Annotated in this window: 54 protein-coding genes (1 of these 54 only partly in view); 29 read left to right on the top strand and 25 right to left on the bottom strand. The window is 73.3% G+C overall.

Features of this window, described 5'->3' with window-relative positions; all coding sequences use genetic code 11:
- Positions 1-298: 298 nt before the first annotated feature.
- From ACGF4F_RS19410 to ACGF4F_RS19385, 6 genes are all read right to left on the bottom strand, one after another.
- On the bottom strand, positions 299-871 hold the full coding sequence (locus tag ACGF4F_RS19410; RefSeq protein ID WP_357434509.1) for a TIGR03086 family metal-binding protein: 573 nt from the start codon (positions 869-871) through the stop codon (positions 299-301).
- Positions 858-1,340 (bottom strand): SRPBCC family protein, encoded by a 483-nt coding sequence (locus ACGF4F_RS19405; RefSeq protein ID WP_393078933.1) that lies wholly within the window; start codon positions 1,338-1,340, stop codon positions 858-860. The genes ACGF4F_RS19410 and ACGF4F_RS19405 overlap by 14 nt, the downstream gene beginning before the upstream one ends.
- The gene (locus tag ACGF4F_RS19400; protein ID WP_393078964.1) at positions 1,273-1,683 is read right to left on the bottom strand and encodes an ArsR/SmtB family transcription factor; all 411 of its coding nucleotides are present in this window, start codon (positions 1,681-1,683) and stop codon (positions 1,273-1,275) included. Before ACGF4F_RS19400 ends, ACGF4F_RS19405 begins: the two co-directional genes overlap by 68 nt.
- A gap of 141 nt (positions 1,684-1,824) precedes the next feature.
- Entirely contained in the window at positions 1,825-2,316 is a 492-nt protein-coding gene (locus ACGF4F_RS19395) for a GNAT family N-acetyltransferase (RefSeq protein WP_393078930.1), read from the bottom strand.
- 40 nt (positions 2,317-2,356) lie between these two features.
- Entirely contained in the window at positions 2,357-2,740 is a 384-nt protein-coding gene (locus ACGF4F_RS19390) for a VOC family protein (protein WP_357434513.1), read from the bottom strand.
- On the bottom strand, positions 2,737-3,096 hold the full coding sequence (locus ACGF4F_RS19385) for a DUF1801 domain-containing protein (protein ID WP_393078927.1): 360 nt from the start codon (positions 3,094-3,096) through the stop codon (positions 2,737-2,739). The genes ACGF4F_RS19390 and ACGF4F_RS19385 overlap by 4 nt, the downstream gene beginning before the upstream one ends.
- Before the next feature lie 109 nt (positions 3,097-3,205).
- Here ACGF4F_RS19385 and ACGF4F_RS19380 point away from each other — a divergent pair, with 109 nt between their 5' ends.
- The 3 genes from ACGF4F_RS19380 to ACGF4F_RS19370 all read left to right on the top strand — a co-directional run bounded on the left by ACGF4F_RS19380 (position 3,206) and on the right by ACGF4F_RS19370 (position 6,266).
- Positions 3,206-4,099 carry a LysR family transcriptional regulator gene (locus tag ACGF4F_RS19380; RefSeq protein ID WP_393078961.1) on the top strand — a complete coding sequence of 298 codons (894 nt, stop codon included), beginning with the start codon at positions 3,206-3,208 and terminating at the stop codon, positions 4,097-4,099.
- Positions 4,100-4,273: 174 nt separating this feature from the next.
- Entirely contained in the window at positions 4,274-5,329 is a 1,056-nt protein-coding gene (locus ACGF4F_RS19375; protein WP_393078924.1) for a MerR family transcriptional regulator, read from the top strand.
- Positions 5,330-5,387: 58 nt separating this feature from the next.
- Positions 5,388-6,266, top strand: coding sequence for an LLM class flavin-dependent oxidoreductase (locus ACGF4F_RS19370; RefSeq protein ID WP_357434517.1), 879 nt, complete (start codon positions 5,388-5,390; stop codon positions 6,264-6,266).
- 12 nt (positions 6,267-6,278) lie between these two features.
- Here the strand turns inward: ACGF4F_RS19370 and ACGF4F_RS19365 are convergent, their stop codons facing one another.
- From ACGF4F_RS19365 to ACGF4F_RS19355, 3 genes are all read right to left on the bottom strand, one after another.
- Positions 6,279-6,713 carry an ASCH domain-containing protein gene (locus ACGF4F_RS19365; RefSeq protein ID WP_393078921.1) on the bottom strand — a complete coding sequence of 145 codons (435 nt, stop codon included), beginning with the start codon at positions 6,711-6,713 and terminating at the stop codon, positions 6,279-6,281.
- Positions 6,714-6,815: 102 nt separating this feature from the next.
- A complete protein-coding gene (locus ACGF4F_RS19360) occupies positions 6,816-7,835 on the bottom strand; it encodes a hypothetical protein (protein WP_393078918.1) in 1,020 nt (339 codons plus the stop codon).
- 48 nt (positions 7,836-7,883) lie between these two features.
- Positions 7,884-8,423 (bottom strand): phosphoribosyltransferase, encoded by a 540-nt coding sequence (locus ACGF4F_RS19355; protein ID WP_393078915.1) that lies wholly within the window; start codon positions 8,421-8,423, stop codon positions 7,884-7,886.
- Between the two features lie 206 nt (positions 8,424-8,629).
- Here ACGF4F_RS19355 and ACGF4F_RS19350 point away from each other — a divergent pair, with 206 nt between their 5' ends.
- The 4 genes from ACGF4F_RS19350 to ACGF4F_RS19335 all read left to right on the top strand — a co-directional run bounded on the left by ACGF4F_RS19350 (position 8,630) and on the right by ACGF4F_RS19335 (position 12,998).
- Positions 8,630-9,277, top strand: coding sequence for a septal ring lytic transglycosylase RlpA family protein (locus ACGF4F_RS19350; protein WP_357434521.1), 648 nt, complete (start codon positions 8,630-8,632; stop codon positions 9,275-9,277).
- Between the two features lie 100 nt (positions 9,278-9,377).
- Positions 9,378-10,505 carry a PP2C family protein-serine/threonine phosphatase gene (locus tag ACGF4F_RS19345; protein ID WP_357434522.1) on the top strand — a complete coding sequence of 376 codons (1,128 nt, stop codon included), beginning with the start codon at positions 9,378-9,380 and terminating at the stop codon, positions 10,503-10,505.
- A gap of 193 nt (positions 10,506-10,698) precedes the next feature.
- On the top strand, positions 10,699-12,555 hold the full coding sequence (locus ACGF4F_RS19340; RefSeq protein WP_357434523.1) for an acyl-CoA dehydrogenase: 1,857 nt from the start codon (positions 10,699-10,701) through the stop codon (positions 12,553-12,555).
- A gap of 173 nt (positions 12,556-12,728) precedes the next feature.
- Positions 12,729-12,998 carry a DUF6458 family protein gene (locus ACGF4F_RS19335; RefSeq protein ID WP_073835076.1) on the top strand — a complete coding sequence of 90 codons (270 nt, stop codon included), beginning with the start codon at positions 12,729-12,731 and terminating at the stop codon, positions 12,996-12,998.
- A gap of 76 nt (positions 12,999-13,074) precedes the next feature.
- On the opposite strand, the gene ACGF4F_RS19330 is transcribed toward ACGF4F_RS19335, so the two are convergent.
- A complete protein-coding gene (locus ACGF4F_RS19330) occupies positions 13,075-13,611 on the bottom strand; it encodes a histidine phosphatase family protein (protein ID WP_357434524.1) in 537 nt (178 codons plus the stop codon).
- Between the two features lie 115 nt (positions 13,612-13,726).
- On the opposite strand from ACGF4F_RS19330, the gene ACGF4F_RS19325 reads away from it, so the two are divergent.
- Positions 13,727-14,014 carry a DUF6458 family protein gene (locus ACGF4F_RS19325; RefSeq protein ID WP_073835074.1) on the top strand — a complete coding sequence of 96 codons (288 nt, stop codon included), beginning with the start codon at positions 13,727-13,729 and terminating at the stop codon, positions 14,012-14,014.
- A 91-nt stretch (positions 14,015-14,105) separates the two neighbouring features.
- Here the strand turns inward: ACGF4F_RS19325 and ACGF4F_RS19320 are convergent, their stop codons facing one another.
- On the bottom strand, positions 14,106-14,783 hold the full coding sequence (locus tag ACGF4F_RS19320; RefSeq protein ID WP_357434525.1) for a hemolysin III family protein: 678 nt from the start codon (positions 14,781-14,783) through the stop codon (positions 14,106-14,108).
- 106 nt (positions 14,784-14,889) lie between these two features.
- Here ACGF4F_RS19320 and ACGF4F_RS19315 point away from each other — a divergent pair, with 106 nt between their 5' ends.
- The 3 genes from ACGF4F_RS19315 to ACGF4F_RS19305 are packed head-to-tail and all read left to right on the top strand — an operon-like array spanning position 14,890 to position 17,073.
- Positions 14,890-15,495, top strand: a complete 606-nt coding sequence (locus ACGF4F_RS19315) for an allophanate hydrolase subunit 1 (protein WP_357434526.1) — start codon at positions 14,890-14,892, stop codon at positions 15,493-15,495.
- Entirely contained in the window at positions 15,492-16,340 is an 849-nt protein-coding gene (locus ACGF4F_RS19310; RefSeq protein WP_357434527.1) for a biotin-dependent carboxyltransferase family protein, read from the top strand. The genes ACGF4F_RS19315 and ACGF4F_RS19310 overlap by 4 nt, the downstream gene beginning before the upstream one ends.
- On the top strand, positions 16,324-17,073 hold the full coding sequence (locus ACGF4F_RS19305; RefSeq protein ID WP_357434528.1) for a 5-oxoprolinase subunit PxpA: 750 nt from the start codon (positions 16,324-16,326) through the stop codon (positions 17,071-17,073). The genes ACGF4F_RS19310 and ACGF4F_RS19305 overlap by 17 nt, the downstream gene beginning before the upstream one ends.
- A gap of 100 nt (positions 17,074-17,173) precedes the next feature.
- Here the strand turns inward: ACGF4F_RS19305 and ACGF4F_RS19300 are convergent, their stop codons facing one another.
- From ACGF4F_RS19300 to pdhA, 6 genes are all read right to left on the bottom strand, one after another.
- Positions 17,174-19,009: an NHL domain-containing thioredoxin family protein gene (locus tag ACGF4F_RS19300; protein ID WP_357434529.1), complete on the bottom strand. Its 1,836-nt coding sequence runs from the start codon at positions 19,007-19,009 to the stop codon at positions 17,174-17,176.
- A gap of 119 nt (positions 19,010-19,128) precedes the next feature.
- The gene (locus ACGF4F_RS19295) at positions 19,129-21,777 is read right to left on the bottom strand and encodes a hypothetical protein (protein WP_393078907.1); all 2,649 of its coding nucleotides are present in this window, start codon (positions 21,775-21,777) and stop codon (positions 19,129-19,131) included.
- Positions 21,778-22,126: 349 nt separating this feature from the next.
- On the bottom strand, positions 22,127-22,264 hold the full coding sequence (locus tag ACGF4F_RS19290; protein ID WP_187413317.1) for a hypothetical protein: 138 nt from the start codon (positions 22,262-22,264) through the stop codon (positions 22,127-22,129).
- A 224-nt stretch (positions 22,265-22,488) separates the two neighbouring features.
- Complete coding sequence (locus tag ACGF4F_RS19285) at positions 22,489-23,919, bottom strand: dihydrolipoamide acetyltransferase family protein (RefSeq protein ID WP_357434772.1); 1,431 nt, start codon at positions 23,917-23,919, stop codon at positions 22,489-22,491.
- A gap of 5 nt (positions 23,920-23,924) precedes the next feature.
- Positions 23,925-24,914 (bottom strand): alpha-ketoacid dehydrogenase subunit beta, encoded by a 990-nt coding sequence (locus tag ACGF4F_RS19280; protein WP_357434531.1) that lies wholly within the window; start codon positions 24,912-24,914, stop codon positions 23,925-23,927.
- Positions 24,914-26,092: a pyruvate dehydrogenase (acetyl-transferring) E1 component subunit alpha gene (gene pdhA, locus ACGF4F_RS19275; protein ID WP_357434532.1), complete on the bottom strand. Its 1,179-nt coding sequence runs from the start codon at positions 26,090-26,092 to the stop codon at positions 24,914-24,916. The genes ACGF4F_RS19280 and pdhA overlap by 1 nt, the downstream gene beginning before the upstream one ends.
- A gap of 486 nt (positions 26,093-26,578) precedes the next feature.
- On the opposite strand from pdhA, the gene ACGF4F_RS19270 reads away from it, so the two are divergent.
- On the top strand, positions 26,579-27,319 hold the full coding sequence (locus ACGF4F_RS19270; protein WP_357434533.1) for a hypothetical protein: 741 nt from the start codon (positions 26,579-26,581) through the stop codon (positions 27,317-27,319).
- A gap of 85 nt (positions 27,320-27,404) precedes the next feature.
- Here ACGF4F_RS19270 and ACGF4F_RS19265 read toward each other — a convergent pair whose 3' ends face one another.
- The 3 genes from ACGF4F_RS19265 to ACGF4F_RS19255 all read right to left on the bottom strand — a co-directional run bounded on the left by ACGF4F_RS19265 (position 27,405) and on the right by ACGF4F_RS19255 (position 32,274).
- Positions 27,405-28,625: a hypothetical protein gene (locus ACGF4F_RS19265; RefSeq protein ID WP_357434534.1), complete on the bottom strand. Its 1,221-nt coding sequence runs from the start codon at positions 28,623-28,625 to the stop codon at positions 27,405-27,407.
- Positions 28,626-28,676: 51 nt separating this feature from the next.
- Positions 28,677-30,335 carry a GTPase gene (locus tag ACGF4F_RS19260; protein WP_393078958.1) on the bottom strand — a complete coding sequence of 553 codons (1,659 nt, stop codon included), beginning with the start codon at positions 30,333-30,335 and terminating at the stop codon, positions 28,677-28,679.
- A 100-nt stretch (positions 30,336-30,435) separates the two neighbouring features.
- Positions 30,436-32,274 carry an ABC transporter gene (locus tag ACGF4F_RS19255; protein ID WP_393078902.1) on the bottom strand — a complete coding sequence of 613 codons (1,839 nt, stop codon included), beginning with the start codon at positions 32,272-32,274 and terminating at the stop codon, positions 30,436-30,438.
- Between the two features lie 219 nt (positions 32,275-32,493).
- Here ACGF4F_RS19255 and dnaK point away from each other — a divergent pair, with 219 nt between their 5' ends.
- The 5 genes from dnaK to ACGF4F_RS19230 all read left to right on the top strand — a co-directional run bounded on the left by dnaK (position 32,494) and on the right by ACGF4F_RS19230 (position 37,251).
- A complete protein-coding gene (gene dnaK, locus ACGF4F_RS19250; protein ID WP_357434536.1) occupies positions 32,494-34,356 on the top strand; it encodes a molecular chaperone DnaK in 1,863 nt (620 codons plus the stop codon).
- 47 nt (positions 34,357-34,403) lie between these two features.
- Positions 34,404-35,165, top strand: a complete 762-nt coding sequence (grpE, locus tag ACGF4F_RS19245; RefSeq protein ID WP_357434537.1) for a nucleotide exchange factor GrpE — start codon at positions 34,404-34,406, stop codon at positions 35,163-35,165.
- A 79-nt stretch (positions 35,166-35,244) separates the two neighbouring features.
- Positions 35,245-36,426 (top strand): molecular chaperone DnaJ, encoded by a 1,182-nt coding sequence (dnaJ, locus tag ACGF4F_RS19240; protein ID WP_357434538.1) that lies wholly within the window; start codon positions 35,245-35,247, stop codon positions 36,424-36,426.
- A 28-nt stretch (positions 36,427-36,454) separates the two neighbouring features.
- The gene (locus ACGF4F_RS19235; RefSeq protein ID WP_073835059.1) at positions 36,455-36,895 is read left to right on the top strand and encodes a heat shock protein transcriptional repressor HspR; all 441 of its coding nucleotides are present in this window, start codon (positions 36,455-36,457) and stop codon (positions 36,893-36,895) included.
- 146 nt (positions 36,896-37,041) lie between these two features.
- Positions 37,042-37,251 (top strand): hypothetical protein, encoded by a 210-nt coding sequence (locus tag ACGF4F_RS19230; protein WP_393078897.1) that lies wholly within the window; start codon positions 37,042-37,044, stop codon positions 37,249-37,251.
- A gap of 105 nt (positions 37,252-37,356) precedes the next feature.
- On the opposite strand, the gene ACGF4F_RS19225 is transcribed toward ACGF4F_RS19230, so the two are convergent.
- From ACGF4F_RS19225 to ACGF4F_RS19215, 3 genes are all read right to left on the bottom strand, one after another.
- Entirely contained in the window at positions 37,357-37,785 is a 429-nt protein-coding gene (locus tag ACGF4F_RS19225) for a hypothetical protein (protein WP_357434540.1), read from the bottom strand.
- Positions 37,786-37,955: 170 nt separating this feature from the next.
- Positions 37,956-39,164 carry a cation:proton antiporter gene (locus tag ACGF4F_RS19220; RefSeq protein ID WP_357434541.1) on the bottom strand — a complete coding sequence of 403 codons (1,209 nt, stop codon included), beginning with the start codon at positions 39,162-39,164 and terminating at the stop codon, positions 37,956-37,958.
- 5 nt (positions 39,165-39,169) lie between these two features.
- Positions 39,170-39,670, bottom strand: a complete 501-nt coding sequence (locus ACGF4F_RS19215) for a cation:proton antiporter regulatory subunit (protein ID WP_073835053.1) — start codon at positions 39,668-39,670, stop codon at positions 39,170-39,172.
- Positions 39,671-39,699: 29 nt separating this feature from the next.
- On the opposite strand from ACGF4F_RS19215, the gene ACGF4F_RS19210 reads away from it, so the two are divergent.
- Entirely contained in the window at positions 39,700-40,791 is a 1,092-nt protein-coding gene (locus ACGF4F_RS19210; protein ID WP_393078893.1) for a hypothetical protein, read from the top strand.
- A 99-nt stretch (positions 40,792-40,890) separates the two neighbouring features.
- Here the strand turns inward: ACGF4F_RS19210 and ACGF4F_RS19205 are convergent, their stop codons facing one another.
- Positions 40,891-41,109, bottom strand: coding sequence for a winged helix-turn-helix domain-containing protein (locus ACGF4F_RS19205; protein WP_357110118.1), 219 nt, complete (start codon positions 41,107-41,109; stop codon positions 40,891-40,893).
- 205 nt (positions 41,110-41,314) lie between these two features.
- Here ACGF4F_RS19205 and ACGF4F_RS19200 point away from each other — a divergent pair, with 205 nt between their 5' ends.
- Positions 41,315-41,632 carry a DivIVA domain-containing protein gene (locus tag ACGF4F_RS19200; RefSeq protein WP_393078889.1) on the top strand — a complete coding sequence of 106 codons (318 nt, stop codon included), beginning with the start codon at positions 41,315-41,317 and terminating at the stop codon, positions 41,630-41,632.
- Positions 41,629-41,880 carry a hypothetical protein gene (locus ACGF4F_RS19195; RefSeq protein ID WP_357434543.1) on the top strand — a complete coding sequence of 84 codons (252 nt, stop codon included), beginning with the start codon at positions 41,629-41,631 and terminating at the stop codon, positions 41,878-41,880. Before ACGF4F_RS19200 ends, ACGF4F_RS19195 begins: the two co-directional genes overlap by 4 nt.
- Before the next feature lie 59 nt (positions 41,881-41,939).
- Here the strand turns inward: ACGF4F_RS19195 and ACGF4F_RS19190 are convergent, their stop codons facing one another.
- Positions 41,940-43,076 (bottom strand): epoxide hydrolase family protein, encoded by a 1,137-nt coding sequence (locus tag ACGF4F_RS19190; RefSeq protein ID WP_393078886.1) that lies wholly within the window; start codon positions 43,074-43,076, stop codon positions 41,940-41,942.
- 83 nt (positions 43,077-43,159) lie between these two features.
- Here ACGF4F_RS19190 and ACGF4F_RS19185 point away from each other — a divergent pair, with 83 nt between their 5' ends.
- The 9 genes from ACGF4F_RS19185 to ACGF4F_RS19145 form a co-directional block, all read left to right on the top strand.
- Complete coding sequence (locus tag ACGF4F_RS19185; RefSeq protein WP_357434545.1) at positions 43,160-43,801, top strand: helix-turn-helix domain-containing protein; 642 nt, start codon at positions 43,160-43,162, stop codon at positions 43,799-43,801.
- Positions 43,802-43,886: 85 nt separating this feature from the next.
- Positions 43,887-46,478, top strand: a complete 2,592-nt coding sequence (gene clpB / locus ACGF4F_RS19180) for an ATP-dependent chaperone ClpB (protein ID WP_357434546.1) — start codon at positions 43,887-43,889, stop codon at positions 46,476-46,478.
- Positions 46,479-46,621: 143 nt separating this feature from the next.
- Positions 46,622-46,996: a hypothetical protein gene (locus ACGF4F_RS19175; RefSeq protein WP_393078882.1), complete on the top strand. Its 375-nt coding sequence runs from the start codon at positions 46,622-46,624 to the stop codon at positions 46,994-46,996.
- A 489-nt stretch (positions 46,997-47,485) separates the two neighbouring features.
- Positions 47,486-47,884 (top strand): hypothetical protein, encoded by a 399-nt coding sequence (locus ACGF4F_RS19170; protein ID WP_393078879.1) that lies wholly within the window; start codon positions 47,486-47,488, stop codon positions 47,882-47,884.
- Positions 47,885-47,982: 98 nt separating this feature from the next.
- On the top strand, positions 47,983-48,612 hold the full coding sequence (locus ACGF4F_RS19165; protein WP_357434549.1) for a DUF4178 domain-containing protein: 630 nt from the start codon (positions 47,983-47,985) through the stop codon (positions 48,610-48,612).
- A gap of 2 nt (positions 48,613-48,614) precedes the next feature.
- Positions 48,615-49,106 carry a DUF2617 family protein gene (locus tag ACGF4F_RS19160; protein WP_357434550.1) on the top strand — a complete coding sequence of 164 codons (492 nt, stop codon included), beginning with the start codon at positions 48,615-48,617 and terminating at the stop codon, positions 49,104-49,106.
- Positions 49,103-49,528 (top strand): DUF4247 domain-containing protein, encoded by a 426-nt coding sequence (locus ACGF4F_RS19155; protein WP_393078875.1) that lies wholly within the window; start codon positions 49,103-49,105, stop codon positions 49,526-49,528. Before ACGF4F_RS19160 ends, ACGF4F_RS19155 begins: the two co-directional genes overlap by 4 nt.
- A gap of 30 nt (positions 49,529-49,558) precedes the next feature.
- Positions 49,559-49,981, top strand: coding sequence for a DUF350 domain-containing protein (locus ACGF4F_RS19150; protein ID WP_357434552.1), 423 nt, complete (start codon positions 49,559-49,561; stop codon positions 49,979-49,981).
- Positions 49,981-50,825: the 5' portion of a hypothetical protein gene (locus ACGF4F_RS19145; protein ID WP_357434553.1), read on the top strand. The gene runs 4 nt beyond the window's last position; 845 of the gene's 849 nt are visible here — the first part of the coding sequence; its start codon is at positions 49,981-49,983; its stop codon lies off the right edge, out of view. The genes ACGF4F_RS19150 and ACGF4F_RS19145 overlap by 1 nt, the downstream gene beginning before the upstream one ends.

Raw genomic sequence — 50,825 nt, 5'->3', positions numbered from 1 at the left:
ATAAACAGCGCCGGGCCCGCAACCTCGCCGCCCAACTCCAGGCCGTCACTGGTCAACAGATCACCATCCGCGACGGCAAAGCCGTCATCGCCGAAACCAAAGCCGCCTGACCCCACCCACCCAAACCCGGCTCCGCTGCGCTGCGCCGGGGGCTGCCGCCTGCCCACTCACCGTTGGATTTTCGGGTCTGACAGTGCGGTTCGATTCCCGTCACCCGCTCCAACCGAAAGGCCCTGGCCGGGACGACAGTCCCAGCGAGGGCCTTCGACGTTGTCCAGTCGAGTCAGGGGCGCCTGGCTCACCGCCCCGGCCAGAACGGATCCCGGCCGATGAACCCCATCAGTCTGGTCTGGGTATCCGCATCGCCGGGTACCTCGACCCGGGTGCCGAACTGGCCGGACGAGCGGAGAACCTGCTCCATCTGCTCCATCTGGCCGAGGAGTTGAGCACAGAAGTCGGGGTCCAGCCGATCGTCCTGGCCGGTGGCCCTGGAGAGATCCCAGGTGTGCATGAACACGTCAGCCGTGTAGAACTGGTCGATCGCGTTCTGCAGCGGCATGTGGCCGATGTGCGGGTTGGTGAGTTTCCGGTGCGCCGTCTCCGGATCGTCCAGCACCGCCTGCACACCGTCGCAGTGAACCTGCCACGCGGCGACCGGGTTCTCGTCCACCGACGGTCCGTGGGGCAGTTCGATGCCGGCACCGGAGGCAAGAAAGCCGGAGCACCATTCGGTCAGGTGACGTACGACGTCGCGGGCGGTCCAGCCGGCGACCGGGGATGGCACGTCCCAGGACCGGGTACCGCGGACCCGGTCGGTGAAGAGCCCGGCAACCTGCCGGTGTCGCTCGGCTGGGCGGTCAGACAGCGCCATTGATCAGCATCCTGTCCAGCTTCGCGTAGCCCTCGTTGATACCGACCTCCATGCCGCTGCGCAGCCACGCATCGCGGCCTTCGAAGCTGTCGACCAGCGACTGCGTCCGCAGCCGCGTACGGCCGTCGCCCAGGTCCTCGAACCACAACGTCTCCAGCGCCACTCCGTCGGGATCGCCCTCGAAGGTGAAGGTCTGCACGATCCGGTCCGGCCGCACCTCATGGAAGCTGCCGTGGAACCGGTATTCGGTGCCGTCGCGTACCGAGGCGTACCGCCAACTGCCGCCGGTGCACGCGTTCCAGTGCTCGATCCGGGTGGCCATGGCGTTGGGACCGACCCACTGGGCGAACAGCGCGGGATCGGTGTGGGCGCGGAACAGTTGCTCGGGCGTTGCCGCGAAGTCACGAGTCGTCCGGATGACCGGCAGCCTCGGATCGGCTTCGATGACTGTCTCCGTGATCCTGTTCATGCTCGTCTCTCTTCATCTCCGCGAGGATGGCGTCAAGGCGGCGATAGCGCTGCTCGACGCGGCTCCGGTGGCGCTCGATCCAGGTGTCCATCAGGTCGAAGGCCTGGGCCTCCAGGCGCACCGGCCGGGGCTGCGGCCCTCGCGGTCGGCTCACGAGCCCGGCGTCCTCCAGCACCCGCAGGTGCTTGTAGACGGCCTGCAGCGTCATCCGGTACGGCTCGGCCAACTGGCTTACGGTCGCGTCGCCCTCGGAGAGCCGGGCGACCATGTCGCGCCGGGTCGGATCGGCGAGAGCGGCGAAGGCTCGGGACAGCGCGTCCGTGGTCGTCCCCCTCAGTTTCAACCCAATGGTTGAAAGGTAGATCGGAAGTCGCCCACTCGTCAACCCTGTGGTTGAAAGTGCTGCTCATCCTGTACGTCAGCCGAGGCGACACGCAGGCAGGCCGCGCCGGTCCGGCCCCGGCCCGCTGGCGGCCTCCGGCGCTCAGGCGGGGGCGGTCAGGTCGCGGACGTGCCGGAGGCCGGGCTTGTCGTTGAGCAGCACCTCGCCCGCCGGGACGAACCCGGTACGCCGGAGCACCGCGAGCGACGCCGGGTTCGCCAGCGCGGCGGAGGCGACCAGCCGGCGCAGCCCGTACTCGTCGCGGGCCAGCTCGCAGACCTGGCGGACGCCGCCCTGCGCCACGCCCCGGCCGGTCGCCCGTTCGGCCACCCGGTAGCCCAGCTCGGCGCTGCCGTCGGCGACGTCCACCAGGTTGAACCGCCCCAGCACGGTGCCGTCGTCGTCGACCAGGACGTGGAACTGGCACCGCCCGGTGGCCTGCTCCGCGAGCAGCGCCGCGTGCCGGGCGCTGAACTCCCTGAAGTAGTCGTCGCCCCGGTCCGGCACGGTCCGCGCGAAGTACGCCCGGTTCTCCCGCTCGAAACGGAGCAGCGCGGGAGCATGGTGGACGTCGAGTCGCTGGAGTTGAGGCATCGCGCCACGCTAACGGACAGCCGCCCGCCGGCCCCGACGGCTACTGCGGGTAGCAGCGCAGCTCGACGGTGTTGCCGTCCGGGTCGCTTACGTAGATCGAGGTGCCGGTGCCCCGGGCGCCGAAGCGTGGCACCGGCCCGGTCAGCACGGTGAACGCGCCGGAGTCGAGCACCGCCGACCAGTCGACGGGCTCCACCACCAGGCAGATGTGGTCGACGTTCGACCCGGTCGGCTCACCGCGTACCAGGTCGATGATCGTCTCGGGGCTGACGCGTACCGAGGGGAAGGGCGCCTCGCCGGCCCGCCAGCGGTCGACCCGTACCGGCGCCAGGCCGAGGGTGCCGCAGTAGAAGTCGAGCGAGCGTTCCACGTCCGCGACCGTGAGGACCAGGTGGTCGAAGGCCGTCACCCGCACCGCGCTCACTGCGCCCCCTCCAGGGCGTACGCCTGCCGGAGCCAGCCGGCGAACAGGTCCGGGTCGATCTCGTCGATGGTCCGGAGCTTGACCGAGGCCATCCGCCGCGCGCCCGGAGTGAGCCGGCCGGAGGTGTCCGCCACGTCCTGCCCCCTCCACAGCCCGAAGGTGACGTACGACGGGTACGCCTTGACCAGGCAGACCGGCGTCTTCCCCGGCCGGTCGCCGAGGCCCCAGACCGGGTGGCCGTGCCACATCGCGCCGCTGGCCTCGGGCAGCGCGGCGTCGATGACGGTACGGAGCTTCTCGGCGGTCTCGCGCAGCGGGGCGTCGAGGCCAGCCAGGTAGTCGGTGACGGGGTCCATCAGGTTCCTTTCCTCGAAGGGTCGTCCTCCACCCTCGTCCGGACGCCGCCGCCGACCAAGCCGCGATCGGACTACGATCGTTGACCCGGGTTCAACGATGGGAGTGGGTGTGCTGGAGCGGTACGAGATCGAGACGTTCCTGACCCTTGCCGAGGAGCTGCACTTCGGGCGTACCGCCGAGCGGCTGCGGGTGACCACGGGACGGATCAGTCACGTGATCCGGAAGCTCGAACGCCGGATCGGCGCGCCGCTCTTCGAGCGCACCAGCCGGGTCGTCCGGCTCACCCCGATCGGCGCCCGCCTCGCCGAGGAACTGCGCCCGCTGGTGGCCGGCATGGAGGACGCCGTCCGGCGGGCCGTCGAGGCCGGGCGTGGCCTCTCCGGCGAGCTGCGGGTGGCCTTCGTCGGCGAGTCGACCGCGCCGGTGCTGCTGCGTGCCGTCAGCCTCTTCACCGAGCGTCACCCGGAGTGCGTGGTGCACGTCCACGAGGCGCCGCTGGCCACCACCCGGTCGAGCCTGCGGGACGGCACGGTCGACGTGCTCATCGCGTCGTACCCCTTCGACGGGATGGCGAACGGCCCGGCGCTGCTCCGCGAGCAGCGGGTGTTGGCGGTGGCTGCGGGCCACCCGCTGGCCGGCGAGGAGTCGGTGTCGCTGGAGGTGCTGGCCGAGCATCCGGTGGTGCAGTATCCGGCGGTGACCTCCGCCGAGTTCAAGCGGGACCGCACCCCGGAGCGCACCCCGTCCGGCCGGCCGGTGCCGAAGGGGCCGGTGGGCGACACCTTCTCCGAGATGCTGTCCCTGGTCGCGATGGGCCGGGGGGTGCTGCCGGTGGGTGCGGAGACCCGCCGCTACTATCCCCGGCCGGATCTGGCGTACGTGCCGATCCGCGACGCGCCGCCGATCCGCCGCGGGCCGGTGTGGCGGGAGAGCAACACCACGGCCCGGGTACGCGAGTTCGTCCGCGCCGCGGTCGACGCCAACCCCACGTCCGGCGACTGACGGTGTCAGACCCGCCTGGCAGCATCCCAGCCGTGCGGGACGAGATCCGGGCGCTGGTCGAGGCGCTGACGCCCGGCGACGAGCCGGCCAAACTCACCCCTTGACCTTGCCCTTGCGGCAAGCCCGAGCGTGGTCCGTGCCGGTCGCCGGGACCGGCACGAGGAGGATGCGTCCGTGGAGCTGCTGACCATCGGGGCGTTCGCCCGCGCGGCGCGGCTGACGCCGAAGGCGTTGCGGCTCTACGACGAACTGGGGCTGCTGCCGCCCGCCGCCGTCGACCCGCACTCGGGCTACCGCTACTACGCGCCGGCCCAGCTCGACCGGGCCCGGCTGATCGCCGCGCTGCGCCGGGCCGGGATGCCGCTCGCGGACATCCGGGCCGTCTGCGGCCTGCCACCCGACGCGGCGGCCGGGGCGGTCGACGCCTGGTGGCGCCGGGTCAGCGCCGACACCGCGGCCCGCGGACGCGTCGTCGCGCTCCTCGTCGACCAGCTCTCCGAGAGGGGCACCACCATGTCCGAACCCACCCTCCGGTACGCCGTCCGCTGCGAAACGGGCGCGGTCCGGGACTCCAACGAGGACACCGCGTACGCCAGTGCGACCCTGCTCGCCGTGGCGGACGGCATGCGCGGCCCAGGCGGGGCCGCCGCCAGCGCCGCCGCCGTGGACGCGCTCCGGCCGCTGGAACTCTCCGCCGCGCCGGCCGCCGAACTGCTCGCCACGCTGGCCGACGCGGTGGCCGCGGCCGACCGCAGGGTACGTGCCTCCGCCACCGACGGGCACCAGCCGGGCACCACGCTCACCGCGATTCTGCGGCGCGGCTCGCAGCTCGCCCTGGTGCACGTCGGGGACACCCGGGCGTACCTGCTGCGCGGGGGCGAACTGGTCCGGCTGACCCAGGACCACACGTACGTGCAGTCGCTGGTCGACCAGGGCCGGCTCAGCCCGGCCGAGGTCGCCGCACATCCGCAGCGGGCCCTGCTGGTGCGGGCACTGGGGACGGGTCCGCAGGTCGAGGCCGACCTGGCGCTGCGGACCGCGATTGCCGGTGACCGGTACCTGCTCTGCTCCGACGGGCTCTCCGCGGTGGTCGCCCCGGAGGCGCTGCACGCCGCGCTCGCCGGGGCGGACGGTCCGGAGACCGCCGTCGGGCGCCTGGTCGACCTCGCGTACGCGGCGGGCGCGCCGGACAATGTCGCCTGCGTGGTCGCCGACGTGGTGACGGCGTAGTACGGACCGGGTCGGCCGGTCCGCTCGGTCCGGCCGGCCAGGCCGTAACCTGGCGATCATGCGGATTGGCATCGTGATCCTGCCGGACCAGCGCTGGTCGGAGTCCCAGCGGCGCTGGCGGCAGGCGGACGAGTGGGGCTTCGACCACGCCTGGACGTACGACCACCTGGGCTGGCGGGATCTGGTCGACGGTCCCTGGTTCGACTCGATGACCACGCTGACCGCCGCCGCGACGGTGACCTCCCGGATCCGCCTGGGCACCCTGGTCGCCTCGCCGAACTTCCGGCACCCGGCGGCGTTCGCCCGGCAGGTGACCACCGTGGACGACGTCTCCGGCGGCCGGCTGCTGCTCGGCATCGGCGCGGGCGGCATCGGGTTCGACGCCACCGTGCTCGGCGGGGAGACCCTGCCGCCCCGGCAGCGGGTCGACCGGTTCGCCGAGTTCACCGAGCTGCTGGACCTGATCCTGCGGGAGGACGGCACCAGCTGGCGGGGCGAGTGGTTCGCCGCCGTGGACGCGCGGAACAATCCCGGCTGTGTCCAGCAGCCTCGGGTGCCGTTCGTGGTCGCCGCGAACGGGCCCCGGTCGATGCGCCTGGTCGCCCGGTTCGGGCAGGGGTGGGTGACCACCGGGCTCGGCGGTGACGACCTGGAGAGCTGGTGGTCGTCGGTCGCGGACCTCGCCGGCCGGATGGACGAGGCCCTGGAGCGGGCCGGCCGGGACCTGGCCACCCTGGACCGTTACCTGTCGCTGGACTCGGCGCCGGTCTTCTCGCTCCGCAGCGCGGACTTCTTCGCCGAGCAGGTCGCGCGGGCCGGCCGGTTGGGCTTCACCGACGTGGTGACGCACTGGCCCCGGGCCAGCAGTTGGTACGCCGGCGACGAGGCGGTGCTGGTGGAGGCGGCCGGCCTGCTGCCCGAGCTGCGCCGGGTCTGATCCCCCGCGGGGTCAGGTGCCCAGGTCGCCGGTGCTGATGCCGCCGTCCCCGGCGGACACCAGCCGGAACCGGATGCAGACCACCTGGGAGTCGTCGTCGACCGTGAAGCCCTCCCGGGCCCAGTAGCGGCGGTGCCCCTCCCGCCACTCCTCGATCGACCGGTCACCCTCCCCTTCGGAGCGGGCGAAATCCCAGGACACGTCGGCGAAGCGGACCACCTCCATGCCGGTGACCTCGACGAGGCCGACCAGCGCGTCGTGGTCGTCGACCAGGACCAGCCGTTCACCGACGTGCTCCAGCTCCTCGTTCTCGTCGGCGTACTCGCTGGTCAGCAGGCCGGCGGTGGCGGTCTTCACGCCGGCCAGCACGAGGGTGTTGAGGTTGGTGCGCATCTCGCCGGGCGTGCCGAGGGCGAGCGTGCGAAGTCCACCGATGCGGGGCCACATCCTGCCGAGGCTACTGGCGGCACGGCGGCCCGTCGTGGGATTTCGTCCGCCCGACGCCAGCCTGCGGACAGGGCGGGCCCCGCACCGTCGTCGAGGGCTTCGTCAGATGAGCTGACCGGCGTAGCCGGCTGCCGCGAGGACCCGGGCGTCGCCGGTCGCCGCGTGCGCGTCCAGTACCGCGTCGGCCAGCTTCACCACGTGTGCGTCGCCGTGCCGGGCCGCCCGGGCGAACACCTCCGCCGGCCCTACCGGCGTGACCGCTGGTGGGGCGGTCGGCGCCGGTGGGGCGTACACCGAGGTCACGGCGGCCGTGGCCGACCAGGCCGCGGCGACGCTCGGCGCCCAGAGCGCCGGATCCAGAGCCGGCAGGGTACGCAGCACCGCGGTCGGCGCGGTCACCGCGTGCACCAGCATCACCGGGTTGCCGTGCCCGAACCGGAGGTAGTCCAGGCCCGCCCGGTGCACCAGCTCGGTGAGGGTCCGCTCGGCCTCCGCCGGGCCGTCCGGCGGGCGCAGCGCCGCCACCGCCCCGGGCCAGTCCGGTACGTCGGGCAGCCGGCCCAGCCGTTCCCGGATGCCGCCGCTCTGCTCGGGGATCCGGGGCACCCCGGCCAGCGCCGCCACCACGCCGGACCGGCCGGTGAGCGGGCCGGCCCCGGGCACCGGCTGCCAGCGTGCGGCCCAGTAGCCGAGCGCCTGGCCCAGCTCGGCGAGCCTTTCCTGGTTCACCCCGTCGGCGCGCAGCACCCGCACCGCGTGCCCGACCCGGATCACGCCGTGGGTGGCGCCCGCCGCGATGCCCGGCAGCAGCCGTGGCCACCAGGTGCCCAGCACCTCCCGCCAGGGGCGTTCACGCACCTCCCGGTCGAAGTGGGCGAGCCAGTCGCCGGCCCGCTTCGGGTCGCCGAGCGCGGTCGGCCAGTCGTCGATCGGCCGCAGTCCGCGGGGCCGCTCGTCCAGCTGGCGCAGGTAGTCGTCCAGCCAGCGGTGCACCCGTGCGCCGTGCCCGTGCCGGACCATCGCCTCGACCGCCATCGGGCCGTGGTTGGAGAGCCAGCCCTCGAACTCCGGGCCGGTGCGGTGCAGCCGTTGGTACGCCTCGTCCAGGATGCCGTCGTCCATGTGGCGATCCTCGACGTTCAACCGTGCTTGAGGTCAATACCGCGTCGCTCAGGGTAGCTGGGCCGGGCTGAGCAGCGTACGCAGCCGGAGCCGCTCGGCCACCTGCGGCGGGCAGGTCGCCACGACCGCGGCGGTGCCGACCGGCTCCGCCCCGCTGTCCCGGACCACCCGCTGGAGCGCGTCGAGCTGGGCGCCGGTGGCCACCCAGTCGTCGACGAGCAGCACCTGGTCACCGGGGCCGAGCCGGCGCGCGTCCACGCCGATTCGCAGTCGCCGGCCCCGGTAGTCCGGTGGCGTCTCGGCCCAGCGCATCGGGCCGACCCGCCGCCGCCCACCGTCCTGCTTGTACGCCGGCAGGAAGCCGGCGCCGGCGGCCACCGCCACCAGCGGGCCGAGCAGCAGCCCGGTCACCTCGGGGGCGATCACGACGGTGGGGCGGGTGTCCGGGAACAGGCCGGCCAGGGCCGGTCCGATGCCGGCCAGCACACCGGGATCCCGCCACCAGCCGGAGATGTCGCTGACCAGATGACTGCTGTCCGGGCCGGGGTCGACCCAGCGGAACAGCTCGACGAGGCGGCGGCTCAGCATGCCTCCCATCCTCGGGCACCGACGCCGGACGATGCGGCACCGGCCCCGGCCAGCGACCCTTCCTCCGTTCGGATGAGGAATGTTCACACGAGTGGATAGACGTATCGGGGTAAATACGGGCATAGCACCATGATCACGTTGACTTCGGAAGTACTTCTCTCGTTACGGTCCGAGCCGGTTTGCTCCGCTGACGAAAGGACCGCGCGGTGGCTGGTAGGCACCTCCGTACCCGCAAGTTCTCCTCGCCCGCCGGCATCGCCGCCACCGCGGCCGTCGGCGTGCTGCTCGCCGTCGGCGGCACCGTCGGCGCGGTGCGGCTCACCTCGGGCGAGCCCTCGGCCGGGCCCGCCGTCGCCGAGGCCCTGCCCAGCGCCGTCGTCCCCACCTCGGCGGCCTCGTCCCCGAGCGCGTCCGCCTCGCCGAGTGCCTCCGTATCGCCGAGCCTCAGCCCGTCGCCGAAGGCCACCCCCAGCCCGAAGGCGACCCGCACCAAGGCGGCCTCCCGGAGCCTGACCCGGACCGCGAGCCCGAAGCCCACCGCGAAGAAGACCACCCCCGCGCCGAAGGTGGTCGACAGCGGCTCCTGCGGAGCGTCCTTCTATGACGAGGGCCAGATGACCGCGAACGGGGAGACGTTCAACCCGAACGCCATGACCGCCGCGCACAAGACCCTGCCGTTCGACACCAAGGTACGGGTGACCAACCCGGCCAACGGCAAGTCTGTGGTCGTCCGGATCAACGACCGCGGCCCGTTCATCGCCGGCCGGTGCCTGGACCTGTCCCGCGCGGCCTTCGCGGCCATCGCCTCGACCGACCTCGGCGAGGTGACCGTCCGGTACGAGGTCCTCGGCTGACCGGGTGACCGACGGCGATCGTGCCGCCGGAGCGATCCGGCCGGGCAGAATACCGTCGGACGACGGGTCAGGTTCATTCACCCGTTCACCTCCATCAGGCATGCTGTCCGATGTACGCACGCAACCCTTCCAGTCGGGCCCCCGCCCGCTGAGCCCCGGATCCCGCGCCGGCCTCGGCGCGGCCCTCGGGCTGCTCGCAATCGTCTCCGCCGTGGAACTGGCGGACGGCCGGACTGCGCACTTCATCGCGCTGATGGCCGCCGCCCCGTTCCTCGCCGCCGCGCTGGCCTCCTGGCGGGTGGTGTTCGGGGCGGGTGTCCTCGGCACGGCGATCGGGGGGTCCTTCGCCCTCGCCGACCCGGCCATGTCCCTCGTCACGGCCGTCAACGTCGCGGGCATCGCGCTGGCCACCGCGATCGCCACCGCCGTGGCGGCGGCCCGCCAGCGCCAGTCGGAGCGGATCGCCGAGCTGTCCCGGCTCGCCTCGGTCGCGCAGCAGGCGGTGCTCCGGCCGCTCGGTCCGCAGGTGGGCACCCTCGCGGTCGCCGCCCGCTACATCTCCTCCACCGCCACCGCGGTGATCGGTGGCGATCTGTACGAGGTGATGGACACCCCGTACGGCGTCCGCATGATCATCGGCGACGTCCGTGGCAAGGGGCTGGACGCGGTCCGGCTGGCCAGCATCGTCCTCGGCTCCTACCGGCACGTGGCGTACGAGCGGGCGGACCTGCGCGCCGTGGTGACCGATCTGGACCGGGCGGTGGCCCGCAACGTGGGCGACGAGGACTTCGTCACCGCCGCGTTGGTCGAGGAGCGGGGCGGTACGCTCACCATCGTCAACTGTGGACATCCGCCACCGCTGCTGCTGCGTGGAGGTGCGGTGATCCCGCTCGAACCCCCCGCGCCGGCGCCCCCGCTCGGCTTCATGCCGGTGGTCCGACCCCGGGTGGAACGGCTCGAACCGGGCGACCGGCTGCTGCTCTTCACCGACGGGCTGGGCGAGGCCCGCCGGGACGGCGAGTTTTTCCCGACCGCCGACCGGGCGTGGCGGCTGCTCGGCCACGGCACGGTGGCCGACGGCCTGGCCTCGCTGGAGACCGCCCTGGTCGAGTGGGTGCACGGCCGGCTCGACGACGACATCGCGCTGGTCCTGATGGAATACGCCGGCCCGGCCAGCGGCGCGAAGGCGCCCGTGCCGAGCTGGGAGGTCGGCGCGGCGGAGAGCTGACGGTCCGCATCCTTCGTCGGCCGACGGGCTGCTCGTGCTGGTCGCGGGCGCACTGCTGCGCGAGTGGCCGCAGGCTGGACCGGGGGTGTGTAATCGCCGTCACTTCGGTGATCGGCTTGTCGCTGGCTACCGGTGAGTAATAGAGTCTCAGTTACTGATCGGTAATATCTGTCCGGAAGCGGGGCCAGCGAGCATGACCCACTACAAGAGCAACCTTCGGGACCTCGAGTTCAACCTGTTCGAGGTCTTCGGGGCGGACCGGACGTTCGGCCAGGAGCCGTACACGGACCTGGACGTCGACACCGCCCGCAGCTTCCTCTCCGAGGTCGACCGCCTGGCCCGCGAGGACCTGGCCGCCAGCTACTCGGACAGTGACCGCACGCCGCCGGTCTTCGACCCCGCGACGCACACCGCGCCGCTGCCGGAGTCGTTCAAGAAGTCCTACCAGGCGTTCATGGACTCGGAGTTCTGGCGTCTGGACCTCCCCGAGGCCCTCGGCGGCACCAACGCCCCGCGCGCGCTCTGGTGGTCGCTCGCCGAGCTGGTGCTCGGCGCCAACGCCCCGATCTGGATGTACGCCTCCGGCCCGTCCTTCGCGCACGTGCTGCACGTCGAGGGCACCGAGCAGCAGCGGAAGTGGGCCAAGCTCTTCATCGAGAAGCAGTGGGGCTCGACCATGGTGCTCACCGAGCCGGACGCCGGCTCGGACGTGGGGGCCGGTCGCACCCGGGCCATCCCGCAGCCGGACGGCTCGTGGCACATCGAGGGCGTCAAGCGCTTCATCACCTCGGGTGAGCACGACCTCTCCGACAACATCGTCCACTACGTGCTGGCCCGCCCGGTCGGCGTGGCGGGCGCCGGGGGCCCCGGCACCAAGGGCCTCTCGCTCTTCGTCGTGCCGAAGTACCACTTCGACGAGGAGACCGGCGAGCTGGGCGAGCGCAACGGCGTCTTCGCCACCAACGTCGAGCACAAGATGGGCCTGAAGGTCTCCAACACCTGCGAGATGACCTTCGGCGAGCACGGCGTTCCGGCCAAGGGCTGGCTGCTGGGCGACAAGCACGACGGCATCCGGCAGATGTTCATGATCATCGAGTACGCGCGAATGATGGTCGGCACCAAGGCCATCGCCACCCTCTCCACCGGCTACCTGAACGCCCTGGAGTACGCCAAGAACCGGGTGCAGGGCGCCGACCTGACCCGGTCGACCGACAAGACCGCCCCGCGGGTGACCATCACCCAGCACCCGGACGTGCGTCGCTCGCTGCTGCTGCAGAAGTCGTACGCCGAGGGCCTGCGGGCGCTGGTCTGCTACACGGCCGGCTGGCAGGACAAGGTCGCCATCGCCGAGGCGGCCGGCGACGAGCCGGCCACCAGGCTGGCCAAGCGGGTCAACGACCTGCTCCTGCCGCTGGTCAAGGGCGTCGGCTCGGAGCGGGCGTACGAGCTGCTCGGGCACGAGTCGCTGCAGACCTTCGGTGGCTCGGGCTTCCTCCAGGACTACCCACTGGAGCAGTACGTCCGGGATGCCAAGATCGACACCCTCTACGAGGGCACCACGGCGATCCAGAGCCTCGACCTGATCTTCCGGAAGATCGTCCGGGACAACGGCAAGGCCCTGCTGGCGGTCGCCGGTGAGATCCAGGAGTTCATCACCTCCGAGGCCGGCAACGGCCAGCTCAAGGAGGAGCGGCAGGCGCTCGGCAAGGCGCTTGCCGAGATCCAGAACATCCTCGGCGTGCTGACCGGCTGGCTGGGCGAGGCCCAGGGCGGGGACGCGCGGGCCCTCTACAAGGTCGGCCTGAGCAGCCGCCGGTTCCTGCTGGCGATCGGCGACCTGGTGGTCGGCTGGCTGCTGCAGAGGCAGGCCGACGTGGCCTTGAAGGCGCTGGGTGGCGAGGTCTCCGCCGCCGACAAGGCGTTCTACACCGGCAAGGTGGCCGCCGCCCGGTTCTTCGCCCGCGAGGTGCTGCCCCGCATCGGCGCCGACCGGCGGATCATCGAGGGTGCCGACCTGGAGATCATGGACCTCCCGGAGGAGGCGTTCTGATCCCCCGTGGGGTGATCCGACCGGTTCGACGACGGCGGCCGGTGAGCGGACAGCTCGCCGGCCGCCGCCGTTTGTTTCGCCGCCCGGCCGGTAGGCCGGCCGCCTGACGGGTAACCATCGCGGACCACGACAGGACACGCCCAAGAGCCATCGCACGGGGGAGTGCAGCGCACATGGGCATTGGAAGCGGAATCTTTCTCATCGCCGTCGGCGCGATCCTGACCTTCGCCATCCGGGCCAACGTCTGGTGGATCGACCTGCGTGCGGTCGGTTGGGTGCTGATCCTGGCCGGGCTGGCCGTCCTGCTCACCACGCTCTGGTTCTGGCAGGACCGGCGTAAGCGGGCCCGCACGCTGATCGTGGAGGAGAACCGGCTCTCCCACCCGACCGCGATGATGCCCCCGCCACCCGATCCGCCGCCGCCCACGGCGCCGCCGTCCTGACCTTGGGCCTGCGCAACCAATGCTGAGAGAGCCCCTTCTTCACCCGAGGCGTGACGAAGGGGCTCCTCCTTGCGCCTCAGCCCCGGGCGGTGTGGCGGGCGGTGATGGGTGCGCCGCCCGGTCCCAGGTTCGTCCAGCTGGTGGTCGGGCGGTGCACCGCCAGATCGGTGGTACGCAGCCCGTCCGGATCCGCCCCCGCTGGATCGAGCAGCGACGAGAGTAGCGAGATGCCCGGGTTGTGGGCGATCAGCAGGACCGTGCCGGTCTCCGGCGGGACCGCCCGGACCAGGGTCAGCAGATCCTCCGGCTGCCCCTCGTACGCGGTCGCCGCGTAGCGCACCACCGGCGCCGGGCCGGCCGGTCCGCCCTCCGGCGGGGAGCCCGTCATGCCCAGTGCCACCCCGTGCCAGGTCTGGCGGGTTCGCCGGGCCGTGGAGCAGATCACCACGTCGGGGAGGAGGGCGTGCCGGGCCAGCCAGGCTCCGGCGGCTGCGGCGTCGGCGTGCCCCCGCGCGGTCAGCGGGCGTTCCGCGTCCGGGACGTCCTGGGACTGTTCGGCCTTGGCGTGCCGGAGCAGCACCAACGTGCGCTCCTGGATCCTGCCCTCCGTCATGCGCTCAGCTTGCCTGATTCGCGATCGGACCGCCTGGGTAAGTCGATGGGTGCCGCTACCTCAGCCATGGCCGCGGCGGTAGGAAACGCCAGCAGAACGCCAAGGAGGCGACGTCATGGGCATCGGTGCCAGCATCTTCCTCATCGCGCTGGGCGCGATCTTCGCGTTCGCCATCGACGCCAACCTGGGATGGCTCAACTTGAACGTCGTGGGCTGGGTGCTCATGCTCGCCGGTGTCGTCGGGCTGCTCATCACGCTCTACTTCTGGAACAACCGCCGCCGTACGGTGGTCGCCCGGCCGGTGCGCGAGCGGGTTGTCGCCGAGCCCGTCGTGCCGGTGCAGGACGACCGGGTCGTGCGGGAGGAGTACCGCGAGGTGCGCCGCCCGGGCTACCCGGCCTGAGCCGTTCCGAGACCGTCGAGGGCTCCGCGCCGCGCCCGTGCGGGGCCCTCGCACGTTTCCGGGGCCGCCCGGGCCGGCCGGGCCACCGCGCTCAGGCGAACAGGGCGAAGTAGATCGCGATGTGGTGGCAGATCGCGGCGACCAGGGTGCAGGCGTGGAAGAACTCGTGGTGGCCGAAGACGGTCGGCCACGGGTTCGGCCGGCGCAGCGCGTAGAAGACCGCGCCGACGCTGTAGACGGCGCCGCCGACGATCAGCAGCACCAGGGCGGTGATCCCGCCGGCGTGCAGGATCTGCGGCAGCATCACCACCGCGACCCAACCGAGCGCGAGGTAGAGCGGCGCGGAGACCCAGCGCGGGGCGTGCGGCCAGATCATCTTGACCGCCACCCCGAACAGCGCTCCGCCCCACACCAGGGCGAGCATGATCTCGGCCGGACGTCGGTCGAGCAACAGCGCGCAGAACGGGGTGTACGTGCCGGCGATGAACACGAAGATCATCGAGTGGTCCATCCGGCGCATGATCTGGTAGCCGCGTTCGGACCACACTCGCCGGTGGTAGAGGGCGCTGGTGCCGAAGAGGCCGCACACCGTCAGGCTGTAGACAAGGCAGCTCAGCAGGGGTGCCCAGCCGGGACGGGCGGCCGCGATGGAGCAGAGCACGATGCCGCAGACGAGCGCGACGAAGAACGCGTAGGTGTGCAGCCAGCCGCGCATCCGGGGTTTACCGATGTCGACCGGCTTGAGCCGAAGCGGTGCGGAGGTGGTCACGCCAATAGGTTACGGCACCGTAGGTTACCTACAAGTAGTGCGTACCGTCCCGCCTCCTGAACGGCCGGCGGACCCCGGTGGACGGATGATCCGCGAGGATGACGGGATGCGGATCAGACCCGTCGGCGCACACGCCCTGCTGCTCGACTGCGACGACCCCGACCAGGTCCAGGCGTGGCGGGCCGAGCTGTGGCGCCGGCGGGCGGCAGGTGAACTCAGCGCCGTCGAGATCGTCCCCGCGGCGACCACGGTGCTGCTCGACGGCGTACCGGACCCGCAGGCGGCCACCGCGCGGATCGCCGGGTGGACCCCGCGGGCCGACGCCGTTCCGGCCGCCGCCGCCGAGGTCGAGGTCCCCACGGTGTACGACGGGGCCGACCTGCCGGCCGTCGCCGGGCACTGGGGCGTCGACGTGCCCGCCGTGGTGGACCGGCTACGGCGTACCGACTTCCGGGTGGCGTTCTGCGGGTTCGCGCCCGGGTTCGCGTACCTGACCGGGCTGCCGGCGGAGCTGGCCGTGCCCCGGCTGGCCACCCCGCGTACCCGGGTGCCGGCCGGGTCGATCGCGCTGGCCGGCCCGTACGCCGGGATCTACCCGACCGCCTCACCCGGCGGCTGGCTGCTGGTCGGGCGGACCGACCTGGTGCTCTTCGACGTGCACGCCGACCCGCCGGCCCGGCTCACCCCCGGCACCCGGGTCCGGCTCGCATGATCGAGGTGCTTCGGGCCGGTGCCCTCACCACCGTGCAGGACCAGGGCCGGCCCGGGTACGCCCACCTCGGCGTGCCCCGCTCCGGCGCGCTCGACCCGGCCGCACTGCGCCTGGCCAACCGGCTCGTCGGCAACCCGGAGACCGCCGCCGGACTGGAGATCACCCTGACCGGCTGCGCGCTCCGCGTCACCCGGGCCGTCACCGTGGCGCTCACCGGCGCCGAGGTGGACGTCCACGCCGACCGGAGGGCGGGCGACCTGGGCCGGCCGCTGTCCCTGCCCGCCGGGGCGGTGCTGCGGATCGGTCCCGCCCGCGCCGGGCTACGTACCTGGCTGGCCGTGTCCGGCGGGATCGACGTGCCGCCGGTGCTGGGTAGCCGCGCCACCGACACGCTCTCCGGCCTCGGCCCGCCCCCGGTACGCGACGGCGACCGGCTGCCCCTCGGCCGGCCCGCCGGCCACCCCGCCCCGGTGGACGTCATCGCCGGCCCGCCCCTCCCCGACGAGGTGCGGCTGGCCGTCCGCCCCGGCCCGCGGCACGACTGGTTCACCCCGGCCGCCCTCGACATGCTGTTCACCACCCCGTACGCGATCAGCCCGGCGAGCAACCGGGTCGGCGCGCGACTGGTCGGCGCGGCGCTGCCCCGCGCGGTGCCCGGCGAACTGCCCAGCGAGGGCCTCGTCCTCGGCGCGGTGCAGGTGCCGCCCGACGGCCAACCGCTGATCTTCCTGGCCGACCACCCGACCACCGGCGGCTACCCGGTGATCGGGGTGGTGGACGACGTGACGCCGCTCGCACAGGCCCGCCCAGGGACTACGGTGACGTTCCATGGACCTCAACGCTGACCTCGGCGAGGGATTCGGCATCTGGCGGCTCGGTGACGACGAGGCGCTGCTGGACCTGATCACCTCCGCCAACGTCGCCTGCGGCTTCCACGGCGGCGACCCGTCCACGATGCACCGGGTCTGCGCCGGGGCCGCCGACCGCGGGGTGGCGGTCGGCGCCCAGGTCGGCTACCGGGACCTCGCCGGCTTCGGCCGGCGGCACATCGCGTACGACTTCGCCGAGCTGCACGACGAGACGATCTACCAGCTCGGCGCGCTGGACGCCTTCTGCAAGCTGTTCCGCACCCGGGTGCGCTACCTCAAGCCGCACGGCGCGCTCTATCACGCGGCGGCCTGCGACGAGGCGCAGGCCGCCGCGCTCGTCGCCGCCGTCAGCCGGTACGACCGCGAGCTGCCGCTGCTCTGCCCGCCGGGCTCGGTGCTCGCCCAACTCGCCGTCGGCGCGGGCCTGCGCGTGGTGGCCGAGGGCTTCGCCGACCGCAACTACCTGCCCAACGGCTCGCTGGTGCCCCGGACCGCCGGCAACGCGCTGGTCAGCGACCCGGAGCAGGTGGCCGCCCGGGCCGTCCAGATGGCCACCGAGCGGACCGTGGTCGCGGTCGACGGCAGCGTCGTCCCGTGTGTGGTCGAGTCGATCTGCCTGCACGGGGACACCCCGGGCGCAGTGCGCTGCGCCGAGCTGGTCCGGGCCGCCCTCATCGACGCCGGGGTGCCCCTCCGCCCGTTCGCCTGATCCCCGTCGCCCGTCACCCGGGTGAAGATTCGCAACTCCAGGGAAGAGTCCCCTCAGCGCGAGCAGGCGACAGTTTCCGGGAACGGATCTTGAGCGCGGGTCAGGCCTCGTCGAGGCCGCGGAGGATCAGCGGGAGGCGGCTGGTGCCCCCGTCGACCACCCGCACCGGTACGCCCCAGTCCTGCCGGGTCAGGTGGCAGGCCGCGTGCTCGACGTCCGCGTCGCAGGTGGCCGCCTGAGCGGTCACCTGGAGCACGCCCTGCGCGACGGCACCGTTCAGCACCAGCCGGCGGGACAGGTCGGTGGTCGTCCCGGCCCCCTCGACCAGCAGCTCCGGCGGGGAGGCCGACACCACCAGCCGGGTCGACGGGCCGTACGTCTCGTCCAGCTTCTGCCCCGGCGCGGGCGTGAAGATCACGTCGAGGGTCAGCTCGCCGGCCGCCACGTCGGTGGGCTTGCGCTCCAGCTTGTGCCGGGGGCCGTCCACGGTGTTCGCGCCGGCCGCGGTGAGCGCCCCCGGGGCCAACCGGGTCAGCCGGTGCGCGGCCGACTCGAGCACCAGCACCTCGCCCTCGGCGGTGAGCACCACGTCGCTCGGCTCGGCCAGCCCATCCGCCACCGTGGCGACCTGCTCGGTCTCCGGGTCGAAGCGGCGTACCGCGCCGTTGTACGTGTCGGCGATCAGCACCGAACCGTCGGGCAGCGCGCACACCCCCAGTGGATGCTGGAACAACGCCCGGTCGGCCGGGCCGTCGACGTGGCCGAAGTCGAAGAGTCCCTGCCCGACGGAGGTGTGCATCACCCCGTTCTCGACGTAGCGGACGGCGCTGGTCTCGCTGTCGGCGATCCACAGCCGGGTGCCGTCGGCCGAGACCGAGAGGCCGGAGGGCTGGGCCATCCAGACGTCCGGCAGCGGACCGTCGCGCAGCGCCTCGACCGTGGTGCCGGCGTACACGCCGGCGGTCCGCTTGATCGGGTCGAACCACCAGAGCTGGTGGATGCCGGCCATGGCGATGACGACCTTGTCGTCGAACCAGGCGACGTCCCAGGGCGAGGAGAGGTCGATTGAGAGTGCGTCATGGGCGTGGTCGTCGACCGTCGAGCGCCACTGCCGCCCGGTGCCGGCGACCGTGACCACCTCGCCGGTGGCCAGCTTCACGCCGCGCAGCCGGTGGTTGACGGTGTCCGCGACGACCAGGTCATAGCCGGCCACCTCGCCGACGTGCCCGGGAAGCAGGCAGAGCCCCTGCGGCTCGGAGAAGGTGGCACTCTCCGCCGGGCCGTCGTCGGCTCCCCGCGGACCCGACCCGATCCGACGGAGCACCTTCTCGCCGTCCGCGGCCAGCTCGACCAGGGAGTGCCGGGCCGAGTCGGAGACCAGCAGGTTGCCGCCGTCGAGCACGACGGCCTTGCCGGGGAAGCGCAGTGTCGTCTCCGGCTCGGCCGGCGGCACGTACGGGCCCTCGCCCCGGTGCAGGGTGCCCTTCGCCTCGTGGGCGGCGATCAGCTCGTCGATCAGCCGGGCCAGCCCCTCGGCGTGCCCCTCGCCGGCCATGGTCGCCACCACGTACCCCTCGGGGTCGACCACCGAGAGCGTCGGCCAGGCCTTGGCCGCGTACTGCTGCCACATGTCCAGCTCGGGGTCGTCGAGCACCGGGTGGTGCACGCCGTACCGCTCGACGGCCGCCGCGAGCGCCGCCGGGTCCTTCTCGTGCTCGAACTTCGGCGAGTGCACGCCGATCACGACCAGGATGTCGCCGTACTTCTCCTCGAGCGGGCGCAACTCGTCGAGTACGTGCAGGCAGTTGATGCAGCAGAAGGTCCAGAAATCGAGCAAAACGATCTTGCCGCGCAGGTCGGCCAGGGTGACGGCCTTCCCGCCGGTGTTCAGCCAGCCGCGGCCGCGCAGCTCAGGTGCCCGTACTCGTGCGCTCATGCCTTCAGTCTGCCGGACCACGGGCCCCGATTCGGCCGGCACCCCCGGCGGGGTGGATCACATCCGGGACGGACGACGGCGGGGCCACGGACCACCGTGACCCCGCCGTCGGAGAGCTGCTACTTGCCGGCCGGCTTGAGGCAGAGCACCCGGTTTCCCTCGACGCCTTGGAGCTCCACGCTTGGCTGCGTTGGGTCGGCGCACTTGTCCTTGCTGTCGACCTTCGAGACGACCTTGAACGCGCCCGGCTCGGCGCAGTCGGCATCCGCCGCGCCCGTGCCGGACTGCTTGATGCAGGCGCCCACGGCCGGGTTGAACGGAGCCGGCTTGTCGTCCCCGCCGATCTTGCCGAGCAGGGTGAGCAGGCCGAGCGGGACGGCGAGGATCAGCACCGCCACGATCAGCACGACCGCCAGCACCCGGCCGTTGCGAACCTTCGGCGTGGGCGCCTCGGTCTTCGGCTCGGCCTCCGGCTTGAACGCGTCGAAGCGGCCCTGCTCCGGTCCGTTGGCCGGGCCCTGCTGCCAGGCCGGCGGCGCCTGCTGGGGCGGCGGCGGGAACGGGGGAGGGAACCCGCCCGGGCCCGGTTCACCCATCGGTCCCTGCCCGGGTGCGGCAACCGCCGCGCGACCGCCCCCCGGCGCGCCGTACGGGTCACCCGGGCCGGCGGGGGACCCGCCGAACGGGTCGTGCGGACCGCCGGGCCCGCCGTACGGGTCACTCGGGCCGGTGCCGCCGAACGGGTCGGGGTGACCGCCGGGAGCGCCGTACGGGTCGGGGTGACCGCCGGGAGCGCCGTACGGGTCGGGGTGACCGCCGGGAGCGCCGTACGGGTCGGGGTGACCACCGGGAGCGCCGTACGGGTCGGCGTGACCACCGGGAGCGCCGTACGGGTCGTGCTGGCCGCCAGCGTGCCCGTCGCTCTGCGGGTGCACCCCGTTCACCGGGCGGGTGCTGCCGGACGGGTTGGCGAAGGACGGCACGCCGGGCGGGAACGGCGGCGGGGCAGCGGGCGAGGATGGCGGGGCGGACGGCACCGGGGGCGCCGCGGCGAAGCCGTGCGGACGGTCCGGCTCGTCCGTCCGCGAGTGCTCGTCGAAGCGCGGGCCCGGCTCCGGGAAGCCGTCCGCTCCGGGGGCCTCCTCCGGCTCCGGGCGGGTGGGCCGGCCGTACACCCGGGGCTGCGGGGCCGGCACGCCGGCCGCGTGCAGGGCCTGGTCGGCCGGGGGCGTCACCCGGCTGGTCACCGGCACCGAGGCGCTGGCGGAGACGTGACCGCCTGCCTCCGGTGAGGTACGCGGACCCGGCACCACCGGTCCGGCCGGCGACTGGTGCTCGTCGTGCGCCGACTCCGGCCCACCCCAGCCGCCCGACTGCTCCGCCTCGTACGGGTCCCGGTCCGCCGGGGCGAACTGCGCGGGCGGCACGTAGTCGGCGGGCGGCGCCGCGGCCAGCGCGGCGCCCGGCACCCGCTGCTCCTGCGGCGGGAGGGGCACGGCGTTGGCCGGGGAGATGCCCGGACCTGGGGCCGGCTGGTAGCTCGGCGACTCCTCGGGCTGGGCCTCGGCGGCCCGGCCCCACGCCTCGCCGGGCGCCCACGGGTCGGCGTCCGGAATGGCCGGCCGGTCGGGCGTCCACGATGCGGGGCCGTCCTGGTTGTCGCCCCAGGCCGGCGAGTCGGGGGACGGGACCGAGGCGCTGGCCCGGGCTGGCGACTCCGCCGACGGCCAGGCCCCGGACTCGGGCCGGTCGCCAGGCGGCGGGACGGCGGCAGAGGCCCAACCGGGCTGCTGGCCGGCCTCGGCGGCACGGCCGGCGGCCCAGCCGCCGGACCGGTCCGGGTTGTCGTCGTGCGGGGCGGCCGCTCCGGTGTCCCAGCCGCCCGAGCGGGCCGGGTCGTCCTGGCCGGGCCAGGCGTTCTCGGCCGGCACACCCGGTACGGAGACCTTGGCGGCGGCGCGGGCGGACGGCTCGGCGGGCGACCAGGCGGGGGTGCCGTGCTCGCCCGGCTGGCCCCAGGCCGGCTGGTCCTCCTGCGGAGCGGCACCCCAGCCGCCCGAGTGGTTCGCGTCGTCCTGCTGCTGGGCGCCGGTCCCGACGGCCCAGCCGCCGGAGCGGTCGTCCTGCGGGCCGGCCGCGGCGGGCCAGCCGTCCGAGCGCGCCGGGTCGTCGCCCTGCTGGCCGGTGGCCCACGCCTCGTGCGGGGCCGTGGCCGGCGCGGGGACCGAGGCGGCGCCGCGGGCGCCCGCCTCACCGGACTGCGCCCAGGCCGGCTGCTCGCCGGGCGAACCGGCCGGCGGAGCCGCGGCGGCCCAGGCGGGCCCGCCCGGCGCGGCCCCCCAGGCGGGTGGGCCGGGCTCGGCGGCAGCACTCGACGGGCCGGCGGCCCAGGCGGGCGCGCCCTGCTCCTGGGAGGCAGCCTGCGGGGCGGCGGTCCAGGCGGGCGTGCCCTGCTCCTGGGCTCCCCAGCCCGGCTGCGCGGGGCCACCCCAACCCTCGGCGGGCGGCGGCACCTGCGCGGTGGCCCGGCCGGCGGCCTGGCCACCCGGTGGCGCCCAGGCGGCGGGCTGGTCGTCCGGTGCGCCCCAGGCGGGGGCCGACGGGGCGGGCCGCCCGGCCGGCGGCGGCGGTGCCCAGCCCAGGTCGGGAGCGCCGCCGTACCCGTTGCCCTGCTGCGCCGGGCGGTCGCCGTACGGTGCCGGTCCGCCGGCGCCCGACGACGCCTCGCCCGGCTCCTGGCCAGGGCGGTTCGGGGCCTCGGACGTCATGGGTACGCCTCCTCCATCACATGTCGGCCACCGATACCGATCGGGACCGTCGGCCGGTTGCCGGCGTTGCCGGCGGGTAACCGGCCGTGCGGGCTCCCCGCACCGTATCGGGTGGCCGCCGGGAGGCGCCTGGGGGAGCCCCGGTCGCCACTTACCGTGACCGGATGTTGTCGATCGGCTTCTGTCAGTGCGATCGGTCCAGCGGCGGGCGGGTGGCGACCGAGCCCCACCGTACCGGGCGGTGCGGCGAGGTGGAATCCCGGTGTCAATCGACGTGAAACGCCGAAGACCCGCCCGGGGTGACCGGGCGGGTCTTCGAACTGGAGGAGGTGAGGAAAGTTGGGGGGCGTCAGCTCATGTGACGCTGGGCGATGGCGAGAAGCTCCTCGCGGACCGCCGGGGAGTTGGCGGAGCGCAGCGCCTGCTCGATGGCGCGGGCGCGGCGGTTGGCGTCGCGGCGGGTGCGGATTCGCTCGATCATGCTCATCTGGGTCTCTCCTCCTGGCTATTCGGTTGTCAGCCCCTTGATGTCTCTTATTGAAGCACGTAACGCGGCCAACTTCCATCGATTATTAGGTGAGCTGAGCCACGTGCCGAAGGATCGTAGGCTGCCGCCCTTCCGTCGCCGATGATTTCATCCCCCAACGGCAACGGCCGGTGTGCCGGGCGTTCACCCGTGGCACACCGGCCGTTGCCTGGTGTCGTGGACCGTCAGGTCCAGGCGAGCAGCGCCGCCTCCGGATCGGCCAGGAAGTCCCCGATGTCGCGGAGGAACTTCGAGCCCAACTCGCCGTCGATGATCCGGTGGTCGAAGGAGAGGCCCAGCGTGGTGACCAGGCGCGGCTTGACCTTGCCCTTGTGCACCCACGGCAGCTCCCGTACGGCGCCGAAGGCGAGGATGGCCGACTCGCCCGGGGGCAGGATCGGCGTACCGGTGTCGACGCCGAAGACGCCGACGTTGGTGATGGTCAGCGTGCCGCCGGACATGTCGGCCGGGGAGGTGCGGCCGGCCTTCGCCGTCTGCACCAGCGCGGTCAGGGCATCCGCCAGCTCGCGCAGCGAGAGCCGGCCGGCGTCCTTGATGTTCGGCACGATCAGGCCGCGCTCGGTGGCCGCCGCGATGCCCAGGTTGACGTAGTCCTTCACCACGATCTCGTCGCCGGCCCAGGTCGAGTTGACCATCGGGTGGCGCTTGACCGCCAGCAGCACCGCCTTGGCGACCAGCAGCAGCGGCGAGACGCGGACGTCCCGCCACTCGCGCCGCTCGCGGAGCCGGTCCAGGGCCTTCATCGCCCGGGTCACGTCGACCGTCAGGAACTCGGTGACGTGCGGCGCGGTGAACGCCGACCGGGACATGTTCTCCGCGGTGAGCTTGCGTACCCCCTTGACCGGGATGCGCTGCTCGCGGTCGGCGCCGAAGCTCGCGGCCACCGGGGCCGCGACCGTCAGCGGCTCGGCCGCCGCCGGGGCCGACGCGGCCCGCTGGACGTCCTCCCGGGTGATCGAGCCCAGCGGGCCCGAGCCGGCCAGCGCGGCCAGGTCGACGCCGAGGTCCTTGGCGAGCTTGCGGACCGGCGGCTTGGCCAGCACCGGCCCACCGGCCCGGCCGGTGCCGTTCACCACCGGCGCGGGCGACACCGGAGCCGGAACCGGGGCGGCCTGGGTCGGGGCCGCAGCGGCCTGGGCCGGGACGGCGCCCTTGCGCGGCCGGCGCTTGGCCGGCGCGTTCCGCGGGCCGTAGCCGACCAGCACGGCGGTCCGCCCGCCCGGTGCCGCGCCGCCGATGAGGCCCGGTTCGACCATGCCCTCCTCGGGCGCGATCTCGACGGCGGCCAGCGAGGCCGCCGACGGGGTGGGCAGGCCACCGGTCGTGGACTCCTCGATCGGCCCGGCGCCCGGGTCGGTGTCGATCGCGATGATCGGGGTGCCGACTTCGACGGTGGCCCCCTCCGGGTGGAAGATCGCCTGCACCTGGCCGGCCCACTTCGCCGGGATCTCGACCGCCGCCTTGGCGGTCTCCACCTCGACGATCGGCTGGTTCAGCTCGATCACGTCGCCCACCTTGACCAGCCAGGCGAGGATCTCGCCCTCGGTCAGGCCCTCGCCCAGGTCGGGGAGGTTGAACTCCTTGATCCGGGACATCGCGCTCACCAGCCGAAGGTGCGGTCGACGGCGTCGAGCACCCGGTCGAGGTCGGGCAGGTACTCCTCCTCCACCCGGGCGGCCGGGTAGGGGGTGTCGAAGCCGGTGACCCGCAGCACCGGGGACTCCAGGGAGTAGAAGCACTCCTCGGTGATCCGGGCCGCGATCTCGGCACCGAGGCCCAGGTTGCCTGGGGCCTCGTGGACGACCACGCACCGCCCGGTGCGCTTCACCGACTCGTACGCGGAGGTCAGGTCCAGCGGGGAGAGTGAGCGCAGGTCGATGACCTCCAACTCCCGGCCGTCCTCGGCGGCGGCGGTGGCCGCGTCGAGGGCGGTGCGGACCATCGGGCCGTACGCCAGCACGGTGGCGTCGGTGCCCGGCCGGGCGACCCGGGCGGCGTGCAGCGGGTACGCCTCGGCCAGCGGGGCGTCCACGTCGACCTGGCCCTTCTCCCAGTAGCGTCGCTTCGGCTCCAGGAACACGATCGGGTCGTCCGAGGCGATCGCCTGCTGGATCATCGAGTAGCCGTCCTGGGGGCTCGCGCAGGTCACCACCTTCAGGCCGGCGGTGTGCGCGAAGTACGCCTCGGGCGACTCCGAGTGGTGCTCGACCGCGCCGATGCCGCCGCCGTACGGGATCCGGATGACCATGGGGATCCGGACCTTGCCCTGCGAGCGGTAGTGCATCTTCGCCACCTGCGCCACGATCTGGTCGTACGCCGGGTAGACGAAGCCGTCGAACTGGATCTCGCAGACCGGCCGGAAGCCGCGGATGGCCAGGCCGACCGCGGTGCCGATGATGCCGGACTCGGCGAGCGGGGTGTCGATCACCCGCTGGTCGCCGAAGTCCTTCTGCAGGCCGTCGGTGATCCGGAACACGCCGCCGAGCTTGCCGACGTCCTCGCCCATGATCACGACCTTCGGGTCGTGCTCCAGGGCCTTGCGCAGGCCGGCGTTGAGGGCCTTGCCGAGGGTGAGCGTCTCCGTGGCCATCAGTGCGCGCTCCCCTCGAACGACTCCAGGTACTTGGTGAACTGGGCCCGCTGCTCGTCGAGCTCCGGGGACCCGGTGGGGTAGACGTGGTCGAACATGGTCACCGGCTCCGGGTTCGGCATGGCGAGCACCCGCTCGCGCAGGTGCACCGACTCGGCGCGGGCCTGCTCGTCGACCTCGGCGAAGAACGACTCGTCGGCGATCCGCTGCTTGGTCAGGAACGCCTTCATCCGGGCGATCGGGTCCTTGGCCCGCCAGGCCTCGACCTCGCTGGCGATCCGGTAGCGGGTCGGGTCGTCGGAGGTGGTGTGTGCCCCCATCCGGTAGGTGTACGCCTCGATCAGGCTCGGGCCCTGGCCGTGCCGCGCGTTGTCCAGCGCGTGCCGGGTCACCGCGTACGACGCGAGCACGTCGTTGCCGTCCACCCGGACGCCGGGGAAGCCGAAGCCGCCCGCCCGCTGGTAGAGCGGGACGCGGGTCTGCCGCTCCAGCGGCTCGGAGATGGCGTACTGGTTGTTCTGGCAGAAGAAGACCAGCGGGGCGTTGAAGACGCTGGCCCAGACGAACGCCTCGTTGACGTCGCCCTGGCTGGTGGCGCCGTCACCGAAGTACGCGATCACCGCCTCGCCGTCGTCGCTGCCGGTCTTGCCGTCCATGGCGACACCCATGGCGTACCCGGTCGCGTGCAGGGTCTGCGCCCCGATGACGATCGTGTACATGTTGAACTTGAACTCGTTCGGGTCCCAGCCGCCCTGGTCGACGCCGCGGAACAGGCCGAGCGGCATGATCGGGTCGATGCCCCGGCAGTAGAGGACGCCGTGCTCCCGGTAGGTGGGGAAGGCCATGTCCTGGGTACGCAGCGCGCGGCCGGAGCCGACCTGCGCCGCCTCCTGGCCCAGCAGGCTGGCCCACAGGCCCAGCTCGCCCTGGCGCTGCAGCGCCGTGGCCTCCGCGTCGAGCTTGCGGACCAGCACGAGGTCGCGGTACAGCCCGCGGTACTCCTCGTCGGTGAAGTCGACGCGGTACTCGGTCCCGTCCGGGCCGAGTGCGCTCTCGATCCGCTCGCCCTCAGGCGTGAGCAGCTGTACGAGTTCCGGCTCGCCTGCTACGGCGGCACGCTTGGAACGGGGTGCGGCCCGCCGGCCGCGGCTGGTGACCCCGGGGTCGCCCTTTGCCATCCGTCTCTCCCTGTCTGGTCTGCGCCGGCGCCGGGGGTGACCCGTGCCGCGCACATCGTGCGCCGCCCGGCTCGAGCCGGGCTGGTTCCTGGCGGCCGCGCCTAGCCCCGGTGAGGGTTGCCGCGCGGCGTGAGCCGGGTCCGTGGGGGAACCCGACCCGGGAGCGCCGGCGCCGTTCCGCACCGCCGCGAGGTATGCGGAGGTGGCGGCTGCGTTGCCGTCGTGCCTGAATGATTGCAGAGGTCGTGAGCGGGCCCACAGTATGGCCTCCCCCGCCGGTGAAGTTCGGTCTGGTTCGCGACGCATGGGTTTTTTGTCGCGCAAGTTCTCATGAGTCGACGGACACCGGGTGTGTCGACACGCGGTGACGGCTGGTGAACTGAGCGTCGCTGGTTCAAGCTGACTGGTGTTCCATGACGAGGCGTTTGATGGCCTTTGTCCAGCTTGGATGAGCGTGCCGTCGTGTCGACGTACGAGGAGTGTGCGGTGTCCCAGCCAGCAGAGGGTCCCGGTGCCCCGCTCCTCGGCCACCACCGCGCGTCGCCCCGGGCCGCGTACCGACGGGTGGTCGGGGCGCACCGCGCGCCCGGCCTGAACTCCCCGAGCCGGGGCTATCTCTTCACCGTCGCGTTGCTCGCCGGCACCGCGTCCATGCCGATCCTGGCCGCGATCAGCGCCGGGTCGGCGACCGTGGGCAACAGCGCCCTCCCGGACAGCAGCACCCCGTTCATCCCGACCCCCTCGGTCGGCCCGGTGGTCATCCAGGGCACCCAGCCCCCGGTCGTCCCCACCCGGACGCCCGTGGCCGACGCCGCCAGCCTGCCGGCCCTCGCCGCCGCCCCCGCCCTGCCCGACGACGCCGACCTGGGCTCGCGCCGGCGGCCCCGGCCGACCGCACCCGCGAAGGTGCCCAGCCGCCCCAGGCCGACCATCCCGCCGCGCCCGTCGCCGGTCCCGTCACCCTCGCCGTCGGCCTCCGACCCGGCCACGCCGGACCCGACGCCGAGCCCCACGGCCGAGCCGACCAGCACCCTCTCCGAGCCGGCGACCGATCCCTCCACCACCCCGAGCGCGCAGCCCAGCGCGACCACGTCACCGGACAACTCGCCGCCGCCGACCAGCGCGCCGCCCGAGGAGACGCCCGGGCCGACCCTCCGCCCCACCGCCGAACCGGGCCCGAGCGCCACCGTGCCGGCCACCCACCGGCTGCGTACCGGAGCACCCTGATTCACGGAAGGAGTGGCCTCCAGCGCGGAAGGCCACTCCTTCTGGGAATCTGCGCGATCGCGGGCGGGGTGCCCCGCCGGCCGCCTCAGGCCGGGTCGTCGGTGAGGCGGTGCCGATTGGCCTCGATCCACGCGTCCAGGGCGGCCGGATCGTCGGGGTCGACGCCGTCCGCCATGAGCTGGGCGACCGCGGCGGTGGCGGGGCTGCGCCGCTCCCCGGTGGTGTAGAGCCGGGCGAACTCCGGGACCATCTCCTCGATCGCCTCGTCCGTCCGTCGGACCGCCGCCGCCGGCAGGCCCCGCTGGCGGGCCGCGTACGCCGCCCAGCCGCGCAGCACCCGGGGCAGCATCGCCGCGTCGTCCATGTCCAGCACGGCCCGGCGGTGCACCCAGTCCAGCAGGAACAGCTCGGCCACGGTCGGGCTCCAACGCATCGGGTCGGCGTCCGGGAAGCTGGCCGCATGGTCGAGCAGCAGGCCCAGGCAGAAGTGCAGCGAGGCCAGCTCCGCGTCGGCCACCGTGTCCAGGCCGAACCGGGCGGCTTCCGGCGCGGCGAGGAAGGCCCGCACCAACCGGGTCCGTTCCGCGTCGGTGGGCGGCGGGGCGTCCCCGACGCCGCCCCGGGCCGGGCCCGGCAGGGCGGCCAACCGCGCGCCGACCAGCGCCCGGTCGGTGGCCAGGGAGCCCTGGGCGGGCAGCTCCCCGAGGTCGTCGGTGACCGCGAGGTGTCGGCGCACCTCCGCGTGCATCCGGGCCGGGTCCTCGGTACGGAACCAGGTCAGCTCGTCCTCGGTGCAGATCTGGCGGGCCTGCTCGACGATCCGCCCGGCGGGACCGCCGACGAAGACGTCCTTGGTGATGCCGATGTTGTGGTCGACCAGGGCCACCAGGGCATGCTCCGGGCCGCCCTCGGCGTCGTCGTAGGCGAACGTGGCCAGGTAGGAGGTCTGGTCGCCGTACACGTCCCCGTACGCCCAGGCGCCGGTGAGGTGCACCCGCCCGAGCTGTCCGGCCCAGTTCGGGGCGTACGCGCCGGGGCGTACCCGGGTGGCGCCCTCGGCGTCCGGTACCAGTGCGGCGAAGACTGCGCGGATCGTGGTGGCGGCGGCGCTGCGGCGGCGGGACGTGGCGGCCAGGAAGCCGGCCACGAACTCGCGGACGGCGTTCTCCCGGTCGGACTCCGCCACCGCGTAGACGCTGCCTAGCAGCGCGGCGCCGAGCATCTCGGCGTCGAGGGCGGAGTCGAGCCTCGTCACGTCGCGAGCGGCGTGCAGCACCGCCTCGTAGGGGGTCTGTGGCGTGGCCATGCACCGACCCTACGCCGGTCGGCCGGTCCGGACACGGTCCAGCGCGCGGGCTCAGCGGCGGGTGGCGTCCTGCAGCGCCTGCCGGGCCTCGGCGTAGTGGCCCAGCACCGCCCAGACCGGGTCCAGCACGTACTTCTCGCCGACGCGGCCCACCGAGGTCAGCAGCCGCCCCTCGGCCCGCTGCCGGGCGCGCCCGGCAGCCCACCTGATCACCGGCCGGCTCAGCGCCGCCAGCAGCAGCCCGGCGAGCAGGCCGCCGAGAAGCAGCACGGTCGGCCAGGGCACCTCGCCGAGCCTCGGCTGCTCCAGCGCTGGCAGGCCCAGCGCGCGCAGCGCGTAACCCAGCGCCAGCCAGCCCAGCCCGGCCAGCGCGGCGAGGGTGACCAGCCACTGGAGGCCGCCCACCACCCGCCACCAGGTCGGTCGTCGGGCCATCCCCAGGTCGGTGGCGGCGACCGCGTGGTCCAGCGCGTCCGGCAGGTCGGCCAGCCGGGACCGGGCCGCGGCGGTCATCGCGGCCGGCCAGGGTGCCGGCAGGCCCGCGGCGGCACGGTCGGCCACCGCGCGGACGGCCAGGTTGAGCGCCGAACGCTGCGCGGCGGTGGCATCGGGTACGGAGGTCGCCGCGACCAGGCTCTCCGCCGGCGCGGCGGCGTCCCCGCCGGGCAGGTGCAGCCGGCGCAGCGGGTCCGGCCGGAGCCTCCGCCAGCCGCGGACCAGCGGCCAGCCGGTCGTTCCGCCGGCCCGGTGCCGGTACGCCGCCTCGACCGCCTCGGCCACCGTCGGCACCCCGGCCGCCCCGGCCAGCGCCGCGGTGAGTTCCTTCGTCGCGCGGTCGTCGGGGCCGGTGCGTGGCGGCTCCGGCCCCACCAGTTCCGCCAGCCCGGCCACCACCGCGTCCACGTCGCCGGTCAGCCGGCGTAGGGCGGCCTGCCGTTCGGCGACCGTCTTCTCCAGCTCGGCGCGGAGCCCGTCCAGGCTGGCCGGGTCCACCGCCACGGTGGGCAGCAGCGGCACCCCGGTCAGCCCGTCGGCGTCGAGCAGCCGGCGCAGGTCACCGAGGACCCGGGGCAGCTCGGCCGGGGGCAGCCGGTCAGCCTGGTTGAGCACCACCACCGTCACGTCCTTGTGCCGATGGAACTCGCGCAGGTAGTTGGTGTGGATCACGCGGTCCGCGTACTTCTGCGGGTCGACCACCCAGACGACCAGGTCGACCAGGCCGAGCAGCCGGTCCACCTCCAGCCGGTGGGCGCGCTGCACCGAGTCGAAGTCGGGCAGGTCCAGCAGGACCAGGCCGTGCAGGGCCGACTCGTCGTCGCCGTCGAGGGCGCTCTCCCGGACGAACCGGTGCCGGGGCAGCACCCCGATCCAGTCGAGCAGTCGGGCCGCGCCGTTCAGCGGCCCCCAGACGCAGGCGTGCGCGACCCCGGTGGTCGGCCGGCGGACGCCGACCGGCGAGAGGTCCAGCCGGGCGAGGGCGTTGAACAGGCTCGACTTGCCGCTGCCGGTCGCCCCGGCCAGGGCGACCACGGTGTGGTGCCCGGACAGCGCGAGCCGGGTGCCGGCCCGTTCGACCACGGTGTGCGCGGTGACGAGTTGGGAGTCGGGCACCTGGCCGCCCACCGCATCGAGGAAGCGCTGGACCGCCTGCAGGCGCGTGACCAGGACGTCCGGGTCGACCCGCTGGTCGCCGCGGAACGCCTCGCGCATCCGACCGACGATGTTGCTCACCTCGGCCCACCTTCGTCTCCGGCCCACCCGGCCGAGCGGCGTCCCGCCCGGGCCCCGGCCCGGCCTGTGGTCGGCGTGCTCACCGGTGGCCACCCTGGTCGACGGCGGGCAGCACCGGCCCGTCCGCACGGGTCAGTCCGCTGCGGTGCCGGGCCTTCTCCACCTCGTTGGCCGCCCGGCGCAGGTCGGCGCCGGCCTCGACGCCCGGGCGGGCCGCCTCGGTGCGGGCGAGGAACCGGGCGGCCTCCTCCGCCAGCAGCGTGCCGATCCGGTCGAGCAGGTCCGCCCGGGCCTTGGTCGCCAGGTTCCGGACCGCCTGGTCCCCGAAGATCGCCTGCAGGACCGCCTGCCCGGCGACCGCGGTGCCGGCGCCGGTGGCGACCTCCAGCCCGGTCGGGATGAAGGCGGTGGAGGCGAACACCCCGATCATGACCGCCAGCCCGGTGGCGTTGACCGCGTACGCGGCCGTTCGGGCCACGAAGCGGCGGTCCCCGCCCTCGGCCCGGACCAGCTCCAGCACCCCGCGCTGCCAGTCGCGGACGAGTCGCTCGGCGCGCGCGGGCAGGTCGGCCGAGGCGTGGGCCAGCTCCGGTTCGAGCAGCGCCGCACCGGCCGGGTGCGCCTTCCACCCGGTGTACGCGTGCTCCGCCGCCTCGGCGGCCACCCCGCGCAGCAGCGTCACGAGCTGAGACTCGATGGCCGTCCGCAACTCGGCGGCGGGGGCCGGACGCCCGGTGAACCTGCCCACCACCCGGTCGCGCAGCCGGCTGATCCGGGCTTCCAGGGTGCGGAAGAACTCGCCCGTGCCGACGAACTCCTGCCAGCGGGCCAGCACCTCGCCGCGGAGCAGCCGGCCGTCCTTGAGCCCCTCCGCGACGGTCCGCTGCGCCCCCCGGTAGGCCGCCCGCACCCGCTCGTCCAGCGCGTCGGCGGCGGCCACCTGCTCATCGGCGGCGTCGGCCAGCCCCTCCACGGTGGGGTGCAGGGCGGCGAGCGCGCCGTCCAGGGTCTGCCGGACGACGGCGGAGCGGGCCTCGGCGTCCGCCGCGAGCCGGGCGAACCAGGTGCTCAGCGGGGCGGTGACCTTGTCGGGGAGCAGCCCCTGCCCGTCGACCCAGGTCTCCGGCAGTACGAAGAGCGGCGCGGCGCCGAGGTCCTGGGCGGCGAGCATCTCCGACAGGTGGGCGGCGATCTCGTCGGCCGCCTCCGGCGGCACCCGGTCCAGGACCATGGCGATCACCGTGCCGCGGGCCCGGGCGCCGCGCAGCAGCTCCCAGGGGACGGCGTCGGCGTACCGGGCGGCGGTGGTGACGAAGAGCCAGAGGTCGGCGGCGGCCAGGAGCTGCCCGGCGAGCGCCCGGTTGGCGTCGACCACCGAGTCGATGTCGGGCGCGTCGAGGAAGGCCAGCCCGGCCGGCAGCGCGGGCGCGGTGATCAGGTGCAGCGTGCCCGGGTGCTCGCTCGGCTCGTTGGTCCGGGTCAGGCCCGGCAGCAGGTCGCCCCGGCGGAACCACGCGGCGTCGGCCGGGTTGCAGACCAGCACCGGCGACCGGGTGGTGGGGCGGAGCACCCCGGCGGCGCTCACCCGCGCCTGGACGAGGCTGTTGACCAGGGTCGACTTGCCGGCGCCGGTCGAGCCGCCGACCACCACGAGCAGCGGGGCGTCGAGCCGGGCGAGCCGAGGGAGCAGATAGTCGTCGAGCTGGTCGGTGAGGCTGGCGGCGGCGCGCCGGGCGGGCTCCGCCGCGGGCAGGGTGAGCGGGAACCGCGCCGCCCCGATCGCGGCCCGCAGGCCGGCGAGCGCGGCGGGCAGGCCCTCGGCGCCGGTGGCGGGCGGGTCCTCCCCGGCGTCGGGTCCGGAGCGGGCTGCGACGGCGGGCGTGCCGGAATGGGTGGCGGAATCGCCATGCGTCGTCACCGCTAAAGCGTGCCCGACCGATGCAAGGGAAGACAACCGGACGGTAATAACGGTCAGGTTGCGTCGGGTCGACTCAACCTCGACTTGCGGTTTGCCGGCCGCGTGGCACTATTGAGTCCGGTCCACTCAACTTGTGGTGCGGTCGCTGCGGGCGACCCGCCGGGCAGCTCGGGGGCGAGGCTCCTGACCTGCTCACCGTTACGAAGCGAGGAAGCGAACATGGCACGTGCGGTCGGCATCGACCTCGGCACGACGAACTCCTGCGTCAGCGTTCTCGAGGGCGGTGAGCCCACCGTCATCGCCAACGCTGAGGGCTCGCGGACGACCCCCTCGATCGTCGCGTTCGCCCGCAACGGGGAGGTGCTCGTCGGTGAGGTCGCCAAGCGCCAGGCGGTGACCAACCCCGACCGGACCATCCGCTCGGTCAAGCGGGAGATCGGCACCAACTGGACCGTCGACATCGACGGCAAGAAGTACACCCCGCAGGAGATCTCGGCCCGCACGCTGATGAAGCTCAAGCGGGACGCCGAGGCGTACCTGGGCGAGCAGATCACCGACGCGGTGATCACTGTCCCCGCCTACTTCAACGACGGGCAGCGCCAGGCCACCAAGGAGGCCGGTGAGATCGCCGGCTTCAACGTGCTGCGGATCGTCAACGAGCCGACCGCGGCCGCCCTGGCGTACGGCCTGGACAAGGGTTCCAAGGAGCAGACCGTTCTGGTCTTCGACCTGGGTGGCGGCACCTTCGACGTCTCGCTGCTCGAGCTGGCCGAGGGTGTCATCGAGGTCAAGTCCACCAGCGGTGACAACCACCTCGGTGGTGACGACTGGGACCAGCGGATCATCGACCACCTGGTGAAGACCTTCCGTGGCGAGCACGGCATCGACCTGTCCCAGGACAAGATGGCGATGCAGCGGCTCAGGGAGGCGGCCGAGAAGGCCAAGATCGAGCTGTCCGCGGCCACCACCACCAACATCAACCTGCCGTACATCACCGCCGGTTCCGCCGGCCCGCTGCACCTCGACGTGACCCTGAGCCGCGCCGAGTTCCAGCGGATGACGCAGGATCTGCTGGACCGCTGCAAGGGCCCGTTCGAGCAGGCCGTGAAGGACGCCGGGATCAAGGTCTCGGACGTCGAGCACGTCATCCTGGTCGGCGGCTCGACCCGGATGCCGGCCGTGACCGACCTGGTCAAGCAGCTCACCGGCAAGGAGCCCAACAAGGGCGTGAACCCGGACGAGGTCGTCGCCGTCGGCGCCGCCCTGCAGGCCGGTGTGCTCAAGGGTGAGGTGAAGGACGTCCTGCTGCTCGACGTGACCCCGCTGAGCCTGGGCATCGAGACCAAGGGCGGCATCTTCACCAAGCTGATCGAGCGCAACACCACCATCCCGACCAAGCGCTCCGAGGTCTTCACCACGGCGGACGACAACCAGCCGTCGGTGCTGATCCAGGTGTTCCAGGGCGAGCGGGACATCGCGGCCTACAACAAGAAGCTCGGCACCTTCGAGCTGACCGGCCTCCCGCCGGCGCCGCGCGGCGTGCCGCAGATCGAGGTCACCTTCGACATCGACGCCAACGGCATCGTCAACGTGCACGCCAAGGACCTGGGCACCGGCAAGGAACAGAAGATGACGATCACCGGCGGCTCCTCGCTGCCGAAGGACGACATCGAGCGGATGCGCCGGGACGCCGAGGAGCACGCCGAGGAGGACAAGCGGCGCCGCGACGAGGCGGAGACCCGCAACGTGGCCGAGGCGCTCCAGTGGCAGACCGAGAAGTTCCTCGCCGAGAGCGGCGACAAGCTGCCCAGCGAGAACCGGGACCAGCTCAACGAGGCGCTCGGCGAGCTGCGCAGCGCGCTCGGCGGCCAGGACATCGACAAGATCAAGGCGGCCCACGAGCGGCTGGCCCAGGTCTCCCAGCAGGCCGGCTCGCTGCTCTACTCGCAGCAGCAGGGCGAGCAGGGTGCGCCGGGCGCGGCCGGGCCGGGCGCCGGTGCGACCGGTGCGACGGGTGGCGCGAAGGCCGGCGGCGCCGACGACGTGGTCGACGCGGAGATCGTGGACGAGGACAAGAAGTGACCTTCCGTCCCGGACACGAACGCACGGCAGAAGGATGAGGTAACCGCATGACGGAGAAGCCACGAGCGGCCGACCCGGGCTCCACCGGGTCGGCGCCGGGTGGCTCGGCGAGCGCCGGGCCGGGCGCCGGCGACGAGCCGCGGATCGTCATCCGAGACAAGCGCAGAATCGGCAAGACCACCGAGCAGCCCGCGGCGGACGCCGCAGCCGCGGACGCCGCGGCCGACGCGCCCGCCGAGGGGCTGGTCGAGGAGACCGAGGTCGTGGTCGACGAGATCGAGACCGAGGCGCCGGTCTCCGGTCCGCCGGTCGTCGACGCGCCGGCCGAGCCGACCGAGGAGGTCGAGGAGGTCGTCAAGCCGGGCGGGCCGCTCGGTGCCGAGCTGGAGGCGCTCCGGGCCGAGCTGGACGAGCGGACCCGGGATGTGCAGCGGGTGTCGGCCGAGTATGCCAACTACCGCAAGCGGGTCGACCGCGACCGCGCCCTGGTCCAGGAGCAGGCGACCGGCTCGGTGCTGACCGCGCTGCTGCCGATCCTCGACGACCTGGACCGGGCCCGCGAGCACGGCGACCTGGTGGGCGGGTTCGGCTCGGTGGCCGAGCAGCTCACCACGGCGCTGGGCAAGTTCGGCCTGACCGCGTTCGGCGAGCAGGGCGACCCGTTCGATCCGACCCGGCACGAGGCGGTGGCCCACCAGACCTCCGCCGACGTGACCGAACCGACCTGCGTGCAGGTCATGCGCCGGGGTTACCAGCTCGGCGAACGGCTGCTGCGGCCGGCCCTGGTCGCGGTCGCCGACCCCGAGTAGTGCCGACCCGTGACGTCCCGCCCGCCCGCACCGGGCGGGCGGGACGACCGGGGTACGTCCCGTGGAAGGGGGTGGACGGGTGAGTTCCAAGGACTGGATCGAGAAGGACTACTACGCCGTGCTGGGCGTGGAGAAGTCCGCCTCCTCCGACGAGATCAAGAAGTCGTACCGGAAGCTGGCCCGGGAGTCGCACCCGGACCACAACCCCGGCGACCCGAAGGCCGAGGAACGGTTCAAGGCCGTCTCCGAGGCGTACGCCGTGCTCGGCGAGGAGAAGAAGCGCCGCGAGTACGACGAGATGCGGTCGCTGTTCGGCTCGGGCGCGTTTCGCCGCAGCGCCCGTACCGGTGGCCAGCCGGGCGGCATGCCGTTCGACGTCTCCGACCTGTTCGGCGGCGCGGCCGGCGGCACCGACACCCGGTTCGGTGGCGGTGGGTTCACCGACCTGTTCAGCTCGATCTTCTCGGGCGGCGGCGCCGGTCCGGCCCGCGCTCGCGGCCCGGCACGCGGCCGGGACGTCGAGGCCGAGGTGGCGCTCGACTTCGAGGACGCGGTACGCGGCGTCACGCTGCCGCTGACGCTGCGCGCCCCCGGGGTCTGCGACACCTGCCACGGCAATGGCGCCAAGCCGGGCACCCAGCCGGTGGCCTGCCCGGTCTGCCAGGGCGCCGGGGTGACCACCCGCAACCAGGGGTCGTTCAGCTTCTCCGAGCCGTGCCGCAACTGCCAGGGCGTCGGCACGATCGTCGAGGAGAAGTGCCCGGAGTGCCACGGCACCGGCGGGGTCACCAAGACCCGCACGCTGAACGTGCGCTTTCCGGCCGGGGTGGCCGACGGCCAGCGGATCCGGCTGGCCGGCCGGGGCGAACCGGGCGAGCGGGGCGGCCCGGCGGGCGACCTGTTCGTCCACGTGAAGGTCCGCCCGGACGAGATGTTCGGGCGCTCCGGGGACGATCTGACCCTGACCGTGCCGATCACGTTCGCCGAGGCGGTGCTCGGCACCGACCTGCGCGTACCGACCCTGGACGGGACGGTGACCCTGCGGGTGCCGGCGGGTACTCCGAGCGGCCGGGTGCTGCGGGCCCGGGGCAAGGGCGTGGTACGCAAGGACGGCCGCGCCGGTGACCTGCTGGTCACCCTCGACGTGGTGGTCCCGGCGAAGGTGTCGGACGAGGCGCGGGCGGCGCTTGAGGCGTTCGCGGAACAGACCCCGCCCGCCGCGCGGGAACATCTCGACGCCCGGGTGCGTCGGTTCAGTTGACCGGTGAAGGCAGCGGAGGTGAGCGGGGATGTCGGAGGAGTTCGTCGGCTCGGGTGACCCTGCCTACGAGGCCAAGGTCTTGATGATCTCGGTGGCGGCCCGGATGGCGGGGATGCACCCGCAGACCCTGCGCCAGTACGACCGGCTCGGCCTCGTGCAGGCCGGCCGGGCGTCGGGCGGTGGCCGCCGGTACAGCGTCCGGGACGTGGTGCTGCTCCGCGAGGTGCAGCGACTCAGCCAGGACGACGGCATCAACCTGGCCGGGGTCAAGCGGATCATCGGCCTGGAACGGCTGCTGGAGGAGGCCCAGCAGCGGGTGGCCCGGCTGGAGGCGGAGCTGGATGCCGCGTACCGGCGGATCGCCGAGCTGGAGTCGCTGGGCCGGTTGTCCCGTGGCGACCTCGTGCCCACCAACCGCACCTCGACGGCGCTGGTCGTCTGGCGGCCACGCCGCACCGGCGACCGCTGATCCCGCCCTCCGCCGCCAGTAGCCACTCATTCCGCGCAGCTCCACGGGATGAGTGGCTGTTCCACGTCCGACAGCCACTCTCTCCGCTAACCTGTGAATCAGGCCCAACCAACTCAATCCGGACTCCGAACTTGGCAGGGGGAGCCATGACGGAATCGGCGAAGAAGGTGGCGCAGGAGGCGGAGGACCGGCTGGAGGAGATGGCCGTGAACATCCGCGAGCGGTTCGATCGGATAACCGAGAGCCGCTTCACCGACAAGATCAAAGAAGGTCGCTTCGCCGACCAGCTGGACCACGGCATCGACCGGGCCAGGCTCGACGAGCGGCGCAAGAAGCAGGGCGGATCGACGAGCTGACGATCCGGCGACGTGCGGGCCGGGACCCACGGGGGGTCCCGGCCCGTTCGCCGTCAATAGACGTGCGGGCCGGGACGCGGTGATGCCGCGCCGGGGTAAAGGGGACTAGAGGCGACGGTTCTCCCGCACCAGGCCGCCCTCGCACCAGTCGGGGTAGGCGAAGAGGTCCGGCCGGGCGAGCAGCACCCGGCTGTTGTGCGCCCAGTTGCGCATCAGCTCGTCCCCGGTCCGCTCGGCCTGCTCGACCAGTTTGCGGAAGCGGCGCTTCGGGTGGGCCCGGAAGTTCGTGCGGATGCCGTCGGCGGCGTAGATGTAGAGGCAGTGCAGGGCGAACCGGCGGGCTGGGCAGGCCGTGTCCATGGCCAGTTGGAAGAGCGTGTGCACCAGGTGGTCACCGGCGACCAGCAGGTCCCAGTCCGGGGGCATGGAGGCCAGCGGGACGGAGTCCGGCTGGTAGGCCCAGGCCCGCAGCTCCGCCGGCGAGGGGTCGACGGGGTTGGCGAAGCCGCGGAACGTTGACTCCTGCACGCTCACCGGCCAACCTTCCGTTTCCGCTGGCGGGGGCACCGGCCACCCGCGGACGCTGGCTGCTGGGGCGACACGGTAACGCGGTTGCGCGTACCTGCGGTAGACCTTCCCGGAACCAATTCGGCGACCGTTGGCCGGGCCGGGTCCACCGTACGGTCGACCCGGCCCGACCAGGGTCAGTCGGCCGCCCCCACCGGGACGGGCTGCCGGGCGGCGGTGCGCTGGCGCAGCCAGCGCTTGAACCAGGGCAGGTCGGGCAGGCGGGCCAGCATCGGCCCGGTCACCACGGTGATCAGCACGTACGCGGTGGCGAGCGCCGCCAGCTTCGGTTCGACCGGTTGCGCGGCGGCGACGGCGAGCCCGGCGATGACGATGGAGAACTCGCCGCGTGGGGTGAGCGCGAAGCCGGCCCGCCAGCGACCGGGCTCGGCGATCCCGGCCCGCCGGGCCGCCAGATAGCCGGTGAGCAGCTTCGTTCCCATGGTGACCACGGCTAGCCCCAGCGCCGGCAGCAGCACCGGGGGCATGTCCAGCGGGTTGGTGACCAGCCCGAAGAACACGAAGAAGACCGCGGCGAAGAGGTCCCGCAGCGGGGAGAGCAGCTCCGTCGCGTGGTGCGCCACCGGGCCGGAGAGCGCGATGCCGACCAGGAACGCCCCGACCGCCGCGGACACCTGCAGCTTGGCCGCGACGCCGGCGACCAGCAGGGTCAGGCCGAGCACCCCGAGCAGCAGCGCCTCGGGGTCCTTCGCGGAGAGCGCCGCGGAGATCAGGTGGCCGTACCGGATGGCGACGGCCAGCACGACGACCACGGTGAGCACCGCGACGGCGAGCGCCACACCGCCCTTGACCAGGCCGACCCCGGCGAGCAGCGCGGTGAGCAGCGGCAGGTAGAGGGCCATTGCCAGGTCCTCGATCACCAGCACGGAGAGGATCACCGGGGTTTCCCGGTTACCGACCCGGCCGAGGTCGCCGAGGACCTTGGCGATCACCCCGGACGACGAGACCCAGGTGACGCCGGCGAGCACCACGGCGGCGATCCAGCCCCAGCCGAGCAGCAGCGCGAAGGCGAAGCCGGGCAGCGCGTTGAGCACCGCGTCGATCAGGCCGGCCGGGGCCGCCGAGCGGAGGTTGCCCACCAGCTCGTTGGCGCTGTATTCCAGGCCGAGCATGACCAGCAGCAGGATGACGCCGATCTCCGCGCCGACGGCGAAGAACTCCTCGCTGGCGTTGAGCGGCAGCAGGCCGCCGTGGCCGAAGGCGAGCCCGGCGAGCAGGTAGAGGGGGATGGGCGAGAGGCCGACCCGGCGACTGAGCCGGCCGAGCAGGCCGAGCAGCAGCAGCAGCGCGCCGACCTCGATGAGCAGAATGGTGGTTTCGTGCATCCGCGTCAGCCGTCCGGGTCGGTGTCGGCAAGGATTGCGCTCACCCCGTCGAGGCCCTGGCGGGTGCCCACCACGACCACGACGTCACCGGCCGCGAAGCGGAAGGTCGGGTCCGGCGAGACGATGACCTCGCCGTCCCGTAGCACCGCCACGATGGAGGCGCTGGTGCGGGTACGCGCCTTGGTGTCGCCCAGCCGCTTGTTGACGTACTTCGAGCCGGCCGGGATGGCGATCTGCTCGGTGAGCAGCCCTGCGGCCTGCTCACGCAGCCCGGAGAGCTGGCCGAGCATCAGCGACGCGCCGAGGATGTCGGCGAGCGCCTCCGCCTCGTCGTCCGTCAGCGGGATGTCGGCCTGACAGGAGTCGGGATCGTCCGGGTCGTAGAGGACGAGATCCCGTCGGCCGTTGCGGTGGGACACCACGCCGACCCGGCGGCCCGATTCCGTCACCAGGTCGTGACGTACGCCGATCCCCGGTAAGGCAGTCTGTTCGACACGTACTCGCACGCAGGCGAGGTTACCCGGTTGGAGCTCGGATGGATTCGGCAAGATCCCGCCGCCCGGTCGTCCTCCTGCTGCTGCCCGTGCTGACAGCCTGCTCGATCGGCGACGTCCGCCGGCCACCGCCGGACCGGGCCTCCGCGTCACCCCGACCGTCGGTGACCGCGCCGCCGGTCGCCGACGTCGATGAGGTACGCCGCGTGCAGGTCGCCGTCCCCGACCGGTACGACCCGCCGTTCGTCGAGTTCGTCGACGCCGACCAGGCGTACGCCCTCTTCGCCACCTGCGACGGCCGGCCCCCCGGCCGGGACTGCCCGGCGCTGCTCTTCGCCACCGGGGACGGTGGGCGGTCCTGGCGGGCGCTGCCGCATCCCCGGCCGGTCGCCGACAACCAGCAGCTCTACGCCCCGAAGGGCCTGCTGGTGCTCGCCGCCGAGCCGTTCGGCTGGTACGCCTCGACCGACGGCGGCGTCACCTATACCCACCACCCGGGAAACGCGCCGCCGCCGGTGCTGTCGGGTGCCAACGGCCAGTTCCAGGTCGCCGAGCAGGACGGCCGGGTGGCCCGCTGGGACGGCCACCGGCTGCGGCCGTTGGCCGCCCAGCCGGGACTGCCGGCCGTGAACACCGTGCGCGAGGTCGAGGATCTGCTGGTGGCGGCCGGCGCGAGCGACGGGAGGCCGTACGCCGCGGTCTCCGCGGACCAGGGACGGCACTGGCAGCGGACGGAGGTGCCGGCGCTCGACGGCGAGGTCGGCGTGGTGCGGGTGATGCGCTCGCCCGACGGCGAGGCCTGGCTGGTCGGGGAGCGACCGGACCGGACGGGCTTCCCGGCGCTCTGGCGCTACCGGGGCAACTGGCAGTTGGTGCGAGCCGACGGCCGCCCGGACCGGATCCACTCGGTGGCCCCCGCCGGCGCCGGGCGGGTGGCGGTGACCGGGCCGGACGGCGTGGGGGTGGTGGTCGACGGCCGGTACGAGCGGGTCAGCTGGCCGGTCGGCCCCGAGCACTACCTGTCGCTGCTCGCCGACGGCACGCTCGCGGCCCGCGCCCCGGACGAGACGGTCCTGTCCGTCGGGCCGGTGGGCGCCCGCCGCTGGATCAGGGTGGTCCTGGTCGGCGACTGACCGCTCGGCCTTTGGGGCCGCGCTCGTCCCGGGCGCTCCGGCGACCGGCACCTTCGGTGGTGGCCTCCTTTGGAGCTGAATCGCTTGTGCCGGCCTGGCCTACTTCGGCTCGGCGACGAAGACGCCGACCCCTTCGAGGGTCTCGGTCAGACCGGTCGCGCGCAGGATCATCATCGCCTTGCCGACCACGGTGTCCGACACGCCGTATTCCTTGCACAGTTGTGACCGGCTCGGCAGCTTGGTGCCGGGCGGCCACTCTCCCGAATCGATCTTGCTTTTCAGCTCGTCTGCGAGCACCTGGTACTGCTGCTTGGGCATACACACTCCCCGGATGGCATGCCCATTCGATCACGCAGCAACCTCCAACCTCAAGCAATCGCGGGTTGGTCGTTGACCTACAACCGCTACCGATTGTAGGTTCCCCTGTGAACGCTTCCGGATGGCACTGGGGCGCTCATCTGGTCGGGACGGGCATCCCCGTGCTCCGTCCCGACCTCGCGGATGTCGAGAAGGGATCAGCATCGTGCGTAACCTCCTGCGACCCCTGTCGAAGCGCCGGAACGTCGGCCCGATCAGTCAGTCGCCGGCCAGCGCCTACCGCTCGGCGTCGTACCTGCCGCTGCGGCCGTGGCAGGTGCGGAGCCGCACCTTCGCCACCCGGCGGCGCGGCCTGGACCCGGTCGAGGTTGCCGCGTTCCTCGACCGCGTCGCCGGCGATCTTGCCGCGGCACAGGCCGAGGTGGTCCGCAGTCGGGCGGAAACGGCCCGGATCAAGGACGCGCTCCGCGAGTGGCAGTCCCGCCAGGCCCCCACCATGCGTGACTTGGCCCGGCGCCCGTGACCAGCCGCTACGTCATCCACCTGCCGGTCCGGGCACCCGACCTGGCTCGGGCGAAGATGCTCGGCCGGACCGCCGCCCGCTCGCTGGCCTTCCTTACCCACGTCGACTCCGGCGAGACCACCGTCTCCACCGAGGACAACCAGGGGGTACGCCATCGCGTGTTCTGCGACCTCCGTCTCGACGACGGCCGCCGATGCATCCTGCGCGCCGACCACGAGACTCCCTGTACGGCCCGCCTGCCCCGCTGACCGCGGTGGGTTGCCCGGTCGGGACCGGATTCCCGACCGGGCACGTGAGCGGCCGATGCTCAGCGAAGCGAGGCGAAGAATTCCCGGATATCGCCGACCAGCACGTCGGTCGCCTCGTGGGCCGCGTAGTGCCCGCCGACGTCGCCGCGCCCCTCGACCTCGGTCTGGTATGCCGTCCACCGCACGATGTTGCCGTGGTCCCGCTCGGCGAAGCGGCGGATCGACTGGAAGTCGCCGGGGAACATGGCCAGCGCCGTGGGCGTGGTCGTCGGCCCGGTCGGGTGCTCGGCGGTGTGCGCGTCCTCCCAGTAGAACCGCATGGACGAGGCGGCCGTGCCGGTGAACCAGTAGATCGCCACGTTGGCCAGGATGAAGTCGGCGTCCAGGCTCTCGTCGAAGAGTTGTGCGTTCCAGGCGAGCAGCCCGACCGGTGAGTCGGCCAGCGCGAACGCCAGGGTCTGCGGCTGCTGGCTGTGGACCTGGTTGAAGGAGAACTTGTTCTCGTAGAACCACTGCAGGTGCTTGAGGGCGGCCTGGTCGGCCGCGGAGAGTCCGGCGAACTCGGCCGGGTCGCCGGACGGGAACGAGAAGAGCTGGGTGACGTGTACGCCGATCACGTGCTCGGGGTCGATCCGGCCGACCTCGGGCGACACCAAGGAGCCACCGTCGTTGCCGACCGCTCCGTAGCGGTCGTAGCCGAGGCGGGCCATCAGCTCCGCCCAGGCGCGGGCGGTGCGGTAGCGGTTCCAGCCGGCGCTGCGGGTCGGCCCGGAGAAGCCGAAGCCGGGCAGCGACGGGATGACCAGGTGGAACGCCGGCGAGCCCGGGTCGGCCGGCTCGGTCAGCGGGGCGATCACGTCCAGGTATTCGACCACCGAGCCGGGCCAGCCGTGGGTGAGCACCAGCGGGGTCGCGTCCGGCCGGGAAGACCGGATGTGCAGGAAGTGGATGTCCTCGCCGTCGATCTCGGTGACGAACTGCGGGTACGCGTTGAGCCGCGCCTCGACCGCCCGCCAGTCGAACTTCTCCAGCCAGTACGTCGCCAGCTCGCGGACCCGACCGGTCGGCATCCCGTACGCCAAGCCGGCGCCGGGCAACTCTCCGGGCCAGATGGTGCGGCGCAGCCGGGCGGCCAGGTCGTCGAGCGCGGCCTGGGGGATCTCGACGCGGAATGGGCGGATGGCGGTGCTGGACATGCGCTGCTCCTTCAGAACGGAATGTTTCGTTCCGATTCACAGTAGCAGAGCGGAACGATCCGTTCCACTGCTAGTCTGGAGCCATGTCGAACCCGACCGACGCCCCCCAGTTCCCCGGCCGCCGCGCCCAGGCCGCCCGGAACGACGCGGTGATCCTGGAAGCCGCCCGCGCCGTCTTCCTGGCTGACCCGAAGGCGCCCATCGCCACGGTGGCCGAGCGGGCCGGCGTCGGTATCAGCGCTCTCTACCGGCGCTACGCCGGCAAGGAGGACCTGCTCCGCAAGCTCTGCCACGACGGCCTGCGGCGGTACATCGCCGTGGCGGAGGAGTCCGCCGCCGACCCGGACGGCTGGCGGGCCTTCGCCGGGTTCCTGGAGCGTGTCGTCGATGCCGACGTGCACTCGCTGACCGTGCATCTCGCCGGCACCTTCACGCCGACCGAGGAGATGGGGCGGGACGCGGTGCGCTCCGGTGAGCTCACCGCGGAGTTGGTCGAGCGGGCCAGGGCGGCCGGCCGGCTCCGCGCGGATGTGGTGGTGCAGGACGTCGGGTTGCTGCTGGAGGGGTGCGCCGCGATCCGCGTACCCGATCCGGAGCGGACCCGGGAGCTGCGTCGCCGGCACCTGGCGCTGCTGCTGGCCGGTCTCGCCGTGGCCGAGCCGCCACTGCCCGGGCCGCCGCCGGCGGCCGGGGAGTTCGACTGGCGGTGGCGACGCTCCGAGTGAGCCAGCTCACACCGTCGGAGTTGAGCGGAATAGACTCAACTCTGGTTGTGTCGATTCCAGTGGACACGCCGATCCGGGGGAGCCCATGAACACGGAACGCCTCACCACCAAGAGCCGCGAGACCATCACCGGCGCCGTCGCGCTGGCGAACCAGCGCGGCCACGCCACCGTGGAGCCCTGGCACCTGCTGCTGTCGCTGCTCGACACCGAGGGTTCGACCGCCGCCGGCCTGCTGCGCGCCGTCGGGGCCGACCCCGCCGAGCTGCGCCGGGTCGCCCAGCGCTCGGTCGACGCCCTGCCCGCCGCGCACGGCTCCAGCATCGCCGAGCCCACCCTGGCCCGCGAGTTCGTCAACGCCATCGGCGCCGCCGAGCAGATCGCCCGGCCGCTGGGCGACGAATACACCTCGACCGAGCACCTGCTGGCCGGCCTGGCCCGGGTGGGTGGCGCGGTCTCCGTCGCCCTCAAGAACGCCGGGGCCACCGAGGAGAACCTGGTCGCCGCCTTCCCGACCGTCCGCGGCGGGGACCGCCGGGTCACCACCGCCGACCCGGAGCAGACCTACCAGGCCCTCGCCAAGTACGGCGTCGACCTCACCGCCAGCGCCCGCGAGGGGAAGATCGACCCGGTCATCGGCCGGGACTCCGAGATCCGCCGGGTGATCCAGGTGCTGTCCCGGCGTACCAAGAACAACCCGGTGCTGATCGGTGAGCCGGGCGTCGGCAAGACCGCCATCGTCGAGGGCCTGGCTCAGCGCATCGTCGCCGGTGACGTACCCGAGTCGTTGCGGGACAAGAAGCTCGTCTCGCTCGACCTCGGCGCGATGGTGGCCGGCGCGCAGTACCGCGGGCAGTTCGAGGAGCGGCTGAAGTCGGTGCTGGAGGAGATCAAGAACTCCAACGGCCAGGTCATCACCTTCCTCGACGAGCTGCACACCGTGGTCGGCGCTGGCAAGGGCGAGGGCTCGATGGACGCCGGCAACATGCTCAAGCCGATGCTGGCCCGGGGCGAGCTGCGGATGGTCGGTGCGACCACGCTGGACGAATACCGCGAGCACATCGAGAAGGACCCGGCGCTGGAGCGCCGCTTCCAGCCGGTGCTGGTCGGCGAGCCGACCATCGAGGACACCATCGGCATCCTGCGCGGCCTCAAGGAGCGCTACGAGGTGCACCACGGCGTACGGATCACCGACGCCGCGCTGGTCGCCGCCGCCTCCCTGTCCGACCGCTACATCACCGACCGGTTCCTGCCCGACAAGGCGATCGACCTGGTCGACGAGTCCGCGTCCCGGCTCCGGATGGAGATCGACTCCCGGCCGGTCGAGGTGGACGAGATCGAGCGGGCGGTGCGCCGGCTCGAGATCGAGGAGATGGCGTTGGCCAAGGAGCCGGACGCCGCCTCCGCCGAGCGGCTGGAGCGGCTGCGCAAAGAACTGGCCGACAAGCGGGAGCAGCTCACCGCGCTTTCCGAGCGCTGGCAGCTGGAGAAGAGCCACATCACCAAGCTCTCCACCGCCAAGGAGGAGCTGGAGCGGCTCGGCGGCGAGGCCGAGCGGGCCGAGCGCGACGGCGAGCTGGAACGCGCCGCCGAGCTGCGGTACGGCCGCATCCCCGCCCTCAAGGCCGAGCTGACGCAGGCCGAGGAGGAGCTGGCCCGGCTCCAGGCCGACGGCGCGATGCTCAAGGAGGAGGTCGGCGCGGACGACATCGCCGCGGTGGTCGCCTCCTGGACCGGCATTCCCGCCGGCCGGCTGCTCGAAGGGGAGACCGCCAAGCTGCTCCGGATGGAGGAGTCGCTGGGTTCCCGGGTCGTCGGCCAGCGCGAGGCGGTCGGCGCGGTCGCCGACGCGGTCCGCCGGGCCCGGGCCGGCGTCGCCGACCCGGACCGTCCGACCGGCAGCTTCCTCTTCCTCGGCCCCACCGGTGTCGGCAAGACCGAGCTGGCCAAGGCGCTCGCCGAGTTCCTCTTCGACGACGAGCGGGCCATGGTCCGCATCGACATGAGCGAGTACGGCGAGAAGCACTCCGTCGCCCGCCTGGTCGGCGCCCCGCCCGGCTACGTCGGCTACGAGGAGGGCGGCCAACTCACCGAGGCGGTGCGCCGCCGGCCGTACTCGGTGGTGCTGCTCGACGAGGTGGAGAAGGCCCACCCCGACGTCTTCGACGTGCTGCTCCAGGTGCTCGACGACGGCCGGCTCACCGACGGTCAGGGCCGCACCGTGGACTTCCGCAACGCGATCCTGATCCTCACCTCGAACCTGGGGTCGTCGGTGATCAGCGATCTGACGCTGGCCGAGGAGCAGCGCCGGGAGGGTGTCCTCGCGGTGGTCCGGTCGCACTTCAAGCCGGAGTTCCTCAACCGCCTCGACGACATCGTGGTGTTCGCCGCCCTGCAGGGCGCGGATCTGCGGGCCATTGTCGACATCCAGCTGGACCGGATGCGCCGCCGGCTGGCCGACCGCCGGCTCGGCCTGGCGATCACCGACCCGGCCCGGAGTTGGCTCGCCGAGCACGGGTACGACCCGATCTACGGCGCCCGTCCGCTGCGCCGGCTGGTGCAGTCGGCAATCGGCGACCAGCTCGCGAAGGCGCTGCTGGCCGGCCAGATCCGCGACGGCGACACGGTCAAGGTCGACCTGGCCGACAGCAAGGAAGGCCTGATCGTCACCGCCGCCTGATCCACCCGTCCGGACCGGCCCCGCCCTCGGGCGGGGCCGGTCCTGTCCCCGGGCCTCGATCCACCTGCGTCCGGTGTTGCGGCCTGCGACAACTTTCCGATCAACGAGTGGTGGGAGGGGCGTTCGGGGAAAGGATGAGGGGCATGGTGGGGATCGGAAAGGACCGGGAGTTGGACTCGGCCGTCGAGGAGTTGGCCCGGGCGGACACGCTCGCGTTCGGCGGAGTCGGGTTCGCCGGGACGCTGCTGCCGGAGACCGAGGCGTACCGGCGGGTCGAGCAGGCGCTGGACGAGCGTCCTGACGCGGCCCGGAAGCAGGTCGACTGGCTGCTCCGGCACGGGTCGCCGGCCGGGAAGGCGTACGCCGCCACGCTGCTGGACAAGGCCGACGCGGCGGCGGGGCGCGCGGCGTGGACGAGGCTGCGGACCGACGAGGCCGAATTCACCACGTTCACCGGCTGCCTCATGGGTCGGGCGAGCCTGCGCGAGTACGCCACGGAACGCCTCGCCGGGAATTGACCGGCGGTCCACCCGGAAACGGGACTGCGGAAACCGGTGGGGCCCCGTAGCTTTCCGGGATGACCTCGACCGCCACTCCGCCGACCCGCCCGCCCCGCCCGAAGGCCGTCACGACGGCCTCCTGGTTGCAGCTCGCTGCGTCGGCCCTGCTGCTGGTGGCGGTCGGCCTGGTGGTGTGGCACGCGATCTGGTGGAACGGCGAGATCGACCACGCGGCTCGGCTGGTGCCCGCCGCCGATCCGGCCGAGGTGGACGGTGAGCGCTTCGGCAACATCATGATGTCCTGCGTGGTGGGGGTGCCGGCGCTGCTGCTCGCGGCCCTCCTCGGTGCCGCCGCCTGGGGTGTCCGCCGCGGCAGTGTCGGCGCCCGGATCGCCGTCTTCGTGGCCGGCGGTCTGCAACTGCTGGTCGGCCTCGGCCAGTGCCTCTGCGCGGGGCGCGGCGCTCCCGTTCCTCTTCGCGTTCGGCGGCCCGCCCGAGGCGGGGGACATGCCCCCCGAGTTCTTCCCGGAGGAGTCGAGGTTCATCCAGACCCTCTACGACACCGATTCCTACCCGGCCGAGGACCTCCTCTTCGCCGGGGGCGGACTGATCGCGCTGCTGGTCTTCGGGCTCACCGCCACCGCCATCGTGCTGCTGGCGCTGCCCACGTCCCGCCACTGGTTCGTGCCCCAGGCCGCCCAACCGCCGCACCCGCCGGTCGTCTATCCGGCGCCCTACCTGCTGCCGCCGGGCTACATGATCTGCCCCGACCCGCGGGCCCACGGCGTCCCGTGGCAGTACCCGGCCGCACCGGAAGGCAGCGCGCCCGCCCCCGCCGCGCCGGTCGATCCCACGGGAGCGCCCGACGGGCCGCCCCCGCAGGCCGCCGATCCCAACCGGGATTGAGCGACGCCGGGTAGCTGACCAGCCACTCAGCGAACGTCGTTTCGGCGGGCGTGCGTCCGGTTGTTACCGTCTCCGCCGACGCGTGTGGGGAGGCGGTCGTGAACGGAACGGTGGCGTATCTGCTGGTGACCCTGGGGTGCCTGCTCGGGGCGGCCGGTGTGGTGATCGCCCTGGTGGCGCTGCGCAAGGCCCGCACCGGGCCCCGCCCGCCCGCCCCTGGCGACCCGTTCCACGATCGGGACGCGGACGCGCTCCGCGGCGACCCCCGCCGGCTCAAGCCCGGCGACATCGTGGAGATCCGCCAGGTCCCGTACACCGTCCGTGGCTCGGTGCACCTGGTCGAGGGCGGCTGGAGCTGGGCGGAACACCTGCTCGACGATGCCGGCGGGGTGAAGCGCTGGCTCTCCGTCGAGACGGACCCGGATCTGGAGCTGGTGCTCTGGACCGCCGAACCGTCCGCCACGGTCACCCCCGGCGCGCCCACCCTCGACGTCGCCGGCCGCCGCTACAGCTGGGACGAGTCCGGCCAGGCGCGCTACACCGCCACCGAGGGCACCGGCCTCGACCCGCGCGGCACCATGCGCTACCACGACTACCAGGCGCCCGGCGGGGCCCGGCTCTCGTTCGAGGCGTACGGGGAGTCCGGCTGGGAGGTGGCCCTCGGCGAGAAGCTGCACCGCGCCGAGGTGATGATCTATCCGCAGGGCGACCCGGAGCAGGCGGGCTGAGCGTGCTGGTCGCCCTGGACGCCCCGTACGTCGACACCAGTGCCGCCGACCTGAGCCTGGCCCTCGGCGGCCCCGAACGCCCCGCCCTGCACGTCCGCGAGCTAGCCCTGCCCGACGGCGTCCGGCTACGGCTGCGCCTGCTCGGCGCCTCGCACCAGGTGGTCTGCGGCGCGCTGGTCGAGACCGTCGCCTGCCTGCCCGGCCGCGCGCCGCACCTGCCCGACACCCTGCACGACCCGGTGGCCGGCTACCGGTTCACCGCCACGGTGCTGCGGCCGGCCGGCGACGGGCTGCGTACCCAGGTCGCCGCGCTCCGCGCCGAGCTGGCCGACGACCCGTACGCGCTGGTCGGGGTCTTCCCCGGCGACGTGGACGCGGTCACCGCGCTCTCCGTCCGCCCCGACCCGCCGGACGGCTCGGTGGCCTGGCGCACCTGGCACGCGTATCCGCAGACCAACGAACTGGTCCTGACCGAGACGGTGGTGGAACTGTGACGTACCGACGGTGGTTCGTGGTGGGGGTGGCCGTCGCGGTGGTCGGCGTGCTGGTCGCCGTCTTCGCCGTCTTCTACGGCAGCTTCTCGCCGCGCGGCTACGTCGAGGACCACTACACCCGGGCGGCCGGCCGGGACATCGGCTCCGACGCGCTCGCGTACACCTCGACCCGCTCACCGAGCCAGGTGGCGGAGGATGTCACCGACGCCTGGCAGCCGGCTGACGAGTACGTCGACGGCAGCGGCGTCTACCTGCGCTACGACGACGACTCGGTGGTGATCCTGCCGGTTGCCGCCGGGTCGCTGATCCTGCTGGAGCGGATGACCACCGCCTACCCCCGCTACCACCACGTCGTCGGCCGCGGCTGGGGCTGGGGCCGTGGCAGCACCGTCCGGGGCGGCGGCCCCGGCGCCGGCAAGTAGCCCGTCCGACCCCTCACCCTGGAGTCCCCTGTGCAGCATCTCGTCACCGATCTGCTGGTCACCCTCGCCTACGGGGTGGTCGGCGTCGTCCTGATGGGCATCGGCTACCTGCTGGTCGACCTGGCCACCCCGGGCCGGCTCAACCAGCTCATCTGGACCGAGCGCAACCGCAACGCGGCGCTGCTGCTCGCCTCCAACCTGGCCGGCGTCGGCATCATCGTGGTCGCCGCGATCGCCGCCAGCCCGGACGACTTCGTGCTCGGCCTGGTCGGCGCGGCCGCGTACGGCATCCTCGGTCTGGTCATCATGGCGGCGGCCTTCGTGCTGCTGGACGTGGCCACCCCGGGCAAGCTGGGTGAACTGCTGGTCGACCCGGAGCCGCACCCGGCGGTCTGGGTCTCCGCCGTCGTGCACCTCGCCACCGGCGCGATCATCGCCGCCGCGATCAGCTGATGGCCGGCGGGACGCGCCCGGCCCAGGCGAAGCCCCCGGCGAAGGGGAAGTCGCACGGGTGGCAGGCGGCCCTGGGCGCGGCGGTGCTCCTGGGCGCCGTCGGCCTCTGCGTCGTCGGGGCCGTCAGCGGCGGCTCCGACGACCTGAGCGTCCCCGCCCCGGCGACCGACGAGCGGACGGACACCGTGCCGATCCTCCGGGACGCCTTCGCCAGCCAGGGCATCTGCTACGGCTGGCGACTGACGGACGGGTACGACGTGGTCAGCGTCGGATCGAACCTCGGCGACGGGACGGCGGTCGGGGACGCGCCGGGCTGCCCGCGCTGGATCGAGGTCAGCGCGGACATCACCTACACCTCGGAGAGCAGCGAGGCCAACGACTCCGCCTGGATCCGGGTGCGGGGTTCCGACGACCTCGGCCTCGCCGACCTGCAAGCCGTCGAGACCGGGCTGGGCCGGTTCGAGCTCGACGAGGACGCCTTCGTCGACGACCCGGGCTGGGCGATCACCCGCGCCGCCACCACGTTGCCGCTGCTCGCCGCCGAAGCCGGCCTGGCCGGGCCGGCCGCCACTCCGAGCGCCGACCCGGCGGCCCCGGCGAGCCCGCTGCCGTCCGCCGGCGACGACTTCTGGCGGGACCGCTGGGGCTGGCTGCTCGCCGCCGTGGCGCTCCTCCTGCTCGCCGCACTCTTCATCACCGTGGGCGTGGTGCAGCGCCGCCGGACGACTGCTCCGGGTCGCGGCGCGGCGACAGACGCGCCGAGCCGGAGTGGTCGCAAGCTCCGGTCGCGCACGCCCGCGCAGCGCGCCGGGGCGGAAGCCGCCGGGCGTACCCGGGAGAAGGC

This window comes from Micromonospora sp. NPDC047740 (assembly GCF_043204735.1).
GTDB lineage: Bacteria > Actinomycetota > Actinomycetes > Mycobacteriales > Micromonosporaceae > Micromonospora.
The sequence above is the reverse complement of the archived record's forward strand: the minus strand, read 5'-3'. Positions and strand labels throughout refer to the sequence as shown.

Coding starts and splice junctions, on each gene's coding strand:
- ACGF4F_RS19385 (WP_393078927.1), bottom strand. CDS start 3,096: ATGGACCCCGTCACCGACTACCTGGCTGGCCTCGACGCCCCGCTGCGC.
- ACGF4F_RS19210 (WP_393078893.1), top strand. CDS start 39,700: ATGGATTCGGCAAGATCCCGCCGCCCGGTCGTCCTCCTGCTGCTGCCC.
- ACGF4F_RS19265 (WP_357434534.1), bottom strand. CDS start 28,625: ATGGCCACGCCACAGACCCCCTACGAGGCGGTGCTGCACGCCGCTCGC.
- ACGF4F_RS19315 (WP_357434526.1), top strand. CDS start 14,890: ATGCGGATCAGACCCGTCGGCGCACACGCCCTGCTGCTCGACTGCGAC.
- ACGF4F_RS19235 (WP_073835059.1), top strand. CDS start 36,455: ATGTCGGAGGAGTTCGTCGGCTCGGGTGACCCTGCCTACGAGGCCAAG.
- ACGF4F_RS19355 (WP_393078915.1), bottom strand. CDS start 8,423: ATGCTGAGCCGCCGCCTCGTCGAGCTGTTCCGCTGGGTCGACCCCGGC.
- ACGF4F_RS19170 (WP_393078879.1), top strand. CDS start 47,486: ATGCCCCCCGAGTTCTTCCCGGAGGAGTCGAGGTTCATCCAGACCCTC.
- ACGF4F_RS19280 (WP_357434531.1), bottom strand. CDS start 24,914: ATGGCCACGGAGACGCTCACCCTCGGCAAGGCCCTCAACGCCGGCCTG.
- ACGF4F_RS19285 (WP_357434772.1), bottom strand. CDS start 23,919: ATGTCCCGGATCAAGGAGTTCAACCTCCCCGACCTGGGCGAGGGCCTG.
- ACGF4F_RS19370 (WP_357434517.1), top strand. CDS start 5,388: ATGCGGATTGGCATCGTGATCCTGCCGGACCAGCGCTGGTCGGAGTCC.
- ACGF4F_RS19360 (WP_393078918.1), bottom strand. CDS start 7,835: ATGGACGACGGCATCCTGGACGAGGCGTACCAACGGCTGCACCGCACC.
- ACGF4F_RS19230 (WP_393078897.1), top strand. CDS start 37,042: ATGACGGAATCGGCGAAGAAGGTGGCGCAGGAGGCGGAGGACCGGCTG.
- ACGF4F_RS19295 (WP_393078907.1), bottom strand. CDS start 21,777: ATGACGTCCGAGGCCCCGAACCGCCCTGGCCAGGAGCCGGGCGAGGCG.
- ACGF4F_RS19205 (WP_357110118.1), bottom strand. CDS start 41,109: ATGCCCAAGCAGCAGTACCAGGTGCTCGCAGACGAGCTGAAAAGCAAG.
- pdhA (WP_357434532.1), bottom strand. CDS start 26,092: ATGGCAAAGGGCGACCCCGGGGTCACCAGCCGCGGCCGGCGGGCCGCA.
- ACGF4F_RS19395 (WP_393078930.1), bottom strand. CDS start 2,316: ATGCCTCAACTCCAGCGACTCGACGTCCACCATGCTCCCGCGCTGCTC.
- ACGF4F_RS19260 (WP_393078958.1), bottom strand. CDS start 30,335: ATGCGCGAGGCGTTCCGCGGCGACCAGCGGGTCGACCCGGACGTCCTG.
- ACGF4F_RS19300 (WP_357434529.1), bottom strand. CDS start 19,009: ATGAGCGCACGAGTACGGGCACCTGAGCTGCGCGGCCGCGGCTGGCTG.
- ACGF4F_RS19340 (WP_357434523.1), top strand. CDS start 10,699: ATGACCCACTACAAGAGCAACCTTCGGGACCTCGAGTTCAACCTGTTC.
- ACGF4F_RS19220 (WP_357434541.1), bottom strand. CDS start 39,164: ATGCACGAAACCACCATTCTGCTCATCGAGGTCGGCGCGCTGCTGCTG.
- ACGF4F_RS19305 (WP_357434528.1), top strand. CDS start 16,324: ATGGACCTCAACGCTGACCTCGGCGAGGGATTCGGCATCTGGCGGCTC.
- ACGF4F_RS19190 (WP_393078886.1), bottom strand. CDS start 43,076: ATGTCCAGCACCGCCATCCGCCCATTCCGCGTCGAGATCCCCCAGGCC.
- ACGF4F_RS19345 (WP_357434522.1), top strand. CDS start 9,378: ATGCTGTCCGATGTACGCACGCAACCCTTCCAGTCGGGCCCCCGCCCG.
- ACGF4F_RS19175 (WP_393078882.1), top strand. CDS start 46,622: ATGGTGGGGATCGGAAAGGACCGGGAGTTGGACTCGGCCGTCGAGGAG.
- ACGF4F_RS19335 (WP_073835076.1), top strand. CDS start 12,729: ATGGGCATTGGAAGCGGAATCTTTCTCATCGCCGTCGGCGCGATCCTG.
- ACGF4F_RS19365 (WP_393078921.1), bottom strand. CDS start 6,713: ATGTGGCCCCGCATCGGTGGACTTCGCACGCTCGCCCTCGGCACGCCC.
- ACGF4F_RS19310 (WP_357434527.1), top strand. CDS start 15,492: ATGATCGAGGTGCTTCGGGCCGGTGCCCTCACCACCGTGCAGGACCAG.
- clpB (WP_357434546.1), top strand. CDS start 43,887: ATGAACACGGAACGCCTCACCACCAAGAGCCGCGAGACCATCACCGGC.
- ACGF4F_RS19290 (WP_187413317.1), bottom strand. CDS start 22,264: ATGAGCATGATCGAGCGAATCCGCACCCGCCGCGACGCCAACCGCCGC.
- ACGF4F_RS19325 (WP_073835074.1), top strand. CDS start 13,727: ATGGGCATCGGTGCCAGCATCTTCCTCATCGCGCTGGGCGCGATCTTC.
- dnaK (WP_357434536.1), top strand. CDS start 32,494: ATGGCACGTGCGGTCGGCATCGACCTCGGCACGACGAACTCCTGCGTC.
- ACGF4F_RS19330 (WP_357434524.1), bottom strand. CDS start 13,611: ATGACGGAGGGCAGGATCCAGGAGCGCACGTTGGTGCTGCTCCGGCAC.
- ACGF4F_RS19405 (WP_393078933.1), bottom strand. CDS start 1,340: ATGAACAGGATCACGGAGACAGTCATCGAAGCCGATCCGAGGCTGCCG.
- ACGF4F_RS19410 (WP_357434509.1), bottom strand. CDS start 871: ATGGCGCTGTCTGACCGCCCAGCCGAGCGACACCGGCAGGTTGCCGGG.
- ACGF4F_RS19185 (WP_357434545.1), top strand. CDS start 43,160: ATGTCGAACCCGACCGACGCCCCCCAGTTCCCCGGCCGCCGCGCCCAG.
- grpE (WP_357434537.1), top strand. CDS start 34,404: ATGACGGAGAAGCCACGAGCGGCCGACCCGGGCTCCACCGGGTCGGCG.